The organism is Bacillus haynesii, assembly GCF_014042035.1.
GTDB classification, from domain to species: Bacteria; Bacillota; Bacilli; order Bacillales; family Bacillaceae; genus Bacillus; species Bacillus haynesii.
In genome coordinates, this window is the sequence record NZ_CP059494.1 from 3981875 (window position 1) to 4037388 (window position 55514).

The 55514-nt window shown below is 44.9% G+C and carries 67 protein-coding genes and 1 pseudogene (1 of these 68 cut by a window edge); 38 read left to right on the plus strand and 30 right to left on the minus strand.

The window, feature by feature from the left end:
- The 5 genes from esaA to H2R00_RS19705 all read left to right on the plus strand — a co-directional run.
- Window positions 1-203 carry the 3' end of a type VII secretion protein EsaA gene (gene esaA, locus H2R00_RS19685; RefSeq protein WP_182070132.1) on the plus strand. 2914 nt of this gene lie to the left of the window's left edge, so the window shows 203 of its 3117 coding nt (coding positions 2915-3117); its start codon lies off the left edge, out of view; its stop codon occupies window positions 201-203.
- Window positions 193-681 carry a type VII secretion protein EssA gene (essA, locus tag H2R00_RS19690; protein ID WP_154999173.1) on the plus strand — a complete coding sequence of 163 codons (489 nt, stop codon included), beginning with the start codon at window positions 193-195 and terminating at the stop codon, window positions 679-681. Before esaA ends, essA begins: the two co-directional genes overlap by 11 nt.
- Before the next feature lie 12 nt (window positions 682-693).
- Window positions 694-861, plus strand: coding sequence for a hypothetical protein (locus H2R00_RS19695; protein WP_182070133.1), 168 nt, complete (start codon window positions 694-696; stop codon window positions 859-861).
- A gap of 13 nt (window positions 862-874) precedes the next feature.
- Window positions 875-1606, plus strand: coding sequence for a (S)-benzoin forming benzil reductase (locus tag H2R00_RS19700; RefSeq protein WP_182070134.1), 732 nt, complete (start codon window positions 875-877; stop codon window positions 1604-1606).
- Window positions 1607-1762: 156 nt separating this feature from the next.
- Entirely contained in the window at window positions 1763-2293 is a 531-nt protein-coding gene (locus tag H2R00_RS19705; protein WP_154999175.1) for an HD domain-containing protein, read from the plus strand.
- On the opposite strand, the gene H2R00_RS19710 is transcribed toward H2R00_RS19705, so the two are convergent.
- A complete protein-coding gene (locus tag H2R00_RS19710) occupies window positions 2290-3753 on the minus strand; it encodes an esterase/lipase family protein (protein ID WP_182070135.1) in 1464 nt (487 codons plus the stop codon). The genes H2R00_RS19705 and H2R00_RS19710 overlap by 4 nt on opposite strands.
- A 342-nt stretch (window positions 3754-4095) precedes the next feature.
- Between H2R00_RS19710 and H2R00_RS19715 the strand changes: the two genes are divergently transcribed.
- The 7 genes from H2R00_RS19715 (at window position 4096) to H2R00_RS19745 (ending at window position 9923) form a co-directional block, all read left to right on the plus strand.
- Entirely contained in the window at window positions 4096-5205 is a 1110-nt protein-coding gene (locus tag H2R00_RS19715; RefSeq protein WP_154999179.1) for an AI-2E family transporter, read from the plus strand.
- 56 nt (window positions 5206-5261) lie between these two features.
- Window positions 5262-5483 (plus strand): spore germination protein, encoded by a 222-nt coding sequence (locus H2R00_RS19720; RefSeq protein WP_154999180.1) that lies wholly within the window; start codon window positions 5262-5264, stop codon window positions 5481-5483.
- A gap of 73 nt (window positions 5484-5556) precedes the next feature.
- On the plus strand, window positions 5557-5805 hold the full coding sequence (locus H2R00_RS19725; protein WP_154999181.1) for a YueH family protein: 249 nt from the start codon (window positions 5557-5559) through the stop codon (window positions 5803-5805).
- 95 nt (window positions 5806-5900) lie between these two features.
- A complete protein-coding gene (locus H2R00_RS19730; protein ID WP_182070136.1) occupies window positions 5901-6302 on the plus strand; it encodes a YueI family protein in 402 nt (133 codons plus the stop codon).
- A 182-nt stretch (window positions 6303-6484) separates the two neighbouring features.
- Complete coding sequence (locus H2R00_RS19735; protein WP_182070137.1) at window positions 6485-7036, plus strand: cysteine hydrolase family protein; 552 nt, start codon at window positions 6485-6487, stop codon at window positions 7034-7036.
- A gap of 77 nt (window positions 7037-7113) precedes the next feature.
- A complete protein-coding gene (locus H2R00_RS19740; RefSeq protein ID WP_244958341.1) occupies window positions 7114-8523 on the plus strand; it encodes a nicotinate phosphoribosyltransferase in 1410 nt (469 codons plus the stop codon).
- 179 nt (window positions 8524-8702) lie between these two features.
- The gene (locus tag H2R00_RS19745; RefSeq protein ID WP_182070139.1) at window positions 8703-9923 is read left to right on the plus strand and encodes an EAL and HDOD domain-containing protein; all 1221 of its coding nucleotides are present in this window, start codon (window positions 8703-8705) and stop codon (window positions 9921-9923) included.
- A gap of 41 nt (window positions 9924-9964) precedes the next feature.
- On the opposite strand, the gene H2R00_RS19750 is transcribed toward H2R00_RS19745, so the two are convergent.
- The gene (locus H2R00_RS19750; protein WP_244958258.1) at window positions 9965-10312 is read right to left on the minus strand and encodes a YuzC family spore coat inner layer protein; all 348 of its coding nucleotides are present in this window, start codon (window positions 10310-10312) and stop codon (window positions 9965-9967) included.
- Between the two features lie 485 nt (window positions 10313-10797).
- Here H2R00_RS19750 and degQ point away from each other — a divergent pair, with 485 nt between their 5' ends.
- From degQ to H2R00_RS19780, 6 genes are all read left to right on the plus strand, one after another.
- On the plus strand, window positions 10798-10938 hold the full coding sequence (gene degQ, locus H2R00_RS19755; protein WP_003184860.1) for a degradation enzyme regulation protein DegQ: 141 nt from the start codon (window positions 10798-10800) through the stop codon (window positions 10936-10938).
- 189 nt (window positions 10939-11127) lie between these two features.
- A complete protein-coding gene (locus tag H2R00_RS19760; RefSeq protein WP_182070141.1) occupies window positions 11128-12009 on the plus strand; it encodes a polyprenyl synthetase family protein in 882 nt (293 codons plus the stop codon).
- A 42-nt stretch (window positions 12010-12051) separates the two neighbouring features.
- Entirely contained in the window at window positions 12052-12186 is a 135-nt protein-coding gene (locus tag H2R00_RS19765) for a competence pheromone ComX (protein WP_425321886.1), read from the plus strand.
- An 11-nt stretch (window positions 12187-12197) separates the two neighbouring features.
- The gene (locus H2R00_RS19770) at window positions 12198-14510 is read left to right on the plus strand and encodes an ATP-binding protein (RefSeq protein ID WP_182070142.1); all 2313 of its coding nucleotides are present in this window, start codon (window positions 12198-12200) and stop codon (window positions 14508-14510) included.
- 86 nt (window positions 14511-14596) lie between these two features.
- The gene (gene comA, locus H2R00_RS19775) at window positions 14597-15235 is read left to right on the plus strand and encodes a two-component system response regulator ComA (RefSeq protein WP_003184849.1); all 639 of its coding nucleotides are present in this window, start codon (window positions 14597-14599) and stop codon (window positions 15233-15235) included.
- A gap of 16 nt (window positions 15236-15251) precedes the next feature.
- Window positions 15252-15641 (plus strand): hotdog fold thioesterase, encoded by a 390-nt coding sequence (locus tag H2R00_RS19780; protein ID WP_154999191.1) that lies wholly within the window; start codon window positions 15252-15254, stop codon window positions 15639-15641.
- 38 nt (window positions 15642-15679) lie between these two features.
- Here the strand turns inward: H2R00_RS19780 and mnhG are convergent, their stop codons facing one another.
- The 7 genes from mnhG to H2R00_RS19815 are packed head-to-tail and all read right to left on the minus strand — an operon-like array spanning window position 15680 to window position 21446.
- Complete coding sequence (gene mnhG, locus H2R00_RS19785) at window positions 15680-16054, minus strand: monovalent cation/H(+) antiporter subunit G (protein ID WP_075751277.1); 375 nt, start codon at window positions 16052-16054, stop codon at window positions 15680-15682.
- Window positions 16038-16322 carry a Na(+)/H(+) antiporter subunit F1 gene (locus tag H2R00_RS19790; protein WP_003184842.1) on the minus strand — a complete coding sequence of 95 codons (285 nt, stop codon included), beginning with the start codon at window positions 16320-16322 and terminating at the stop codon, window positions 16038-16040. The genes mnhG and H2R00_RS19790 overlap by 17 nt, the downstream gene beginning before the upstream one ends.
- The gene (locus H2R00_RS19795) at window positions 16322-16798 is read right to left on the minus strand and encodes a Na+/H+ antiporter subunit E (RefSeq protein ID WP_154999192.1); all 477 of its coding nucleotides are present in this window, start codon (window positions 16796-16798) and stop codon (window positions 16322-16324) included. The genes H2R00_RS19790 and H2R00_RS19795 overlap by 1 nt, the downstream gene beginning before the upstream one ends.
- Window positions 16799-16803: 5 nt before the next feature.
- Complete coding sequence (locus H2R00_RS19800; RefSeq protein WP_154999193.1) at window positions 16804-18282, minus strand: Na+/H+ antiporter subunit D; 1479 nt, start codon at window positions 18280-18282, stop codon at window positions 16804-16806.
- Window positions 18275-18616 (minus strand): Na(+)/H(+) antiporter subunit C, encoded by a 342-nt coding sequence (locus H2R00_RS19805; RefSeq protein WP_154999194.1) that lies wholly within the window; start codon window positions 18614-18616, stop codon window positions 18275-18277. Before H2R00_RS19805 ends, H2R00_RS19800 begins: the two co-directional genes overlap by 8 nt.
- The gene (locus tag H2R00_RS19810; RefSeq protein WP_154999195.1) at window positions 18616-19047 is read right to left on the minus strand and encodes a Na(+)/H(+) antiporter subunit B; all 432 of its coding nucleotides are present in this window, start codon (window positions 19045-19047) and stop codon (window positions 18616-18618) included. Before H2R00_RS19810 ends, H2R00_RS19805 begins: the two co-directional genes overlap by 1 nt.
- The gene (locus tag H2R00_RS19815) at window positions 19044-21446 is read right to left on the minus strand and encodes a Na+/H+ antiporter subunit A (protein WP_154999196.1); all 2403 of its coding nucleotides are present in this window, start codon (window positions 21444-21446) and stop codon (window positions 19044-19046) included. Before H2R00_RS19815 ends, H2R00_RS19810 begins: the two co-directional genes overlap by 4 nt.
- 243 nt (window positions 21447-21689) lie before the next feature.
- Between H2R00_RS19815 and H2R00_RS19820 the strand changes: the two genes are divergently transcribed.
- Window positions 21690-21923 (plus strand): hypothetical protein, encoded by a 234-nt coding sequence (locus tag H2R00_RS19820; RefSeq protein WP_182070143.1) that lies wholly within the window; start codon window positions 21690-21692, stop codon window positions 21921-21923.
- Between the two features lie 59 nt (window positions 21924-21982).
- Here the strand turns inward: H2R00_RS19820 and H2R00_RS19825 are convergent, their stop codons facing one another.
- From H2R00_RS19825 to malK, 7 genes and pseudogenes are all read right to left on the minus strand, one after another.
- The gene (locus H2R00_RS19825; protein ID WP_154999197.1) at window positions 21983-23326 is read right to left on the minus strand and encodes a sodium/malate symporter MaeN; all 1344 of its coding nucleotides are present in this window, start codon (window positions 23324-23326) and stop codon (window positions 21983-21985) included.
- Window positions 23327-23597: 271 nt separating this feature from the next.
- Window positions 23598-24389, minus strand: a complete 792-nt coding sequence (locus H2R00_RS19830) for a phosphatidylserine decarboxylase (RefSeq protein ID WP_182070144.1) — start codon at window positions 24387-24389, stop codon at window positions 23598-23600.
- Window positions 24390-24431: 42 nt separating this feature from the next.
- Window positions 24432-24914 carry a DedA family protein gene (locus tag H2R00_RS19835; RefSeq protein ID WP_154999199.1) on the minus strand — a complete coding sequence of 161 codons (483 nt, stop codon included), beginning with the start codon at window positions 24912-24914 and terminating at the stop codon, window positions 24432-24434.
- A gap of 6 nt (window positions 24915-24920) precedes the next feature.
- On the minus strand, window positions 24921-25457 hold the full coding sequence (pssA, locus tag H2R00_RS19840) for a CDP-diacylglycerol--serine O-phosphatidyltransferase (RefSeq protein ID WP_234112220.1): 537 nt from the start codon (window positions 25455-25457) through the stop codon (window positions 24921-24923).
- 230 nt (window positions 25458-25687) lie between these two features.
- A pseudogene (locus H2R00_RS19845) lies at window positions 25688-25971 on the minus strand (ABC transporter permease); the annotation flags it as partial.
- Between the two features lie 54 nt (window positions 25972-26025).
- A complete protein-coding gene (locus tag H2R00_RS19850) occupies window positions 26026-26733 on the minus strand; it encodes a response regulator (protein WP_043929140.1) in 708 nt (235 codons plus the stop codon).
- Window positions 26726-28327, minus strand: coding sequence for a malate sensor histidine kinase MalK (gene malK / locus H2R00_RS19855; RefSeq protein ID WP_154999201.1), 1602 nt, complete (start codon window positions 28325-28327; stop codon window positions 26726-26728). Before malK ends, H2R00_RS19850 begins: the two co-directional genes overlap by 8 nt.
- Before the next feature lie 185 nt (window positions 28328-28512).
- Between malK and H2R00_RS19860 the strand changes: the two genes are divergently transcribed.
- Window positions 28513-29070, plus strand: a complete 558-nt coding sequence (locus H2R00_RS19860; protein ID WP_154999202.1) for a YufK family protein — start codon at window positions 28513-28515, stop codon at window positions 29068-29070.
- Window positions 29071-29121: 51 nt separating this feature from the next.
- Here H2R00_RS19860 and H2R00_RS19865 read toward each other — a convergent pair whose 3' ends face one another.
- The 3 genes from H2R00_RS19865 to H2R00_RS19875 all read right to left on the minus strand — a co-directional run bounded on the left by H2R00_RS19865 (window position 29122) and on the right by H2R00_RS19875 (window position 32791).
- Complete coding sequence (locus H2R00_RS19865; protein WP_182070145.1) at window positions 29122-29535, minus strand: thiol-disulfide oxidoreductase DCC family protein; 414 nt, start codon at window positions 29533-29535, stop codon at window positions 29122-29124.
- A gap of 16 nt (window positions 29536-29551) precedes the next feature.
- On the minus strand, window positions 29552-31387 hold the full coding sequence (locus H2R00_RS19870; protein WP_412095422.1) for a transglycosylase domain-containing protein: 1836 nt from the start codon (window positions 31385-31387) through the stop codon (window positions 29552-29554).
- 132 nt (window positions 31388-31519) lie between these two features.
- On the minus strand, window positions 31520-32791 hold the full coding sequence (locus tag H2R00_RS19875) for an MFS transporter (RefSeq protein ID WP_154999204.1): 1272 nt from the start codon (window positions 32789-32791) through the stop codon (window positions 31520-31522).
- A 260-nt stretch (window positions 32792-33051) separates the two neighbouring features.
- On the opposite strand from H2R00_RS19875, the gene kapD reads away from it, so the two are divergent.
- Window positions 33052-33627, plus strand: a complete 576-nt coding sequence (gene kapD, locus H2R00_RS19880; RefSeq protein WP_425321887.1) for a 3'-5' exonuclease KapD — start codon at window positions 33052-33054, stop codon at window positions 33625-33627.
- A 27-nt stretch (window positions 33628-33654) separates the two neighbouring features.
- Here kapD and kapB read toward each other — a convergent pair whose 3' ends face one another.
- Window positions 33655-34044 carry a kinase-associated lipoprotein KapB gene (kapB, locus tag H2R00_RS19885; RefSeq protein ID WP_154999206.1) on the minus strand — a complete coding sequence of 130 codons (390 nt, stop codon included), beginning with the start codon at window positions 34042-34044 and terminating at the stop codon, window positions 33655-33657.
- A 66-nt stretch (window positions 34045-34110) separates the two neighbouring features.
- Between kapB and H2R00_RS19890 the strand changes: the two genes are divergently transcribed.
- On the plus strand, window positions 34111-34311 hold the full coding sequence (locus H2R00_RS19890; protein ID WP_076788991.1) for a hypothetical protein: 201 nt from the start codon (window positions 34111-34113) through the stop codon (window positions 34309-34311).
- Between the two features lie 26 nt (window positions 34312-34337).
- Here H2R00_RS19890 and H2R00_RS19895 read toward each other — a convergent pair whose 3' ends face one another.
- A complete protein-coding gene (locus tag H2R00_RS19895) occupies window positions 34338-35501 on the minus strand; it encodes a MalY/PatB family protein (RefSeq protein ID WP_154999207.1) in 1164 nt (387 codons plus the stop codon).
- Window positions 35502-35607: 106 nt separating this feature from the next.
- Between H2R00_RS19895 and H2R00_RS19900 the strand changes: the two genes are divergently transcribed.
- The gene (locus H2R00_RS19900; protein ID WP_182070147.1) at window positions 35608-36105 is read left to right on the plus strand and encodes a hypothetical protein; all 498 of its coding nucleotides are present in this window, start codon (window positions 35608-35610) and stop codon (window positions 36103-36105) included.
- A gap of 79 nt (window positions 36106-36184) precedes the next feature.
- On the plus strand, window positions 36185-36439 hold the full coding sequence (locus H2R00_RS19905; RefSeq protein ID WP_154999214.1) for a DUF1871 family protein: 255 nt from the start codon (window positions 36185-36187) through the stop codon (window positions 36437-36439).
- A 40-nt stretch (window positions 36440-36479) separates the two neighbouring features.
- Here H2R00_RS19905 and H2R00_RS19910 read toward each other — a convergent pair whose 3' ends face one another.
- Window positions 36480-37301, minus strand: coding sequence for an alpha/beta fold hydrolase (locus H2R00_RS19910; protein ID WP_154999209.1), 822 nt, complete (start codon window positions 37299-37301; stop codon window positions 36480-36482).
- Window positions 37302-37505: 204 nt separating this feature from the next.
- Here H2R00_RS19910 and H2R00_RS19915 point away from each other — a divergent pair, with 204 nt between their 5' ends.
- From H2R00_RS19915 to yugI, 3 genes are all read left to right on the plus strand, one after another.
- Complete coding sequence (locus H2R00_RS19915) at window positions 37506-38006, plus strand: Lrp/AsnC family transcriptional regulator (protein WP_003184796.1); 501 nt, start codon at window positions 37506-37508, stop codon at window positions 38004-38006.
- Entirely contained in the window at window positions 38007-39179 is a 1173-nt protein-coding gene (locus H2R00_RS19920) for an aminotransferase (RefSeq protein ID WP_043927758.1), read from the plus strand. It abuts the gene before it with no gap.
- 202 nt (window positions 39180-39381) lie between these two features.
- Window positions 39382-39771, plus strand: coding sequence for a S1 domain-containing post-transcriptional regulator GSP13 (gene yugI, locus H2R00_RS19925; protein WP_020452765.1), 390 nt, complete (start codon window positions 39382-39384; stop codon window positions 39769-39771).
- Between the two features lie 32 nt (window positions 39772-39803).
- Here the strand turns inward: yugI and H2R00_RS19930 are convergent, their stop codons facing one another.
- The gene (locus H2R00_RS19930; RefSeq protein WP_003184789.1) at window positions 39804-40040 is read right to left on the minus strand and encodes a DUF378 domain-containing protein; all 237 of its coding nucleotides are present in this window, start codon (window positions 40038-40040) and stop codon (window positions 39804-39806) included.
- A gap of 142 nt (window positions 40041-40182) precedes the next feature.
- On the opposite strand from H2R00_RS19930, the gene H2R00_RS19935 reads away from it, so the two are divergent.
- Complete coding sequence (locus H2R00_RS19935; RefSeq protein ID WP_182070148.1) at window positions 40183-41346, plus strand: iron-containing alcohol dehydrogenase; 1164 nt, start codon at window positions 40183-40185, stop codon at window positions 41344-41346.
- 289 nt (window positions 41347-41635) lie between these two features.
- Window positions 41636-42988: a glucose-6-phosphate isomerase gene (locus H2R00_RS19940; RefSeq protein WP_128823074.1), complete on the plus strand. Its 1353-nt coding sequence runs from the start codon at window positions 41636-41638 to the stop codon at window positions 42986-42988.
- Window positions 42989-43009: 21 nt separating this feature from the next.
- On the opposite strand, the gene H2R00_RS19945 is transcribed toward H2R00_RS19940, so the two are convergent.
- Both H2R00_RS19945 and H2R00_RS19950 read right to left on the minus strand, forming a co-directional pair.
- Window positions 43010-43537: a GNAT family N-acetyltransferase gene (locus tag H2R00_RS19945; protein WP_154999684.1), complete on the minus strand. Its 528-nt coding sequence runs from the start codon at window positions 43535-43537 to the stop codon at window positions 43010-43012.
- 75 nt (window positions 43538-43612) lie between these two features.
- Entirely contained in the window at window positions 43613-44089 is a 477-nt protein-coding gene (locus H2R00_RS19950; RefSeq protein WP_154999636.1) for a TspO/MBR family protein, read from the minus strand.
- A 117-nt stretch (window positions 44090-44206) separates the two neighbouring features.
- Here H2R00_RS19950 and H2R00_RS19955 point away from each other — a divergent pair, with 117 nt between their 5' ends.
- Together H2R00_RS19955 and H2R00_RS19960 are read left to right on the plus strand one after the other, a co-directional pair.
- Window positions 44207-44773: a DUF421 domain-containing protein gene (locus H2R00_RS19955; protein WP_182070149.1), complete on the plus strand. Its 567-nt coding sequence runs from the start codon at window positions 44207-44209 to the stop codon at window positions 44771-44773.
- A 38-nt stretch (window positions 44774-44811) separates the two neighbouring features.
- Window positions 44812-45216 carry a YugN-like family protein gene (locus H2R00_RS19960; RefSeq protein ID WP_182070150.1) on the plus strand — a complete coding sequence of 135 codons (405 nt, stop codon included), beginning with the start codon at window positions 44812-44814 and terminating at the stop codon, window positions 45214-45216.
- Here the strand turns inward: H2R00_RS19960 and H2R00_RS19965 are convergent.
- Both H2R00_RS19965 and H2R00_RS19970 read right to left on the minus strand, forming a co-directional pair.
- Window positions 45213-46196, minus strand: a complete 984-nt coding sequence (locus tag H2R00_RS19965; protein WP_154999639.1) for a potassium channel family protein — start codon at window positions 46194-46196, stop codon at window positions 45213-45215. The two genes, H2R00_RS19960 and H2R00_RS19965, sit on opposite strands and share 4 nt — an antisense overlap.
- Window positions 46193-46447: a protein mistic gene (locus H2R00_RS19970; protein ID WP_003184771.1), complete on the minus strand. Its 255-nt coding sequence runs from the start codon at window positions 46445-46447 to the stop codon at window positions 46193-46195. The genes H2R00_RS19965 and H2R00_RS19970 overlap by 4 nt, the downstream gene beginning before the upstream one ends.
- 182 nt (window positions 46448-46629) lie before the next feature.
- On the opposite strand from H2R00_RS19970, the gene H2R00_RS19975 reads away from it, so the two are divergent.
- The 4 genes from H2R00_RS19975 (at window position 46630) to H2R00_RS19990 (ending at window position 49926) form a co-directional block, all read left to right on the plus strand.
- Window positions 46630-46854 carry a YuzI family membrane protein gene (locus tag H2R00_RS19975; protein WP_043927747.1) on the plus strand — a complete coding sequence of 75 codons (225 nt, stop codon included), beginning with the start codon at window positions 46630-46632 and terminating at the stop codon, window positions 46852-46854.
- Window positions 46855-46943: 89 nt separating this feature from the next.
- Window positions 46944-47618, plus strand: a complete 675-nt coding sequence (locus tag H2R00_RS19980; protein ID WP_154999685.1) for a zinc metallopeptidase — start codon at window positions 46944-46946, stop codon at window positions 47616-47618.
- 50 nt (window positions 47619-47668) lie between these two features.
- Complete coding sequence (locus tag H2R00_RS19985) at window positions 47669-48958, plus strand: hemolysin family protein (RefSeq protein WP_154999640.1); 1290 nt, start codon at window positions 47669-47671, stop codon at window positions 48956-48958.
- A gap of 182 nt (window positions 48959-49140) precedes the next feature.
- Entirely contained in the window at window positions 49141-49926 is a 786-nt protein-coding gene (locus tag H2R00_RS19990; protein ID WP_182070151.1) for a GH12 family glycosyl hydrolase domain-containing protein, read from the plus strand.
- An 82-nt stretch (window positions 49927-50008) separates the two neighbouring features.
- Here the strand turns inward: H2R00_RS19990 and H2R00_RS19995 are convergent, their stop codons facing one another.
- Together H2R00_RS19995 and H2R00_RS20000 are read right to left on the minus strand one after the other, a co-directional pair.
- On the minus strand, window positions 50009-50683 hold the full coding sequence (locus H2R00_RS19995) for a YqeB family protein (RefSeq protein ID WP_154999642.1): 675 nt from the start codon (window positions 50681-50683) through the stop codon (window positions 50009-50011).
- On the minus strand, window positions 50680-51270 hold the full coding sequence (locus H2R00_RS20000; protein WP_154999643.1) for a TetR/AcrR family transcriptional regulator: 591 nt from the start codon (window positions 51268-51270) through the stop codon (window positions 50680-50682). Before H2R00_RS20000 ends, H2R00_RS19995 begins: the two co-directional genes overlap by 4 nt.
- 302 nt (window positions 51271-51572) lie before the next feature.
- On the opposite strand from H2R00_RS20000, the gene H2R00_RS20005 reads away from it, so the two are divergent.
- From H2R00_RS20005 to H2R00_RS20015, 3 genes are read left to right on the plus strand one after another with little or no spacing between them, the layout of a single operon-like run.
- A complete protein-coding gene (locus H2R00_RS20005; protein WP_182070152.1) occupies window positions 51573-53255 on the plus strand; it encodes a glycoside hydrolase family 13 protein in 1683 nt (560 codons plus the stop codon).
- A gap of 38 nt (window positions 53256-53293) precedes the next feature.
- A complete protein-coding gene (locus H2R00_RS20010; protein ID WP_154999645.1) occupies window positions 53294-53695 on the plus strand; it encodes a secondary thiamine-phosphate synthase enzyme YjbQ in 402 nt (133 codons plus the stop codon).
- 15 nt (window positions 53696-53710) lie between these two features.
- Window positions 53711-54766 carry a nitronate monooxygenase gene (locus tag H2R00_RS20015; RefSeq protein WP_154999646.1) on the plus strand — a complete coding sequence of 352 codons (1056 nt, stop codon included), beginning with the start codon at window positions 53711-53713 and terminating at the stop codon, window positions 54764-54766.
- On the opposite strand, the gene H2R00_RS20020 is transcribed toward H2R00_RS20015, so the two are convergent.
- Window positions 54746-55483, minus strand: a complete 738-nt coding sequence (locus H2R00_RS20020) for a protein-glutamine gamma-glutamyltransferase (protein WP_154999647.1) — start codon at window positions 55481-55483, stop codon at window positions 54746-54748. The two genes, H2R00_RS20015 and H2R00_RS20020, sit on opposite strands and share 21 nt — an antisense overlap.
- Window positions 55484-55514: the final 31 nt, after the last annotated feature.

Sequence of the window (55514 nt, forward strand, 5' to 3'; positions counted from 1 at the left end):
TGCTTGACTTGGCGATGCCGAACTTCAGCTTTAACAATCCGGTATCAACCGTATATATGTCGATTCAGTACGGAACTGGAAGCCAGTTTGCACTCGGAATCGGAGCATTAATTTTAATCACGATCATCGCGATTGCTGTTCCTTTTATTGTCGATTTTGCAAAATCAAGAACAGAAGAAAGCGAGACTGACCATGATGCTTAATGCGAAATGGGGAAAGAAGGGGATCATGGCAGTCATGCTCTCCTTCTTTCTTTTCACTCCAATCGTGAAGGCGGACGAAACCGATAAAGTCGATGTCAAGCCAAACGAGTATGAAAAGCAGGATATTAAAATCGAGACGGACTACCTTCAGGAAGAAGAGACGGAATACAAAGAAGAAATATCAATTCCAGAAGAACTGAAGGAATTCTCGTTTACAGATTCGAAAAAAGAAGATGCCATCGAAAAGCTGAAAAGCCTGTCCGGAAGCTTCACGAATGAAAGCAATTCCGTGGCGTCAAAGCTGAAACAGCTTGACCTGTCATTCTCGGCAAATCCGTCCTTATCGGGACGGGAAGATGACTCTGCGGAAGGCCGGCAATCCATCTTCCTGCCCATCTTGTACGGTCTGCTGATTCTCCTTTGCATCGCCGGTCTGTTCTTTTTGATTCCGAAAGTCAGCGGCCAGCAGAAAAAATAGGAGCGCTCAGCAATGAAAAGTCCGAGGTTCTATAAGGTGCTGCCGTGTAGACGGCTTTTGGATTGTCGTTTATTCGGCTGTCTTGCCGGTGATTTCAAATGGGGTGTTTCTGGCGGAAGCGGTCACGGAAAACCGCTGCACTTGAGAAGCGGGCTGATGAATCAGTACAATAATGGATAAGGAGGGACGCCGTATGCATTTATCCATTGTTACCGGAGCGTCAAAAGGGCTTGGCGCCGCGATTTCCGAAGGGCTTTTGCAAAAAGGCCATATTGTTCATGCTGTCTCAAGGACCAAGTCTGATATCAGTCATGACAGGCTGATCCAGCATGAGGCCGATCTAACGCAGCTCGCCGAAACAGAAAAGTGGTTTCGGCAATTCACAGAATCTGTCCAAGCCCGCGATTTTGATTCGATCACCTTGATCAACAATGCGGGAATGGTGACGCCGATCAAGCGCGCCGGTGAAGCTGGACTGGAAGAACTGAGGCTGCATTATGACTTGAATTTGTTAGCGCCGGTGATTCTCAGCCAGCTGTTTACCAAATGGCTCAAGCCATACAAAGGCAAAAAATCGATTGTCAATATATCATCAGGGGCGGCCAAAAACCCTTATAAAGGATGGACCGCCTACTGCAGTTCAAAAGCGGGGCTCGATATGTTCACGAAAACATTCGGCTTTGAACAGGAAGATGAGTCTGATCCGGTGAAGATGATTTCTTTCTCACCGGGGATCATGGATACCGGCATGCAAGAGGTTATCCGTTCATCATCGAAAAAAGACTTTCATGCAATTGAACGATTCAAAACCTATCAAACAGAAGGAAAGCTGAGAAGCACGCCTTATGTGGCCGGCGTTCTGCTCGACCTGCTTGAGACCGACTTTGAAAACGGCAGAGTGTATGATATTAAAGAGTTTTTGTGAAAATAAAAAAACAAGCACATCAAATCGATTGTGCTTGTTTTTATTTTATCATTGCGCCAGCTCATATAGCGGAATTTTGAATATGATGTGTCAGATCAATTGAGATTTGCATGAAAATATGTTAGGATTCTAAAAATATATAAAGGAGGGGTTTACATGAGAAACGTAACATTAGTGGATGTATTCACCCATCCAATCGCACAAAAATATTTAACACGTTCCGGTGTTGCTCATGCCGTAGCCTGCGCTTACCACGCATACCGCCTGGCGGTTCGAGCTGGAGTAGATCCCGATATTGCGACAAAAGCGGCTTTGCTGCACGATATCGGTCATTATGAATGGTATACCGACGGAGAATGGGATTATGAAAAATACAAGCAAAATGACATTCACGCGATAAAGGGAGCCGAGCGCGCCCACAAGCTTCTGATCCGCCTAGGCGAAGATCGGAAAGCGGCAAAAGAGATTGCTTTGGCGATTTTGCTTCATACGGATTCCTATTTGCCAGAAGGGGACCTTGATAAAAACAAGCTGCAGCAAATCGTCAAGAAAGCGGATGAGCTGGACGAAGAGCCGGGCGGAAACCACCATTACCGCAAAATTGACTATAAGCTGGCGCTTGAGAAAGTCAGGAAGCTTGACCGCATGGTCGATGAATCCTTATCTCCCATGAAAAGAACGGTTTAATCGGACAAAGGGCTGTTTTCAAACTTCTCCCCTTTGTCATTTACATAAATAGAGCGGATGATCGTCCTGTTAAACGGCGAGTTGTCTGCCGTTTTTCCTGAAAGGTCGATCGTCACCGAATACATGCCCGCTTTTTTGAATGACAGGCTGTTTTGCAGCGCATTGATGGAAGCAGGTTTCAGCGACTTTTTCTCGGCTAGTTTTCCGTTTTCATAGCGGATCGAGCGGACGGACGCCTTTACATTCGCAAGGTTTGACGTTTCTCTGGTGCCTGCGTTTTTAATTTGCTGGTTCAAAGGAGAATCGAACGTCACAATGAACAAAAACGCCTCTTTTTGTTTGACGGATGATGCGATCTTCCATGTGCCTGCTGCGGGATTTTTGATGGCAGCGGAATGGACGAATCCCCCTTCAAAAACATCCGCCGTCTTTGCCATTGAAAAATCTTTGAACGGCTTGCCGCGTGGATCTGTCAATTTGATATTTCCCGAGGAATGATTGCTCAGCCAGTGAACGGTTATCTCCTTGACACCTTTTTCAACAGCAAACTCCTCTTCTCTCAATCCATGATTTTCTCCCCCTCTGATGAAAGGGTACGATAAGTTTTCTTTGATGGACGCAGTTTCATTTGCATATGCCTGAGCCGTCAATAAAGGCATAAATACAGGAAACGTGAGGTTTCCTTTAATAATCGAGAAGTGGTCCCACTTTCCTGTATCCAGGTTTGTGGCGTAAGGGAGTCTCGCATTTTTTTCGGTGACGGCTCCGTCATTTTCGCCAAACATGTTTAAATAGACGCCACCAAAAAACAAAACGCTGCCGAACCCGCCGATTTTATTGCCTGCCAGGGTGAAATATTTAGTTTTCGATCGATTGGGATGATTGTCGGTCTGGTCGCGGAACGATTTCATAAACCCTGTCTGGAGTGAATAAACGGCGTCATTTTTCTGGCCTAAAATATCGGCGAGCCATCCTGCCCAGCTGCTGTAGGCAAGGTCTGCCAGCTGTGAGCCGTGATGAGGGGTTCCGAGCGTAATCACGCGCTCGACATAATGGTATGCGTTGTGATGAATCAGCGCCGATTGACTGTCAATTCCGCCTTTGCTATAGGAAACGAGAATGACCTTGCGGCCGAAATGCTGGTAGATTTCGCGCAGTTTGGCGGCCAGCATCGCTCCGTTATCCTGCATGTCTTTATCGGGGTGGAGATCGATAAAAGCCGCATTATATCCGTTTTTCCACGCCTGTTCAGCCATGTCATTTTCGTCAACCCACGCGCTTGAAGAGCCGTTTAATCCATGGACAAATACAATCGGCGGTTTTGCGGGATCGGGATGTTCAACAGGGTCTCCCACGAACCAGTAGCCCGGATCGCCTCCTCCTCCTTTAAATCCTCCCGCTTTTGATACATGCGGATACACGAGCAGCAAAACAAGCATGAGCAGCACCAGTTTTTTCATCGTTGTTCACCTCATGGTTTTGTTGTAAGCGTTTCCATCATATTTTCTTGAGGTGAACTTTATACCAACGGACTGAAAAAATTTAGAAAATCTTCATAAACGGGAGGAATATTTACAGTGAAGACCGAAACCGGTATTCGATATGAGGATATATTCCAACCTTCGACATACCGATATCGAGGATCTTCATCTCAGACTGAACCGCCGCTTTTTTTCACGATTTTTAAAGGAAATGAAACTCTTTTCCCCGCCGTCCGTATTGATCCATGTAAAAACAGTTGACAGACGATGGTGTCAATAGTAGTTTTTAGAGTAATGAAAACAACCGGGAGGAAACAAAGCTTGTTAAAATCAAAAACCCATTTTTGGACGCTGCAAATTTTATTGGTTCTTCTTATTATTTATGTGTCGACAAAAGTGTCTTTTCTGTTCGAACCGATCATTGTATTTGCATCGACTTTATTTACTCCGATTTTAATTGCAGGAATCTTGTATTTTATATTCAATCCGATCGTGCGGTTTCTTGAGAAAAAACTGCCGAGAACGCTGTCCATTCTGCTGATCTATTTGGTGTTTGTGGCATTCATCGGATTTGTGTTGTCAGCTGTCGGTCCTGTGTTTACAAAGCAGGTTACCGATCTGTTTAACAGCATCCCGTCCTATGTGAAACAGATCCAGATTTTCATTAAGCAAATGTCGAATTCGCAGTGGTTCACCTGGATGATGAATCAGGACTTCGTATCGGTTGCAAAAATCGAAAGCTCAATCGGCGAATATTTGACGAGCCTGCCTGAGAATATTACAGGGAGCCTGTCTTCTGTATTCGGTGTTGTGACCAACATTGCGCTCACGGCTGTTACCGTGCCGTTCATCCTGTTTTATATGCTGAAGGACGGCCACCGTTTTCCGAATCTGGCTGTCAAGATCCTGCCTGAAAAGTACAAAAATGAAGGGCTGAAAATTTTCAAGGATTTGTACGAGACGCTGGCGGCTTACATTCAAGGACAGCTTATCGTTTGTCTGTTCGTCGGAACGGCGTGCTTTATCGGTTTTTGGATCGCCGGTGTGAAATACGCGCTGATTCTCGGCTTGATCATTGCTGTGACGAATATTATTCCATATGTCGGACCTTTTCTTGGAGCGACACCGGCCGTCATTATCGCATTTCTCGACTCGCCGACAAAAGCATTCATCGCGCTGATCATCGTCGTTGCCGTTCAGCAGACAGACGGAAATCTGCTGTCGCCGCTGATTATCGGCAGACGCTTGAATACGCATCCGCTGACGATCATCCTTTTATTAATCGGCGCCGGAAGCTTCGGGGGCATTCTCGGCATGATCCTGGCCGTTCCGGCTTATGCCCTGCTCAAGGCTTTTACATTGAATATCGTCCGCCTTGTCCGTTTAAGGCAAAGGTATAAAAAAGAAACGGCGGAAAATGCTGAAGTCTGAACGTTTTGCCCATTTTCACATATGATGCTAATAAATTGAATGGCGGAGGTGTGAAGATGCCGGCGATCGTCGGACCAATTTTTATCAGGCAAGTCGTTAATGACAGCGCAGCCTTCTTTGGAGATGTGTTTGCGATTTCCCCGAAGTGCACGGATATTTCCGGAAGCGGAGCGGGTGCATTTCAAACAGGGGACTACGGTTTGATTCAAAACGATATCAATAAAACGTCCTTCACAGATGCGGATGTGATGGACGGTTCCCAGTCATTGAACATGTGACAGCCTCTTTTAAAGAGGCTGTTTCTTTTTTATAGTATAATGGGAAAAAAGATAGATAAGGCAGGTGACAAAGATGAAAATCAGGAAGGCAAACATCTTGAACAAGGATCAGATGATCACAGACGTTTACCTCCATGAAAATAAAAAGGAATTTCATACACTTGTGGCTGTGCCTCAACTGGAGTGGAGCGCGCTGATTTCCTATGAGGAAGAAAAAACAGAACTCGCCGAAAAGCTTGACCGGTCATTGTCGAGAGTGGCTGAAACGGGTGCGGCCGAGGAGCTGTCCAAAAAGATCGTACAATGGGTGACCGAAATGTAGCCCGGACTCATGCCCGCTGTTTTCATGGGCATACTGATAAAAAAATGCAGTTTAAAAAAACGCTGCCAGCAGGATAAAAATGGAGGGTCTAAGACGTGAGCGACCAATCAATGGATCAATATTTACAGCAGGGAATGTACGGACCACGCGAAACGAAGCCGGATGAACGCAGACTGTTTTTAGGCTCGCTGAGGGAAAGGGTCATCATTGCACTGACGAAAGGACAAGTTTTGCGTCCGCAGGCATACCGCGAAGTCATCGAAGCGCTTGGCTCAAAAGCGGATGCGACATTATTGCTGAACGGTGAAATCGACTATTCACATTTATCTCCTTACATCAAGGAGTCCAATAAACAAGGCGTCCCTTTTTCGATCGTGTCCGATCAGCAATCGGATACTCCCCTTGGACTTGTTCTCGCGGCGCGTGAGGCCGTAGAGAAAGAATCAATTTATGTTCAGGACGATATCTTTGAGCAGTCGGTTTTAAACAAGAGATGAGGCACGGGTTTTCGCACGTGCCTTCCACAGGGCGTGCGAACCCGTGGTTTTTGTTTTTTTCTGAAAAAGAAAAAGCCGCTGCTGGCGCGGCTTGACAGCCATATTCGATTGATTCGCCATTCACTTGTCCGTTTAGATAAGTTATAATGTTACCTATCATACAAAAGGCGGGGAGGGCGGCAATGAAAAAAGCTCTTATATGTATAGATTATACGAATGACTTTGTCGCAGCTGACGGAAAGCTGACGTGCGGAGAACCGGGCCGGAAAATCGAAGATGCCGTGACGCGTCTCGCGGAAACGTTTATTCAACACGGCGATTATATCGTATTTGCAGTCGATTCACACGAGACCGGCGATACGCGTCATCCGGAAACCCGTTTGTTTCCTCCACACAATATAAAAGGTACATCAGGACAGGATTTATACGGAAAGCTTGAAGCGCTTTATCGAAAACACGAACATGATCAGAATATATATTACATGGAAAAAACAAGGTACTCTGCTTTTGCCGGGACAAACCTCGAGCTGAAGCTTCGTGAAAGGGATATAAAAGAACTGCACCTCGTTGGCGTATGCACAGATATATGCGTGCTCCATACCGCAGTAGATGCTTATAATAAAGGGTTTAATCTTGTCATTCATCAAAACGCAGTGGCTAGCTTTAACCCGGACGGACACGACTGGGCTCTTTCTCATTTTGCAAACACCCTGGGAGCCTCAGTGTCAGATTGAGGAAGGAGAAATGAAGGTTGGAACACCGTTTTACAGACGACAGTCTAGCACTACACACAGACCTATATCAAATTAATATGGCGGAAACGTATTGGCGCGACGGCATTGATCAAAAGAAAGCCGTATTTGAACTGTTCTTCAGAAAGCTCCCTTTTGACAGCGGTTTTGCCGTTTTTGCCGGTCTTGAAAAAGCGATTGAATTTTTGCGGGATTTCAGATTTACTGAAAGCGATTTAGTTTATTTAAAAGAAGAGCTGGGCTTCAAAGATGACTTTCTCAGCTTTTTAAAAGATATGAGATTCACCGGTTCGCTTTATTCCATGCAGGAAGGCGAAATCGTGTTTGGCAACGAACCGATCATGAGGATCGAAGCGCCTTTGGCTGAAGCGCAGCTCATTGAGACGGCTCTGCTCAACATTGTGAATTACCAAACATTGATTGCGACAAAAGCAGCGAGAATCAAAAGTGTGATCGGAGAAGAGACGGCGCTCGAATTTGGAACAAGGCGCGCGCATGAAATGGACGCGGCGATGTGGGGAGCAAGGGCCGCGATTATCGGCGGGTTCGACGCGACAAGCAATGTCCGCGCCGGCAAGCGGTTTGACATTCCAGTATCAGGTACGCACGCCCATGCGCTTGTACAAGCCTATCGTGATGAATACACGGCATTTAAAAAATATGCGGAAACTCATAAAAAATGTGTCTTTTTGGTCGATACATATGATACGGTGCGTTCCGGCATTCCAAATGCAATCAAAGTAGCGAAGGAATTCGGTGATCAAATTGAATTTTCGGGAATCCGCCTGGACAGCGGAGACCTTGCCTATTTGTCGAAGAAAGCGAGAGCCATGCTGGATGAAGCCGGATTTACAGATACAAAAGTCGTCGCATCAAGCGATCTTGATGAGTATACGATTATGAATCTGAAAGCCCAGGGAGCAAAAATCGACGTCTGGGGCGTGGGCACAAAGCTGATTACCGCTTATGATCAGCCGGCTCTCGGCGCGGTTTACAAACTCGTTTCCATCGAAGAAGACGGAAAGATGGCAGACACGATTAAAATCTCTTCGAATCCGGAAAAAGTGACGACCCCAGGCTTGAAAAAGGTGTACAGAATCATCAATCAGCTGAACCATCATTCGGAAGGTGATTATATCGCTTTGGACTATGAGAAGGTCAATGAACAGGAGCGGCTGAAGATGTTTCACCCCGTTCATACGTTTATCAGCAAGTTTGTGACGAATTTTGATGCAAAAGATCTTCACCAGCCGATCTTTGAAAAAGGCGAGCTTGTTTATGAGAATCCGAGCATTCAGGATATTAAGCGGTATGTTCAAGAAAATCTTAGTTTGCTGTGGGAAGAGTACAAGCGGATCAGCAAGCCCGAAGAATATCCTGTCGATTTAAGCGAAGCTTGCTGGAACAACAAGATGCAGCAAATTCACGAAGCGAAAATCAAGGCGAAAAAAGGTCTGGATCAAAGTTGACTCTGTAAACGATAGTTTTTAACATAACTGGGGATTGAAACAGATAATTTCTTCGGGGATTATCTGTTTTTCAATATTAAGTTCAATATTTGGGTGAATTTTTTTATAGCAGCCGGGATTTGCTCATTTATTTGATATACTTAAAAGCGAAGGCACCTCAGTCGCTAGGGGGAAGAAGAATGAGGGTATTCGTTGCCAGACAGCCAATATTCAACAGAAAAGAACAAGTTGTCGCATACGAGCTTTTATACAGGGAAAGCGAGAAAAACTTTTTTTCCGGTATTGACGGTGATCAAGCGACAACAGAATTAATGATTAACAGCTTTTTAAACATTGGAATCGACAAATTGACAGAAGGCAAAAGGTATTACGTGAATTTTACCGAAGGTCTTTTGACATCAGGGCTTCCAACGTATTTTGACCCGGACCAGCTCGTTGTAGAAATCCTTGAAGATGTGCCGATCACCCCTGAGCTTATCGAAAGGTGCAGGCATTTGAAAAGCCTCGGCTACACGATTGCCCTTGATGATTTTTGTTTAAAGCATCGCGTGGAGAGGGACTTGCTCCATCAGCTTTTGGCATCCATTGATATTTTGAAGATCGATTTTTTCAAAACGACGCGGCAGGAAAGACAGAGCATCCTACGATCATGCCGGAACCACCGCCTGACGTTCCTCGCTGAAAAAGTGGAGACGCGAAAAGATTATGAGCAGGCTGCAAAAGACGGATTTCATCTGTTTCAAGGCTATTTCTTCAGCGAGCCCGTTGTGATTGACGGTCAGGACATTACATATCATTTCCATGCTTATTATGAGCTGCTGCATGAATTAAGCGAAGATCAGCCTGATATTGAGAACGTCACAAATATTATAGAACGCGATTTGTCGCTTTCTTACCAGCTGCTGAAGCTGTTGAATTCTCCAGCCAACCGGCCGATTCAAAAGATTAAAAGCATCCGCCAGGCTATCGTGCTTCTCGGATTTAAAGAAATCAAGAGGTGGATTTTCATCCTCTCATTTAAGGATTTAACGAAAAAGCAAAACTCCAGCAAGAACGAAGTCGTCAAGATTTCGCTGATCCGTGCGAAGCTTTGCGAATTGCTTGCGAAAAAAACGAACCGCCCTCAGCCGGCTTCTTATATGCTGACAGGTATGTTTTCATTTATCGATACATTGCTGCACAAAGAACTAACAGAAGTCATCAGCGAACTGCCGCTGACGGACGAAGTAGGCCAGGCGTTGCTCGGCAAAGAAAACGATTACCGAAAAATCTTGCGGCTTGCAAAATCAATCGAACGAAACGAATGGGAAGACAACACACCAGAAACAGAAGGCTTAACAAAAGATGAAGCGTATCAATGCTATCTTGAAGCCGTTGATTGGTGTCAAAAGCTTTTATAAAAAATTCCGGCTCCTTTTTTAGGGGCCGGAATTTTTTTGTGCTAAGACCAACGCAATAACAGAAATATTCTGCTGCGGGGGCTGATGAGTATGATGCGGATGCCGTCGGGATCAAAAGAGGCATCAAGCTGGCTGCGGACGCCGGTTTGCCTGAGCAGGGCAAGCACGGTATTTTTTTGGTTGCTTTGGGCAGCCGTCATGATTTGGTGAGCCAAAGCACGCGAAGCTGAAAGCCGGCTTAAAATTCTCTGTCCGTCAGCCATCAAGCCCTCTGCTTCTTTTGCCGAACGCGAAAAGGCACTGGCTTCAACTTCCGGATAGACCTGCCGGCAGCGGACATGTTGGTATGGATGCATCCAAAAGCAATAAGGAGGAAGCAATATGAACACCTCTTTTCAATTTTTACGGGTCAAATTGCGTTTTTTGCGGTGTAAGGCGAAGGGATGGTTTTTTTTAAGGGCCGAAATGCGTGTCGGTCTATTGCGTGATTTTCGGTGGTGCATACCCGATCTGCGTTCCGTGAACACTCAAGTTTTTCTATTCTCGGCTAGTTATTACTTTAGACTCAAGGTTGCAAAACGAACAAAAAATAACTGAACTTGTGATGTTAAAGGGATTTATAAGCGATCTTTATTTGACTTCTTAAAAAACAAACAAAAATTTTATGTTTCATTAGGATTTGAGAACTAATTGCAAGTCGTGTAAAATGGGTGTTATGGTCTATTTAAAGTTTGCGGTGTAACGCATGAATTTATATGCAACTTTTCGGTGAAAAAGAGACCCAATCCCTTTAAACTTGTATTAACAGATCAAATACCTATGACTCGTTCACTATACACAAATTGATTGATCTTCCAAAAGGAGTGTGGAACCGGTGGAAAAGCAACAAATTGAAGAATTAAAACAACTGCTTTGGCGGCTAGAGAATGAAATCAGAGAAACAAAGGACTCCTTGCGCAAGATTAACAAAAGCATTGATCAATACGATAAGTACACATATCTAAAAACCTCGTAAAAAGACTTGTTTCAGACAAGTCTTTTTTTTTGTGTGTAAACGAATCCAAAAAAAGGATAAATTATTATATAATTGTTAAATAAAAAAATTGCTCTGTCAATCGGGAATTTGATTTAGTAAAATAATAAGAAAGGAGGGAGCACCATCTCTAAGCTTTTTTGTCTAGATCACAGTAAAATCAAGCAAAGAATGAATCATTTTATAGACATTGAGATTCCCAACCCGGACTTAAATCGGACGCTGCACGCTTTTCTAGATGCAAAGGACCAGTTGCATTTCAGCGAGCTTGCTTTTTATCATTACCAAAGTTTCGGCGGCACGGACACTGATGCAGCGGAAACCCTTGGAGCGGGCATAGAGCTCTTGATTCTTGCGTTTGATATATTCGATGATTTAGAGGATGAAGACAGCCCCGATGAACCTTGGATGAAAATAAACCGTTCAGTCGCAATGAATGCGGCGACTGCGCTTTATACTCTCAGTATTAAAGTGATTAGCTCCGTTTCTAATGATCCTGTGTTCTTACATAAACTGATTGAATATATATTGCAATCATCTCAGGGGCAGCATGATGATTTAAGTGATAACCCCGTCACTGAAGAAGAATGCCTTGATATGATCAAACGTAAATCGGGTTCATTGGTAGCTCTTTCCTGTGTTTTGGGAACTATGCTTGCAACGGGGAAATTTTATAAAAAAGTCGAAAAATACGCTTACCATCTAGGAATTGCTTCACAAATCGAAAATGATTATAAAGCACTTTTTTATGATTCAAAAAGCGATATCGCCAAGAAAAAGCGGACACTTGCGTACTTATATTTGTCAAGAAAATTTAACCAGCCATCGATTGACTTGTTAAAAACATTTGAAACTGAGGATAAAATTGCCGATAAAGAAATAAAATGCTATAAAGAGAAATTGAAAGCGGCAGGCGTCACTCAGTATATGTATGTCATGAATCAGCTCGCTATTCAAAAATTCAAAAAAGAGATTGAGGAGCTGGAATTAGAAGAGAAGCAGAAAGAAGATTTAACTTTGCTGCTTTTACAGATGTTTGGTGGGGAGGAATAAGTTTTGCAGGAGATTGTAAGTTTTTTAGTCCAACATCCAGAGGTGCTGAAGCAGGTTATCCATGGAAACGCAAGCCTATTAGGTGTAGATCATGATCAGTTATTGACTATCATAAAGGCATTTGAAGGAATCGAAATACAAGGTAAGGTAACATTGTGGAATCTAAACAAAGGATAGGGAGCTTGAAATTGAAATCTTCATTAAAGTTTATTTCAATTTTGCTGGTTCTTTTAAGTTTTGTTTATAGTATTTACATTTGTTATCTCTGTTTTAATAATGCATTTGAAGGCGCTAAATTAAAGTATAGTTCACATAATCAATTAGTTGTTATAGAAGTAGAAGAGCATTCTCTTGCGGAATATGCCGGACTAAAAAAAGGTGATATTCTTCTCGAGATTGATGGTAAATCTATAACCAAAAAGAGGGAGCCAGCAGAAGACATTCTTTCTTGGGCGTACTCAGTCACTGTAAAACGGGATGCCGAAGTGGTGGACATCAATACCAAGGAGACATTTCTTGGATATGATATATTTTTTGTGTTTTTGATCCCTGTAACTTTTTATTTATTATGCCTATTTTGTATATTTTTCATTTTAAATTCAAGTAGATCAAAAAAACTGTTTTCTTCAACTTTTTTATTGATTGCTTTTTTATTAAACGTTTCTATTGCATATTTAAGTGCAGGTGGTGTATCCAGGGGTGATGTGTTTAGTAGATACGTAAATTTGCTGACATTTCTATCAGTACCCGTGAGTTACTTACATTTTGTTTATCAGTATTTTAAAGAAAAAGGGAAACAATTTTTCAATAATAAAGTGTTTTTACTATATCTCTTGCCGGTAATTAATATTATTATTGAATATTTTTGGGGCGAGGATAAACTATCAATTGAAGTTCTAAGCACCATAAATTTGTCATCTTTTTTTATTGGTGTAACCATGGTTTTCATCGTTATATTATATGGATTAAATAAATATAAGTTTTCTGAGCAGGCTTATTTTTTAAAGATATTGATGCTAACCAATTTTATAGCAATAATACCTTTTGTTGGTTTTTATGTTTTGCCAACTTTAGTTTTAGGTGATTACATATTTCCATCTGTCTTTGTTGCACCATTTCTTTTATTAATTCCATTTTCTCTAGTCTATCAATTTATGGCAAATAAAATATACAATATTGAGTTTATTCTGGGTAGATTAAGATATTATGGATTATTGGCGATTATACCAACAGTTATAGTTGTATGTATAGTAACGTTTACACAGTACCAAACAGGCGGCTACAACACAGTCAGACTCGCAATTTATATTTATCTTGTTATGCTTGGTGTATTTTATTTAAAAGAAATGCTAGACTTCCGTTTTCGCCTAAAGCGTTTCTCAGAGAAGTTTAACTATCAAGATAGTATTTTTAAGTTTACTCAAACGATCCGGACATTTACCTCTTTGAACCAAGTATTGTTAGAATTGAAACAAACGATTCTGGATGTACTAACCGTCAGTCAAGCGCATGTTTTAGGAGTGAAAAGCGACGGAACAATATCTTTGCTCGAGGGAGATACCGAAGAATATCCTTGGATTCCCTACGAACAAGAAGTAACTAAGGTCATCACTGACATCGGCAAAATCGTCGAAGTCGACCGCGGATTTTTGATTAAGATCGGTGAACGGGGCGGGACGTCTTATGTCATGCTCTGTTTGTCGGTTTTAAATACGCCTAGGCTGACGCGCGATGAGATTTCGTGGCTTGAGACGCTGGCGTTTTATACGAGCGTTTCCCTGGAAAACGTCTTGAAAATCGGCGAGCTGATGGAGCATCTGGAACATGTGAAAAAAGAAGGGCCGAATCCGGCGTGGCTGAATAAATTGATGTTTGCGATTGAAGAGAAGCAGAGATCTGATTTAGCCCGCGATCTCCATGATTCTGTGCTGCAGGACATGATTTCCTTGAAGCATCAAAGCGAGATGTTTTTGGCTAATTTTGAAAAAGATAAAGTCTGTACGAATCAAATCCGGCAAAGGCTCATCAATATGAATGAGCAAATGTCCACCGTCATCCAGACGACAAGGGAAACGTGCCAAGAGCTGAGACCGCAGCTGTTGTACGATCTCGGACTTGTCAAAGCCCTTTCGAAACTGGCGGCGCAGCATCAGGAGTCCTCATCGATCGATAAGATCCGCCTCAATACGGAAAGGTTCTCAAAGGTGCTCGACTTGGACACGCAGTTGAATTTGTACAGAATTGTGCAGGAGCTTTTAAGCAATGCGGTTAAACACTCGAAAGCTAAAGAGGTTTTGATTATGCTTGTCTGCATAAAAGAAAAAGTTGTTCTTCATTATGAAGATGACGGCATCGGGGTTGATCCGGACAAGCTTTATCAAAACAGCGCAAGCATGGGGCTGTCGGGCATTCGCGAGCGCGTCCGCGCGCTGAACGGCAGTCTGGATATACAGACAGCAGAAGGGAAAGGCTTCAGGGTCGCCATTGAAATGGAATTGTAATGTTTAGTTAACATTTTTGCTTGGCATCCGCCAAGTTTTTTCTATAAAATGGTGATAGGGCAAGGTTACGCAAAAGGGAGGAAATTATGAGAAGATTACTTGTGATCGATGATCATCCGGCTGTCATGGAGGGGACGAAGGCAATTCTTGAAACGAACCAGGACTTTGTTGTCGATTGCCTCAGCCCTGAAGCCAGCGAACAATTTCTCAAGAAACATGATTTTTCTGCGTATGACCTGATCTTAATGGATTTAAATTTGGGTGAAATCAACGGTATGGACCTATCTAAGAAAATCCTTGAGACATGTTCATCATGCAAAATTATCGTTTACACAGGGTATGAAGTCGAAGATTATTTTGAAGAGGCGATTCGTTCCGGCATGCATGGCGCCATTAGCAAAACGGAATCGAAGGAAAAGATTATAGAGTACATATATCAGGTGCTGGATAATAAAATTGTCGTCGATTATGATTATTTCAAGCAGCTGATTACACAGCAAAAATCGAAGTCAAACAGCCAGCAGACTCAGCACGATCTCTTGACTGAAAGGGAATGCCTGATCTTAAAAGAAGTCGAAAAAGGCTACACAAATCAGGAAATTGCAGATGCGCTTCATTTAAGCAAGAGGTCGATCGAATACAGTCTGACTTCAGTATTCAGCAAACTGAATGTAGGATCACGGACAGAGGCTGTTTTAATCGCGAAATCTGAAGGGGTACTTTGATGAGGGGACGATTGTAATGGAAACGAAACATACACTTCTTGAAGCGTTGGGAATCGAGTTGAAGGAGTGCAGCAAAGAACGGTGTGTTGCCGTCATGCCTGTCGATGAAAGAACGCGTCAGCCTTTCGGCTATCTGCACGGAGGCGCGTCCGTTGCGCTTGCTGAAACGGTGGCGAGCATCGGGGCATATCAGCATATCGATCCAAAAGAGCAGGCATGCTTCGGGCTCGAGATCAACGCCAACCATATGAAGTCGGTAAAAGACGGGATGGTTAAAGCGGTCGCAACGCCTCTGCATGTGGGCAAATCAACAATGGTGTTTCAAATTGAAATACGCGATGAGCAAGACAGCCTGATTTGCACGTCCAGGTGCACGATGGCGGTCATCAGCCGTCCTTCATCGTAAACATAAAGAAAACTCGCCTTTTAGGGCGAGTTTTCTTTTTATAAATAGGAATCTTCCTTCTTTTTAATCAGAAAATTTCTGTAGCCTTCATAATCGTCCTGTACGCTTTTCTTTTCCATTTTAACGCCTGTATTATAGGCGGCCCTTGCGATCAGGTGCGCGCCTACAGGAGACGTCAGAAATACAAAGACGATACCGAGCAGCACTTTGGCCGTAATGAAGCCGTGCAGAAACCAGAAGTAAAAGAATACGCCGAGCAGCACGCTGATGATCCCCAATGTCGCTCCTTTTGAAGCGGCGTGGATTCTTGAGTATACGTCAGGCAGCCTTAGCGTTCCAAATGAAGCGGCTAACGATATCAGTGCGCCAAGAAGGACCAAAACGGCGATAAGCAATTTAGCGGCTTCGATCATTTTCGATAATCTCTCCTTTCTCAAGGAATTTAGAAAATGCGACGGTGCCGATAAAGGCCAGAATACCGATCAGCAGGATGACTTCCAAATATGCTGTCGTATTTAACAGGATGGACACGAGAGCCGTAATTCCAATCAGGTTGATGCCGATCGCATCAAGCGCCACCACTCTGTCCGGGATGCTCGGCCCTTTAATGACCCTCAGGACATACAGAAAAGTGGAGACCGCCAAAATGCCGAGTGACAATTGCAAAATGAATTCAAACATCAGCGGCTTACCTCCTTAATGGCTTCTTCAAATGAAACGCGAATATCACTGATGGCTTTCTCGGCATCATCGATGTCGACCGCATGAATGTAAAGAATCGAACGGTCATCGGAGATATCGACGACCAATGTGCCCGGTGTCAGCGAAATCAGGTTCGCCAATGTCGTAATTTCCCAGTCCGCTTTCAGTTCTGTTTTAAAGGCGAATATGCCGGGCTTATTTTTTAACCTTGGGGACAAGATCGTTTTTAAGACGCTGACGTTTGCCAACACGAGCTCTTTAATAAAAATAAACAGCAGCTTGACGATCGCCCAAATGTTAATCAAGTAAAAGCGGCGGCGGAAAAAACGCCTCATCAGAAAGAGAGAGAATAATCCGATCGCGTAACCGATGACAAACCCGGGAGCGGTGTAGTCATTGTTCAGAAACATCCAGCACAACGCAAGAATAAAGTTCAACAATATTTGTAATGCCATGCCATCTACTCCTTCAAAACGGCTTCAATATATTTTTCGGGGTTGACGAGCGTATCAGCAGCCTGATGAAAATATGGCGCGATAAGCTCGGTTCCGAGTCCGATGGCAAGCGACAGAAAGAGCAGTACCGCTGCCGGATACATATAGCCTTTTAGCTGCCTTTTGGCCGGAGCATCTTCCTGTTCATCCCCCCAGAAGCCGTTGATAAATATTTTCATGACGGAATACAAGACGAGCAGGCTGGAGAAAAGCATCAGCAGCGTAATCACGAATTCACCGCTTAAAAAGCCGCCTTCTGCAATTTTCAGCTTTCCGATGAATCCGCTGAAAGGAGGCACTCCTGCCAATGAAACGGCTGAAATCATAAACATCCAGCCGAGCAAGGGATGGTTTTTGATCAGGCCGCTCATTTTTTTCAGGTTGTTTGTCCCTGTCAGGGCAAAAAGCGCCCCGCCAAGCATAAACAGCGCTCCTTTAATGATCATGTCATGAATCAGATAGTAGACAGATCCTTCGATCGAAGCCGGCGTATTGGCAGCGATACCGAACAAGATCACACCGACCGCAGTCACAATATTGTAGATGATGATTTTTTGAACATCCCAGTAAGCGATCGAGCCGATGACACCGAAGATGATCGTAAGGGCCGCAAGCCAGACCATTAATTGATGAGTAAAAGCCGCGTCTTGGGTGAAAATTAATGTAAACACCCTTGTGATCGCGTACAGGCCGACTTTGGTCAGAAGTGCGCCAAACAGTGCGGACACAGCGGCAGGCGGCGCATAATAAGAACCAGGCATCCAGAAATACAGCGGGAAGATGCCGCCTTTTAAACCGAAGACGATCAAAAATAAAACAGCGATCACCGTGATCAGCCCGGTTTGCCCCGATTCGCTGATCCGAACGCTCAGATCCGCCATGTTTAATGTGCCCGTAACCGCATATAAATAAGCGACACCGATGACAAAGAGGGCGGAAGAAATAATGTTAAAGACGATGTACTTCAGAGATTCCCGCAGCTGAATCTTCGTGCCGCCGATGACGATCAGCACATACGAAGCCATCAGGAGAACCTCAAAGAATACGAACAGGTTAAACAAGTCCCCTGTCAAGAAGGCGCCGCTAACTCCGGCAAGCAGGAACTGGACGGCGGGATAATAAAAGAAACGCTCGCGTTTTTCGCCGATGGAGCGAAACGAATAAAGAACCGTCAGAAATCCAATAATAGCTGTCGTTAACGCCAAAAGGCTGGCAAATTGATCAGCGACAAGGCTGATACCGAACGGCGGCTTCCAACCTCCGAGATACAAGGTCTGGATTCCGTCCGTATAGACGGTCTGCACAAGAACAGCGGCCGCCGCGATCGCCGCAATGGAAGAGATGGCGCTGAATGCACGCATCAGCACGATCGACTTGTTCATAAAGATAAGCAAAATGGCGGCCATTAAAGGAATCAGTATTGGCAGAATTACAAGATTATTCATGTTGATCATTTCCCCTCATTTGATCCATATCATCCATTTTCAGCTCTTGATAGGCGCGGAAAGCCATGACCAGGAGAAAAGAGGTGACCCCGAAAGCAATGACGATCGCCGTTAAAATCAACGCCTGAGGGAGAGGGTCGACATAAGATGACGACTCTTCATTTAAAATGGGGGGCGCTCCTTTTTTTAACCCTCCCATTGTCAGCAAAAGCAGATGGACGCCATGGCTGAGAACGGCAGTTCCGATAATCACCCTCAGAAGGCTTTTTGAAAGCAGCAGGTAAGTCGCTGCCATGAACAAAATTCCTACAATAATAGACATTAAAATCTCCATTATTCTCTCTCCCCAATCGTTTGAATAATGGTCATGGTCACGCCGACCACTACAAGATAAACCCCGATATCAAACAATACCGCGGTGGCAAGCTCCGTTTTTCCCAAGAGCGGAAGGTTAAAGTAATCAAACGCGTGGGAAAGAAATTGAGCTCCGAATAAAAATGAGCCGATTCCGGTTGAAACGGAAATGAATAAGCCGGTGGCTGCCACATAGATAAAGTTGACTGGCAAAATGTTCTGCACTGTTTTTAAGTCATAGGCAAGCAGCAGAAGGACTAGCGAAGACGCCGTCATCAATCCGCCGATAAAACCGCCTCCCGGATTATTGTGGCCGGCAAAAAACAGATGGAAAGAAAAGAGCAGAATGATAAAGGATGCAATCTTTGTAACGGTTTGCAGAATCACATCATTCGTCTGAACCTTTTTCAATGCTCTTCCCCTCCTTTCTCCAATCTGAGCCTGATCATGCCGAATATTCCCAAAGCGGCAATAACAAGTACGGTGATTTCAAACAATGTATCAAATCCCCTGAAGTCGACCAATATCACGTTGACGATATTGTGGCCGCCTGCAAGTTTATAGCTGTTTTCAATAAAATACGATGCGATGCTTTCAAGTGAGCGCTGGCTGTTTGCAGAAAGTGCGAGCAGCGTCACAACGGTTCCGACTCCGACCGATACAAGCGCATTTGTGACCCTGAACCTAGCCGATTTCGGCTTGAATCTGAGCTTCGGCAAATGATAGAAGCAGAGCAGAAACAATGCGACTGAAATCGTTTCGATGATCAGCTGTGTCAACGCGAGATCCGGCGCTCTGAAAATGACAAAGAATAGCGCGAGCGTGTAGCCGATGACGCCGAGCCCGATAATCGCCGTCAGTCTTGATCTTGCGAAAACGGTGGTAAATGTTGCGGCAATCATGACGGCTGACAGAACGAGCTCATAGACGCCGATTGAAGCATTGCCTTTCACATCGTATGAAAAGCCCCCGGTAACAGCGAGCGATCCGCCGATGATCACGATAAAGAAGACAAAAACATAGACGAGATAATCGCGGAGAAATCCGGTCATATACGTTCTTGTAATCTTGTTGGAGCCTTTTTCAAGCCCTGACAGCGAGCTGTCGTACAGTTTGTTCAGCGTCAGTTTTTCCGGGAAGAGGCCGTAGACCTTCCGCCATTTTGACAAGGTCAAATAGGCGAGAACTCCGAGAGCAACGACGCCGATCGTCATGTAGAGTTCAGGCGAAAAGCCGTGCCACATGTAAATATGAACCTTAAATTTTTCGTCTCCGTCCAAAAGGGTCGGCATAATCGACGATGCAGCAGGTTCAATGATGCTGTATGACAGAATGTTCGGGAAAAAGAAAAAAATCACCACGAGAGATACGAGGACAATCGGCGAAATCAGCATGCCAAGAGGAGCCTCATGTGCTTGTTTTTCCAGCTTTTCAGGTTGATATTTTCCCCCGAAGGTTTTAAACAGCAGAACCATGCAGTAAATGAACGTAAACACGCTGCCGATCCAAGCCAGCACAGGAAAGAGAAAACCCCATGTGTCAGCGTTATACAAGTTAAAGTTCGTAATCCTGAGCATGCTGGTGAAAAACATTTCCTTGCTCAAAAAGCCGTTGAACGGAGGCAGTCCGGCCATTGAAAATGCGCCGATCAGCGTAATCGTAAACGTAATCGGCATGATCGTCATAAGACCACCGAGCTTGCGGATATCCCTCGTTCCTGTTTCATGGTCGATGATTCCGACTGCCATGAATAAGCTGCCTTTGAAAGTCGCATGGTTAATCAAGTGAAAGATGGCGGCAATGACCGCAACCATATAATATTCAAAGTTTTGATAGTGCAGAGCAGCCGCTCCGACGCCGAGCATTGACATGATCATTCCGAGCTGGCTGACCGTAGAAAATGCAAGTATCGATTTCAGATCAGTCTGCTTGACGGCGTTGAACGAACCCCAGAAAAGCGTGACAATCCCCGTGAGGGACACGATCCAAAACCATTCCCCGGAAAAAGCGAACACAGGGGTGAATCTTGCAACGATATAAATTCCCGCTTTTACCATCGTGGCGGAGTGCAGGTAAGCACTTACAGGCGTTGGTGCTTCCATTGCGTCCGGAAGCCAGATGTAAAAAGGGAACTGCGCAGATTTAGTGAAGGCTCCGATTAACACCAACACGAGAGCCGGGATGAAAAAGCCGTGCCCCGAAATTAAATCAACCTGGTTGATCATTTCTCTGATCGAGAATGAACCTGTGATCGTGTAAAGAAGAATGAAGCCTCCAAGCATGGAAAGACCGCCGAAAATGGTGATAAGCATCGATTTTGTCGCGCCGTATCTTGATTTTTCCCGCTTGTACCAATAGCCGATGAGCAGAAAAGACGATATGCTGGTCAATTCCCAAAATAAATAAAGTACAATGACGTTATCAACGAGAACAACACCGAGCATTGCCCCCATGAACATGAGCAGATAAACGTAAAACGGTCCGAGCTGCTCTCTTTCTTTAGACAGATAATAGATGCTGTAAAGGACAACTAAAGACCCTATCCCTGTAATCAGAAGGGCGAATAGCAATCCGAGTCCGTCAACGTACGCGGTAAAGTTAATGCCAAAGGACGGAATCCATTCCAGTACAGCCTTTAATGTTCCGCCATCCGCCGTCATTTTGATCATGCGGAAAAAATAAATAAATAATAGAACAGGAAGAAACAGGACAAACCAGCCTGTATGAATCTTTCTGACGTTTTTCGCCAATAGCGGAATCAAGAAGGCGAGTGCAAAAGGCGATAAAATAGCAATATGTAAAGACGTCATAGTAACCTCCCTTAGGTAGCATGTATAAATACATTCTGTTCCATACTAAAATTTTCAAACGTTATGTACTTTTTTAGAACTGGTGACCTAGACAAATTATAACTCAAATTTTAATCGGCTGCATGATCTCATGGTAACCACGGTTTATGCGGTCTTATGAACCTGAAAACAATTTTAACAAAAAATGCGGCATTTGTATAATGGAAAGTTTTTTTGAACAAGATGAATTTGAGGTGATGAAAGATGAGAAGGAAAGCTTTTGTCAGCTTAAGTTTATTTTGTTCGCTTTTTGCGGGAGCGTTTATGATCAACAGGGAAATGACGCGTGAACAGACTCCGGGGATAGGAACGGACGAAGGGCTTCAATATCGCGGGGATTACACGCCGCTCCAGACGGGAGCTGAAGATCAGTCCTTAACGGGAAAAGAAAGAGCTCCCTTTAAACCGAGAGAATATATCAGAGTTGAGAAACGCTGAAAACAAAAAAGGAATCCGATCGTATAGATCAGACTCCTTTTTGTTTTTTTATGCGGACCTTACGAGGTGAAGAACCTCAGTAAAACGGTCGCCATAATGACGGTGGATGCCCCGCCAAGACGCGTTGAGATTTGCGCAAACGGCATCAGACCCATCCGGCCTGAAGCCGAAAGAATGGCCACATCCCCTGTACCGCCGAGACCGCTGTGACAGCCTGTGACAATCGCTGATTCAACAGGGTACATGTTCATTAATTTTCCGACAAAGTACCCTGATGTCACCATAGCAATGACGACTGAAGCACAGACGGCGATGAAGCGCAGGGAAATAACAGACGCCACATCATCAAGCGGGATATAAAGAATGCCGAGCCCGACCATCAGCGGCCAAGTGAAGCTTGATGACATGAATTTGTAAAGCTGGTGTGCGCCTTTTTCCATGCTTGCAGGTAGAACCTTTGCGTATTTTACGGCAGCCGCTGCGATGATCATCAGGATCGCTCCCGGAATCGCGATGAACTTGGAGACCAAACCGCCGAAAATGAAGAAGGAACATGCGATTAAAACACCGGCACCCATTAATTTTAAGTCGATTTTCGGTTCCTCTTCTTTTTGGTTGAAAATTTCATCGTCTTTTTTCGATTTGACGAGCCTGCCGTTACCGTTCAGTTCAGGACGCTTTTCGCCAAGCTTTTTCATCAGTCCGGCTGAGATGATGGCAACTACGTTTCCGATAATAGCGGCCGGAATGAGCTGTGAAACAAATACATCGGTGGATTGCCCCAAAATTTGCGAGTAAGCGAGTGACAGCGGCAGGATACCTTCGCCGATTCCTCCGGCAATAATCGGTACAATAATAAAGAAGAAAGCTTCATAAGGGCTGTAGCCAAATAACAGACCGACGAGAATACCGGCGGCCACCGCTGCGATCGTACCGGCCAATAACGGAACGAACATTCTCATAAAACCTTGAATCAGAACTGTGCGATGCATTCCTAAAATACTTCCCGCGACTAAACATGCGATGTAGAAATATAAGAAATTTGACGTTTTCATCAAAGTCGTAACCGCTTCCATAGATGCAGGATTAAGCACTTTGAAAAACACTAAAAACGAAGGAACAAATAGTGATAGAATGGCAGGTCCGCCGATATCTTTTAAAATCGGAATGCGCTGTCCGACATCCCCGAGAAATATACCGAGAATCATAATGACCGCGAAACCGCCAAGCATGTCATTCGGCAATTCATTTAAGTAAGCTGCCAGAAAAACAATCAACGCAAGTGCAATGTATAGCGGAAACGGAATCACGCCGATTTTCCAGTTTATCAACTTCTGGAAAAAATTTTTATTTTCTTTATGACCGTGATTTGTAATCGGTTTCAAATCTTTTGCTGCTTCCATAAAAAACACCCCCATGTTTGTATGTGTTCAATTGTAGAAGAAAAGTGTCAATTCTGTGCGTTTTTTAAATTAAAATAATCGATTGATAATTAAATTAAAACGAAAAAGGACGGAAAAAGAGGAGAAATCTGCTTGATTTTGATCGTTTTATAGGTCTTTTGGTTTATTAGGAAGCCGTATCCAGGTGGAAAAAGGGGATTTCCTGTCCATGAAGAAAGCTTTTTTAAGCAGTAATTAAAAAACCCCCGAAACGGTTTTCGGGGGCGGTGCATTATGATTTTCTTTTGGCAAGAGATCCTAAAACCTCTCCCATTTTGACTTGAAGAGAGGCGTGAAGGCGCTCGTCAGGAATAAAGGTATCTTTTTCAAACAGCAGAATAACGGTCGAGCCGAAAGAGAAATATGCGATTTCGTCGCCTTGGCGCCATTCTTTTGACTCCTGGAGCATCACAATCGAGTTAATATACATCGCCCCAACCTTCACAAGCAGGGCGGACCCATATTGATGCTTAAATTCGGAAATCATCCGGTGGTTTTTTGTCAGCGGCGATTTCCCGTATGTCAAACCAATTTTATTCACCGGGTAAGACGTGCTTCCCAGCGAATATTGTTTTTCAAGTGTACCGTAAGCCGGGCTGTGAATTCTGTGGTAGTCCCTCGGACTTAAATAGATAATGATATAGGTTCCGCCGACATAGCGGCTCACGATCTCGGATCGTCCGATCATCTCTTCTACAGAATAGAGCTTTTGTTTAACGGTAAATTGCTTGTCGCGGGTGATGGTGCCCATTTCTTCGATGACTCCGTCCACAGGGCTGACCAGGCTGTTTGGATCAGCGGGAAGGGGGCGTGCACCGCTCTTTAATTTTCTGATGAACAGCTCGTGCAGGCTGTTAAAAGAGCGGACATCTTCCAGCATCTCTTCTGTATTAATATGAAAGGTTTTGATATAGGAGGGGATGAGAGGTTTGCTGAGCTTTGACTGAGCAAACTTTTTCAACACCCGGGACACGCCCTTTTTATTCGTCAACTCAATCAAAAACCGGTAAAGCCGCTTTTTCAAGCTGTTCACTCCTTTACTGTTCATCCGGGATGCAAGCGGTATTTAAATCACGCCGATTGTGTATCCGATCGTAATAAAAACGAGACACCAAATAAAAGCTCCTGATCCGGCATAAATCAGGAACCTTTTCATGTCCATCTCGTTCATGCCGGACAGATAGCATGTCACATGGCGGACTCCGGGAACAAAGTAGCCGAAGAGAATTGTCCACGGGCCGTATTTTTCAAACCAGCGGTGCACGGTGTCCAGTCTTTTCGGCGTCAGACCGATCCATTTCCCGAACTTATCGAGCAGCGGTTTACCGATTTTCTTCCCTAGAAAATAACTGATGAGCATCCCTGATACCGCACCTGAAAAACTGATTAAAAGAGACAGCTCATAGTTTAATATATGAATAGAAGACAGATAACCGACAAATGTCATCATGATCTCATCGGGTATCGGCAGGCCTACAATTCCGAGGACAAGCATCCCGAATATCGCAAAATACCCGTATTGGGAAATTAATTCTTTTGCCAACTCCATTAAAAACTAGCTCACTTTCTTCAATAGTTTTTTCCCCTTCAGGCTGATGACTTTGATTTTGCTGACCATGAGAAACGACAGGAACAGCATGATCAAAATGAACGGCTTTTTGCCCAGGATCTCTGATAAAAGGTTTAAGCATACCAGAATCGTTCCGGCTGCGGTGATCGGAAGGCCTGTAAAATAATCCTGGTTCTCTGATTGAATATTAAATCGCGCCAGCCGAAGCGCTCCGCAAACAGGGAATAACAATGTCGAAGGAAGGCCTAAGATCGGAGCATCATAAAAAACGATTGAATAGGTGATGATGGCCGGGGCGACTCCAAAAGTGATAATATCAGACAAAGAATCCAATTCTTTTCCAAACGGGCTGACAGCATTTAATTTGCGCGCGGCCATGCCGTCAAGGCTGTCCAAGATAGCGCCGATCAGAACAAATATAATGGCTAAAAATAAATACCCTCTGAATGCAAGCAATATCGAAGAGATGCCCGAAACAAAGTTTCCAACCGTAATTAAAGAAGGTATGACTGATTTATTCAATGTTTTCGCATCCTTTAAATAAAAACGTTTTATATAGAAATTAAACAATATTAAATTGTATACGATTTGCTTCCTGTCTGCAATAAAATTCCTGTAATGATTGATAACCAGACTTTTTCATCATACCATAAAAGTGGTAAAGACAATGGCGGCGTCAAAAAATTTTATCTTTTGTTAAGGTAACAAAAAAAGAATAAGAGAGCAGGCCGCTCTCTTATTCTATCGTTCGGTTATCGTGTTCCTTTAATATAAGGGATGTCATTTGCCTTTGGCGCATCGGCTCTGCCGATAAATCCGGCCAGCGCGAGAATCGTCAATACGTAAGGCGCAATCGGCATGTAGACTCTTTAAAGAAGGGAAGCATGGACCCGATGATGCTTAAGCTTTGAGAGAAGCCGAAGAACAGGGCGGCGTCGAGGGCTCCGATCGGATGCCATTTTCAGAACACAAGCGCGGCGAGCGTGATAAATCCTTGTCCGGTAATGGTGGCATGCGAGAAGTCAAGCGTGACTGTTACAAAAAAACCGCCCGCTGTCTTTAGGAAGCAGCGGACGGTGAGAGGGAAATGTTATAAATATTGGTTAATCACGTTCAAGTCATTTGTATTTAATTTATATTGGAAAACCGGTCTGCCGATCGTCCCGTAGGCCATTTCTACGTTGAGAACTTCGATTTCCTCCAGAAACTTCAAGTATTTGCGGATTGAAACTTGAGAGATTTCCGTGTGATTGGCCAAGTCTTCTGTTGTGAACGTCAAGCTGTCAAACGACCTGATGCTTGACCAAATGAGCTTCAGCGTGCTTTTGGTTAGCCCTTTTGGCAAATGTACCTTTTCGGGCGCGCGTTTTTTTTGAAAAAGTTCAAAATCCAGCTCTTTTTGGCTGATATTCCGGTTGCTTGAATAAAGCTGCTGTTTCCGTTTGTAATCGGTGAGGGCGCTTTGAAACCGCTCAAATTCGAACGGTTTGATTAAATAATCGACGGCCCCGAACCGCAGCGTTTTTTGAACAACATCCATTTCACTGGCTGCTGAGATGACGATCACGTCGACAGCTTGATTCTGGCGTCTGATCTCAGTGAGCAGCTCGACGCCGTTTCTGCCAGGCATATAAATGTCGAGCAGGATCAGATCGATGTGCTCTTCCCGGAGGAAGGTGAGAGCCTCTTGAAAAGAAGCGGCAATTCCCTTCAGCTGAAATCCGTCTACCTGGCTGAGGTAACGTTTATTCAGCTCTCTTACCATCGGGTCATCTTCAACAATTAATACATCAATCATGGTCATCCTCCTTTGGTTCATACGGAATGCGGAGACTGAATGTCGTTCCTTCATTCTTTTCGCTCGTCACGATGATATGTCCATTTAAATTTTCAAGGCTTTGTTCGACGAAATAAAGACCGAACCCCCGATTGGAGCCCTTTGTTGAAAAGCCTTGGTCAAACATTTTCTGCTGTTCCTCCTTGGATATGCCGACTCCCGTATCCGTGACTTCAATATCAAGCTGTCCGTCATGGTGGCGGAATGAAATCGAAATATTTTTCTTCTCAGTTGCGGAAACGGCATCAAGGGCATTGTTGAGAAGGTTCCCGATAACGGTGATCAAATCGTGAATCACCGCTGTGTTGGCTGTATCCGGAATCCTGGTGCTGCAATGAACCTCCAACGAAGCCCCCTGTTCCCGAATATAGCTCTGCTTGCCGAGCAAAAAGCCGGCGAGTACCGAGTTTTTAATATGGTTGATAATTTCGCTCGCTTCAGACTGCTGATAGATCGCAATGTCTTTTATATAGTTTCCAAGCTCGTCGTAGTTCTTTAATTGAACAAGACCGAGAATCACGTGGAGCTTGTTCATAAACTCGTGCGACTGCGCTCTGAGCGCATTTGCGTACATTTTAACACCGGACAGCTGCTCAGCTAAGTGCTTCACTTCGGTTTTGTCGCGGAATGTCGCAATCGCTCCGACGATGTTTCCCTTTTTTAAGTGAATCGGAACTTCATTAAAGACAAGTTCAAGGCCATTGATTCTGACATCGCGGTCCAGAACGGGCTTCTGTGTTTCGATCACTTGTTTCAAGCGGCTGTTTGGCAAGATGTCGATGACATCCCGGTCTATCGGATTTTCTTCGATCCCCATTTTTTGAAACAGGCGCTTCGCTTCCGCATTGGCGAGCTTGATTTTTCCTGTTCGATCAACAGCGAGAATCCCTTCTTTTGTCGACTCAAGCATTGCGCTTCGTTCGTTCAAAAGCGTTGCAATTTCGTACGGTTCCATACCGAACATAATCGTTTTCACTTTCCTTGCCACGATGACAGCCCCGATGATTCCGGCGAAGATGCTGAGCACGATGACCGTATATAAAGGGCGGAGATTTTGCTGGGTAATCTGCTCAATCTCGTTAAGGGTGATCCCGACCGCTACCGCTCCGACCTGGCTGCCCGTTTGATTATAGATGGGAACGAAAGCCCTCAGTGATTCACCGAGCGTGCCTTTTGCCGTACTAATGTGGCGGCGGCCCTTCAGCACTTCTTTTTCGTCCCCGCCGGCAAATTTCTTTCCGATTTTATTCGGGTCGGGGTGGGTTTTGCGGATGCTGTTCATATCCATGACAACGACGAATTCAGTCTGGGTGATTTTTTGAACGCGGGCGGTGTATGTTCGGAGCTCATCGTATTCACCGCTTTCCAGCGATTGTGCCGTAATCGGAGCCTCGGCGACCATCTCCGCCGTCTGCAGGGCAATCTGCTGTTCCTGCTCCCGAATGTTCCTTGCTGTCTCAGAGCCGACCATAAAAAACGCGATCAATAAAGAAATCAAAACGACGACGCAGACAAATATCGTTAACCGTGTCTGCAGTTTTAATGTTTTTTTCAACGGCGATTCCTCGCGATCTATTGATTAGTCAACACATAATACTTTACAAGTAAATGGCGAATTTGTGAAGAATCCTGCACCTTTCTGCCGCAATAGCAGAAATTAAAAATATGGAAAATATTCTTGTCAACAGGTCATAAGTCGTACATAATGAATGAGGAACATATCAGAAAGGGACTTTTTTTATGAAAAATACGTATGTAACAGGCTTTTTTCCTTTTATCGCAATTCTTCTTTTCAGTTCATCTCTTGCGATTTCTTCCGTTATCTATGCCATGGAGATGCTGTCGTCTCTCGGCATTTACAAAGGGATGCTCGAATTTTTCTCTGAGAGCGGCATCCGGATGGCTTTGTTTGCTGTGTTTACGCTGATTTTTTTCATGGTATTTTCCGCTTTGAAGCTGATTGCCAATACAGTGACAGAGCTTGCCCTTTTATTTTTCGCCAAAGATCCTGAAGGAACGAACCTGAGGAAAATCAGGATCGGTTCTGCCGTGTATCTAGGAGCAAGCCTTTTATCCTTTATTTTTGTCCAATATGCCGCTGGAATTGCAGCGCTTTTTTTACTCGCAACACTCGTATATTTTATTTTTATCGTTTATGCGATCCACAGCACGCTTTCAATCATGTCATTAATCGGTTTCATTATGTTTGAGCTGCTGTTTTGGTTTACCTTTGTAATCGGGACGGTGTATATCATCATTAAGCTTTATAACAGCGTTATGGCGAGCCTGCCCGTTTGAGCCATGCAAAAAACCGGAGCGCGGACGTTTGTCCGGCGGCTCCGGTTTTTTTTATGACAAAAATCGTTTTCTGATCTCAGGACCGGGAACGGTGCACTCGCTTTTTTGCCCAAACCATTTGTAACGGTTTTTCGCAATCACGCTGTAGACGGCGTCCCGGAGCGGACGGGGAATGATCAAGAGGGCGGAAATAGCCCGCCAAAGGCCCGGGAGGCTTTTCACCACGTGCAAGGCTGCCGTTGATTTCTGATATACCCGTCCGTTTTCGATCAAAATAAAGCTGTCAAAATGATCGGAGGGGAGCTGATATTGCTTGAGCAGATTCTCTCCGGCGTCAGATTGCAGGGAAGCGAATGAAAATAAGCCTTCAGGATCATGCTTGATAATGAATTGAACAGCACCGTCGCAAAAGTTGCACACCCCGTCAAACAGAACGATTCGCTCAGGCATATCCGCCACTTTCATCCACCCCTTTTTTGATTTAAGATGCGTATTGCAGCGTTCCTCTCCAGATTAAAAGCTGAGGTCCCGCGTTATGCAGATACTCGACATTGCCGTTTGCCTCTTTTCCGACCCATACACTCATTGTATACGTATCCGTCAATCCGACAAACCAAAGGTCTCTGTACCCGTTGGATGTTCCGGTTTTGCCTCCTACATATCCGCCGCTGAAATTCGCTTTTTTTCCGGTTCCTTCTTTGACAACCGCTGATAAGAGTTCGCGCATTTGGCTGTTTGTCCGCGTGCTGAATACTTGCTGCGGTTTGTCTTTCCATTTGTAAAGCGTTTTGCCTTTTAAGTCCGTCACCTTTGTGATTGCATGGCTGGACGTGTAGCTGCCGTTATTGCCGAAGGTCGTATAGGCATCAGCCATCTCCAGCGGTGAGAAGCCCCATGTGAATCCGCCCAATGCAGCAGGAAGACGGTAGTCGTTTTGAACAATTTTATCAAAGCCGAACGGTTTTAAATAGCTGAATCCTTTTTGCACGCCGACACGGTTCAGCATTCGTACGGCCGGTGTATTATACGAATATTTAAAGGCTGTCTTGATCGACACGGTTCCGTATGTTCTTTCGTTAAAGTTGTTCGGACAGTATTCCTTGCTGCAAAATTTGCTTGCGTCAATCATGCTGCCTGCCGTCGCACCCGTTTCTTCAATGTACGGCCCGTAGTCAAGGAGCGGTTTAATCGATGACCCAGGCTGCCTGTATGCTTGGAATGCCAGGTTATAATCGTATTTCTTATAGTTTTTCCCGCCGGACATGGCGACGATTTGATGGGTTTGGTGGTTGATCACCACTGCTCCGCCTTGGACGCCTTCATAAGGGAGGCGATTCTTTACTTGCTGGACGACCCGGTTTTGCATGCCGGTATCGAGCGCCGTATAAATTTTGATTCCGCTTGTTGTAAGGGAGCTGATTCGGTTTGACAGCTCTTTTTCGATTTTTTTCTTTTCTTCTTTTGTTTTTGCCTTTTTCAGCCGTTCGTCAAACCCTTCCGAAGCAGACACCAATTCGGTGAATTCCTCGTTGACATAGGTCGTATAGTCGGGATAAGCGTCTTTCTTTTCTTTAACGCTAAGCGTAATTTTTTGCTTTAAGGCTTTGTTGTATTCTTTTTCCGTGATCACGCCCGCTTTTTTCAGCCCTTCAAGCAGCCGCTTTTGGCGGGTTTTTGTGTAGTCAAAATGTTTCAAAGGATCATATAATGTAGGGTTATTAGGGATCGCGCAAATGAACGCCGTTTCGGCAAGGCTGAGAGATTTCAAAGGCTTGCTGAAGTAGAAAGAAGACGCGGATCCAATTCCGTAGACCCCATGATTAAAATAGATTGTGTTTAAGTATTTCTCAAAAATTTCTTCTTTTGAAAGCTTTTTTTCCAGCTGATAGGAATACAGGAGCTCTGTGAACTTGCGGTCGAAGGTTCGTTCATGGTTCAAATACAAGTTTCTCGAAAGCTGCTGTGTAATCGTGCTGGCCCCCTGATCAATGCCGCCTTTTTTGACATTGGCTGCGGCGGCCCGGGCCATCCCGATAAAATCAAAGCCTTTATGCTGAAAGAAATGACGGTCCTCCGAAGTCAGAAACAGCTGCTTGACATGCTCAGGGATGTCTTTATAGGGGACAAATACCCGGTTTTGGTGATCTGAAACGATTTCGGAAATCAGGGCGCCGTCCCTGTCATACATGTAGCTGTTTTGTACAAGGCCGATATCTTTTATATTGATCTTCTCATCGAGCACCTGATCGAAAGGCTTCATATTCTGAGCTTCCCGGCCGGAGGCCATTAAGGTAAAGACAAATATAGGAATTAACATCAACAGAAAAATCCATCCAAAAAATGAACGCAACTTTGTCACTCTCTTTTCGCTAAATTCTAGCCATATCGTACCATTCTTTTTGGATATCGAGAAGGATAATTTGATAGATTGGCAGTTTTTTATCCGATTTCAGCTTGCTTTTGCCTCTGATTTTTTTTGCTGGGACCTTTGGAACATCAGAAGGCATGCTCCGCCGAAAAAGAGAACGGCAGTTGCGTAAAAGGCGGAAGAAATACCGAAAAAGCTGGAAAGAACGCCGCCGAGCACCGGGCCGATGACATTGCCCAAAAATCTGAAACTTACATTATAGCCAAGCACTTCCCCTTGTATAGATCCCGGAGATTCAACTCGGATTAAAGCGGTGATGCAGGGAATCATCCCGCCAAGCGCGATTCCGAACAGAAAGCGGAAGAACACAAGCATTTCATACTGAGATGTAAGTCCTTGCGGGATAACGCAAACCGCGGCAGTCAGCGCGAGAATCATCAATATTTTTCCGTGGCCGAACCGGTCGCCTAAGGCACCCCATTTTCTCGCAGCGAGAAGGCTTCCAAGGCCCGTTGCAGAAAAAGCCAACCCTGAGAAAAATGCGAGATTCTCAGTTCCGTGCAGCTCGCTGACATATAAGGCGAGCAGCGGCTGAACACTGAAGTTTCCCACTTGGATCACAGCGGTGAGAATCATCGCCGTAATCAGCGGACGCTTATGAAGAATCGTCTGCAGCACCTGCTTTCTCGTGTACCCGGTGGAAGCATCGCGCTTCTGCTTCAGGGGCCGTTCGCGCACTCCGGCAAACACGAGGAAAACGGCGCTGTAAATGGCAAATGACGTAATGAAAAACGTATATGTAAAACCGACGCGATCGGCGAGCAGACCGCCGAGCAAGGGGCCGAATAATCCTCCCGAGACCGTGCCCATCTGCAGCGTGCCGAGCACTTTGCCAGCCGTTTTTTTCGGCGTCTGAGCCGAAATCATGGCGAGGGAAGTGGGGATAAACCCGGTGACGAGCCCCATCGCCATTCTCAAAAAAAACAGTTCGTATACGGACGAGACAAGGGACATGAGAAGAATGCAAGTGCCGATGCCGGTACCCGTGATCAAGAGGATTTTTTTATAGCCGTGTTTATCACCGAACCTTCCCCAAAAAGGAGAAACCAAAAAGGCCATCAAAAATGTGACGCCGAAAACGTATCCGCTCCATTTTGCCGTAAATCCGTCCGAATAGCTGCCGAGCGTCTCAATATAGAGGGAAAGAAACGGCAGAACCATTGTGGAGCTTGCGGCCACGAAAAAATTCGCAAACCACATGATCACAAGGTTTTTCTTATAAACAGAGATGCGAATCACCTTCTTAAAAAGTTTGAATTCCCTTTCATTATAAATGAAATGTGGAAGCTGTATGGAATCGCTGCTCTAGGGAATGACGAAAATTAGGTATTTGAAGGAATTTTCAACATTTTCAGAAAATATAACCTTAAATATAGAAATATAATGATATAATAAGAGAAATATGAACGTACTTTGGAAAACATTCAGAAGACCTTAGGCTTGGACGATTTCAATCCGCTGCGTTATTTCCATAAGTTTTTTATATTGAGATAGAAAGGCAGGTGTAAAAGTTGGAAGCGAGCACCTTACTGATTATTGATTTTGAATTTACAATGCCTGAGGGAAGGTATCACCCGCAAAATTTTTTCCCGGAAATCATAGAAGCAGGGATTGTAAAGGCGGCTCATGATGAGGTGGTTGAGACATTTTCAAGCTATATTAAGCCGAAGAAGTTCCCTAAATTAACGAGGCGCTGCAAAAATTTTCTCAGCATTACTCAGGAACAGGTTGACCAAGGCATCACGTTTAATGCGCTGATAGAAAAGCTGCGGGAGCTTGATCCTGATCAAAACAGCGTCATCATTACATGGGGAAACATGGATATGAAAGTGCTGAAGCAAAATTGCATGTTCAACCATGTTCCGTTTCCGTTTAAAGGAGAGATGAGGGATCTTTCCATGGAGTACAAGGAATTCTTTGGCGACAAAACATTGACGAATTTGTGGAAAGCAGCGGAAGAGTACGGCGATTCAGGAACGGGAAAACAGCATAAAGCGCTTGACGACGCGATGACAACGTATAAGTTGTTTCGGCTCGTCGAACGGGATAAGAAGTATTTGGAAAATCCGAAACCGACGACGATCGGCGAACGGGTTGACCTTTCAAAAGTCTTTCCGCACGCCACATAAACAACCCAATCTGACAAACAGATTGGGTTATTTGTGCGGGAAATATTCTTTTTCAAGCGCATGAATAAGCTCAAGCGATTTTGCTGCGTATTCGGACGAATCGTTTTGCAGATCCGTTTTTAAGCGGCTCAAAGCTGAGCGGAGCGAATCCGCATAATCCGGTACAGCTTCATCGAACGGCTTGACCATGCGGTGCGGGATATTTGTCTGTTCACCGTAAGCGAGCGCTTTTCGTTCATGAAAAAAAGGGACGTCTGCCTGATTGGGATGATGAAGATCGCCTTGCTTCGGGTGGGTCAGCACGGCGAGGATTTTGACCAGGTAGTGCATCGGTTTAACATCCGTAATTTCGCCGATGTAGACGCCTGTCTTATAAAAGCCTTTTACGTGATCTCCGACTTGAAATTGGTTGTTCATTGCATCTGCCTCCTAATGGTATCATAATAAATAAATGGTAAAAAATCATTTCAGGGAGGAAGAAAAATGGCGCCGTTTCTGATTCAGTTTATGCTCTATTTTCCTGAAGACAAAAGAGAATATATCCCTTCTTTTATTACGCTGGCCGTTTTCTTTGTCATCGCGATTGTTGTATTCCGGCTGATCATCAAGCATTCCAAAAAAGAAGCTGAAAAAGCGGAAAAGCTGGAAAGAGAATTAAATGAAACCATCCATAAACGCTCTTAGAAGCGCCCGGCTTTCAGCCGGAACGCTTATGAAAAAGCGGTCTTCAGCCGTCTCAGTCCGTCTTTTACAATCGAGAGCGAGCATCCGACATTCATTCTGACGAATCCTTCTCCGCCCGGTCCGTACTTCGGTCCCGGCTCAAGAATCAGCTTTCCTTTATGAAGGAGAAGCCGTTTGATGTCCTGATCCGTCAATCCGAGCTTGCGGCAGTCAAGCCATGCCAAGTAAGAGGCGTCAGGCTCCATCATGCGAACCTCAGGCAGCTCCTCTGCCAAAAAGCGGCGGACTTCTTCCATATTTCGTTCAATGTAGGGGATAAGCTGATCGAGCCATGGTTCGCCTTTTGAATAGGCCGCCTCGATTGCTGCAACTGCAAATGTATTTAAAGAATGCAGTCCCTGGCGCTGCATGACCTTTGCAAAGGCGGTTCTCTTCGCCTTGTCGGGTATGATGATGGCTGAGGCCTGCAACCCGGCCAAGTTAAACGTTTTGCTCGGTGCAATGCATGTGATCGAAATATCCGCGAATTCCGGAGACAAAGAGGCGAACGGCGTATGATTCAGTCCGTTCAGCATCAGATCCGAATGGATTTCGTCGGAAACAACTGTGACACCGTGTTTAAGGCAGAGTTCGCCCAGCGTTGTCAGCTCTTCTTTCGACCATGAACGCCCGGAAGGGTTATGCGGATTGCAAAGAATGAACAGCTTCACATCCGGTTCCCCAAGCTTTTTTTCAAGGTCGGAAAAATCCATTTCATAGCGGCCGTCTTTTTCGATTAATGGATTATGTAAAACAACCCGTCCGTTTTTTTCAACTATATCAAAGAACGGCGTATATACAGGCGGCTGTACGACCACCCGCTCGCCGGGCTCTGTGTACGCCTGCACCGCTTGGGCGAGCGCTGTTACAATGCCCGGGCTGAAGGTGATAAACGCCGGTTCAGTATTCCATCCATGCCGGCGGCTGAGCCAATCGGTGACGGCTTCCTTCGTGCCCGCGTTTGCAGATGTATAGCCGAAAACCCCGTGCTCCAGGCGCTGCTGAAGGGCGTCAATAACAGGCTGAGGGGCACGGAAATCCATATCAGCCACCCACATTGGAAGCGCGTCGTTTACGCCGAATAATTCCTGTGTTAAGTCCCACTTCACAGACTGGGTCCCGCGTCTGTTATGCTCTTTATTAAAATCCATGATCTCACCTCATGACTTTTTCATATGTTATACATTAACTGTGATAAGGATAGATTGCAATGTTTTAACCAGTAAAGCTTTTATAAAATAAAGGGAGTGGTAGCTGGTGGAATGGAGCAGCATGCTTGAGTGGGCTTTTCAGCGTCATCTCAACCCTATGAGCTGGTATATTCGCCCGGTCTTTCTGGTGGCGCTTGCTTACTTTTGCTATAGGCGGACTTGGAAAGGTGTCATCATTACTTTTTTGCTGATGACGAGCAGCATGGTTTGGTTTCCCGTCCCCGAGCGGATCAATCCGGAGATGCAGGCCGTTTTGGATTACGAGCTGATGCTTTTGTCCAACCCGTTTTCAGCCGTGGTCACGCTCGCTTTCATGATGGGGTTTCTCGTGTTGATTGGCGCGGCATTTTGGAAGCGCTCCTTAGGATGGGGGCTTCTGGTATTGAATGTGACGCTGATCGGAAAGGTCGTGCTGTCAGTGATGCTGACAGGGGAAAACGGCTGGGCGCCCCTCGGAAATACCGTCTTTGGATTGATTCTCGTCAACGGCATCGGGCTGCTGCTGATCGCCTGGCGGAGGAAGCGGAGAAAAGCCGGCCGGTAGCTTGCGGCTTTCCTTATCGACAAGTCGGTGTGTTATGATACAATAGCTTTTGAAACATTACAATGAAGCGGTGATTATGATGAAAGAAAGTCAGGCAGCAGCACAAATCATACACATCATAAAAGAATGGGATCCGTTCCAAGCCGGACCCGATTTTTATGAAACGGAAGCGGCCGAAATCGTTCAGGCCGTCTACACGGAAGACGATGCAGAGCGGCTGGGCAAAGCTATCCAGACCGTTTTTGAAATATCATTTGATCAGACGCTGCCGCTGGCAAAATGCAAACAGCTGGCTGAGCGGCTTCTTGTGATCAAAGACAGCAGTTCGTGCTGATCAGAATCTAAAAACCGCCAATCGGCGGTTTTTTTTATATTCATGTCAAAATGAAATCGGCAATTTTGTCTGATACATAATCCGGATTTTCTTCAGGGACGAGGTGTCCGGTATCCCGCAGGGAATAGAAAATGGAATTGGGCAGATCTTGATGCAGCCTTTTTCCGATCTGTACCGGGACGACGCGGTCCTCTTCGCCCCAGATTAAGAGGGAAGGCGTCTCGATTTTCTTCAAATCATCCGGTGATAAATCGCCTTCCCGGTGTCTGATGAGACGTGCGAGCGCCCTGAAAATTTGATCGTCGAGAAACGGTTTCAGGTAGCCGTTGATCATTTCCTGATCGATCAGAGAGCTGTCGTAGACAACATTCATGAGATTTTTCAGCACGCCTTGTTTTGACAGCCAGCGCTTGATGTACAAATAAAAATAAGGAATATGGCTCCCGAAAATGAGCGAGCGGGGCGAACGCTTTAAATAGCCTGAGCTGCACAACAGGACGACTTTTTTGAACAGTTCAGGCCTTTCCTTTATCGCATAAAGTGAAATCTGGCCGCCCATCGAATGCCCGACAAGCACGGCGTCTTTAATCTTCAGCCTTTCGATCAGCTCGATGACCACCTTGGCCATGTTTTGATAGGTATACACAAAGGTGCTGGATTTTTCTGATTGGCCGAAGGGAGGCAGGTCAACGGCGACTAAATTAAACTCATCCTTCAGAAGAGGAATGATTTTTCTGTAGCAAAACGAGGAAGAAAGAAAACCGTGTATTAAAACGAGCGATGTCTTGCCTGGATTCTCGTAATGCTCATAATATATATTGACCCCTTGAATGGTCTCGATAGAAGGTTTTGTTAACAGCATGATCCAAATCACTCCGAATGTTTTTCTTTCATGTTCAAACAATCTGGCTGCATGTTGTCGCCTAAGTCCTGAGTATATTATTTATCGTACCCGAAAAAAATTTTTTCACGCTGCGATTTCGCTTTTTTTACCGCCTTACATTCGTTCAAAAACGTGCTATAATATTCAGAAGATTTCTTGACATATAAAAGGTGTGATAACGAGATGAAGCTAACAGAAAAAGAAACAGAAATATTGGAAATATTAGAGGAAAACAGCCGCCTCGAACCTGAAACGATTGCTAAAATGGCGAACATTTCACAGGAAGAAACAAAAGCGATTATTGAAAAGCTTGAAAAAGAAAAGGTCATCATCGATTATTCTGCAATGATCGACTGGCGAAAAGTCGACGGCCATGAAGGCGTGACAGCGATGATCGATGTGAAAGTAACGCCGAAGCGCGGCGTCGGATTTGACGAAGTGGCCGAGCGGATTTATCGTTTTCAGGAAGTTGAATCCGTTTACTTGATGTCAGGCGTATATGATCTGTCTGTTGTCATCCGCGGCAGAACGATGTCGGATATTTCGCATTTCGTGTCCGAAAAATTATCGACGCTCGAGTCGGTCGTGTCGACTACCACCCACTTTATTTTAAAGAAATACAAGCATGACGGTAAAGTTTTTGACTCCGGTGATGATGACAAAAGAATCGTGGTGTCTCCTTAAATGAGGACAACTTATATTTCGAAAGCAGCCCAGCAAATCAAACCGTCGGGCATCCGCAAATTTTTTGATCTTGCGTCCACAATGGAAGGCGTGATTTCATTGGGAGTCGGAGAGCCCGATTTTGTGACGGCATGGAATGTAAGGGAAGCGAGCATTCTTTCCCTTGAGCAGGGCTACACGTCTTATACGGCAAACGCGGGTCTTCTTTCACTGCGGAAGGAGATCAGCGCTTATCTGAATAAACGCTTTCATCTGGATTATGCTCCTGATGACGAGCTGATTGTCACAGTCGGAGCAAGCCAGGCGCTTGATATTGCGGTCAGGGCGATCCTTGATCCCGGAGAAGAAGTGTTGATTCCAGAGCCTTGTTTTGTCGCTTATGAAGCGCTTGTCTCTTTGGCGGGGGGAAAAGCGGTCCACATTCATACGAACGCAGAGCGCGGATTTAAAGCGAGCGCTGCGGATTTTGAAGCCGTTCTGACTGAGCGTACGAAGGCCATCATCCTTTGTACCCCGTCTAATCCGACAGGCTCTGTTTATTCAAAAAAAGAACTGGAAGAGATCGCGGCTTTTGCTGAAAAGCATGACCTGATTGTAATAGCGGATGAAATTTACGCCGAGCTGACATACGATGAAGCTTATACAAGCTTTGCGGAAATCGCCGGAATGAAAAAACGGACGATATTGATATCTGGTTTTTCAAAAGGGTTTGCCATGACAGGCTGGCGCCTTGGATATGTCGCAGCTCCTGCATATTTAAGAGACCCTATGCTGAAAATTCACCAGTACTCGATGATGTGCGCGCCAAGCATGGCTCAATTTGCGGCGGAGGAAGCCCTTAAAAACGGCCTCGAAGACGTCGAAAAGATGAAAAAAAGCTATCGCCGCCGAAGGAATGTGTTTGTGGATTCACTGAACGAAATCGGGCTTGACTGCCATCAGCCGGGGGGCGCTTTTTACGCGTTTCCGTCCGTTAAAAAAACGGGCATGAGCTCCGAAGAGTTTGCAGAGGAGCTTCTCATCAGCGAAAAAGTCGCCGTCGTCCCGGGCAATGTTTTCGGTCCGAGCGGCGAAGGCTATATCAGATGTTCCTATGCTTCCTCGCTTGAACAGCTTCAGGAAGCGCTCGTCAGAATGAAACGCTTTGTGCAGAAGGTCGGTGCAGTTCAATAAAAAAATGCGCACCTAAAAGGTCCGCATCAACATAAGGGGGGGAATACTAGAAAGCCTTAGTTGTTCTTTAGTATTCCCCTTTCATCTCGGTTTTAAACATCCAATGCTAAAAAAGTTTTTTTGCTTAATAAAGACTTGTATGATATAATTTTTTATTGCGTATAAAAAGAGTTAAATTCATATGATTTAGGAGTTGTTAGTTATGACAGCAAAATTTGAAGTAGGCAGTGTTTACACTGGAAAAGTGACTGGATTACAGGCGTATGGAGCGTTTGTTGCATTAGATGAAGAAACACAGGGACTCGTGCATATTTCTGAAGTAACACACGGTTTCGTTAAAGATATTAATGAACACTTGGCGATCGGTGATGAGGTGCAAGTGAAGGTTCTTTCTGTAGATGAGGAAAAAGGCAAAATCAGCCTTTCTATCCGCGCTACACAGGCAGCTCCTGAACGAAAAGAAAGCAAGCCTAGAAGACAAAAGGCTGTTCAAGCCGAAGATACAGCTGCTCCACAAGGGTTCAACACGTTAAAAGACAAACTTGAAGAGTGGATCGAGCAGTCCAACAGAAAAGATCTTATTAAGAAGTAAATGAAAAAACTCCGGCAAAAGCCGGAGTTTTTTTAACGCATTTCAGGCTGTTTGGCGTCTTCGCCGGCGGTCTCTTCAGCCGGTTTAAATAAAAGGCCGAGGTTGATCAGGCCTGCGATTCCGACAAGCGCGTAAACGGTCCGGGCTAAAGCAGACCCTTGGCCGCCAAAAATGGCTGCAACCAAGTCAAATTGAAAAAATCCTATCAGTCCCCAATTGATTGCTCCGATGATTGTTAATACCAATGCAATACGTTGAAGTGCATTCATTTATTTTTCCTCCTTTTTTGAAGACCTTTATTTCACATTTATAGATTGCGACCGATTTGGAAACATTATACGCCTGAGGAGCAGATCGCTTTACAGGGCGCTTAGCGATTTTCCATAATAGTAAATAAAGGAGGAGATGTAGATGGATAATTTTACATATTGGAATCCCACGAAGCTGATTTTCGGCCGGGGAGAAGTTGAAAAGCTGGCAGACGAGGTGAAACACTACGGCCGCAATGTCTTGCTCGTATACGGCGGAGGCAGCATTAAGCGGAACGGTTTATACGATCAAGTCATTTCAATCCTTGAAAAGGCGGGTGCAACCGTCCATGAACTGCCTGGCGTTGAACCGAATCCGCGTGTTGCCACCGTGAATAAAGGAGTCGCGATCTGCAAAGAGAACGATATTGACTTTCTATTGGCAGTTGGCGGCGGAAGCGTCATCGATTGTACGAAAGCGATCGCCGCTGGAGCGAAATACGACGGTGACGCGTGGGATATTGTGACGAAAAAACATATTCCGGCTGATGCGCTGCCGTTTGGAACGGTTTTAACGTTAGCAGCGACAGGATCGGAAATGAATTCGGGATCTGTGATCACAAATTGGGAAACCAATGAAAAATACGGCTGGGGAAGCCCGCTCGTCTTCCCTAAATTTTCAATTCTTGATCCGGTCAACACGTTTACCGTCCCGAAAGACCACACGATTTACGGCATTGTCGACATGATGTCCCACGTGTTTGAGCAATATTTTCACCATACCGAAAATACCCCTTATCAGGACCGGATGTGCGAATCCCTGCTCAAAACGGTAATTGAAACAGCTCCTAAGCTCATTGAAGACCTAGAAAACTATGAGTTGCGCGAAACGATTTTGTATACAGGCACCATTGCGCTGAACGGCATGCTATCAATGGGCGCACGCGGAGACTGGGCGACGCACAATATCGAGCACGCTGTTTCAGCCGTCTACGATATTCCGCATGCGGGAGGGCTTGCAATTCTGTTCCCGAATTGGATGAAGCACACGCTTTCCGAGAATGTCGGCCGCTTTAAACAGCTTGCCGTCCGTGTTTTTGATGTAGATGAAACAGGAAAAACCGATCGTGAAGTGGCGCTTGTTGGAATCGAGAAACTGTCTGAATTCTGGACCAGCCTTGGCGCGCCAAATCGTCTTGCCGATTATGACATTACAGATGAGAAGCTGGACGTCATTGCCGATAAAGCGATGGCAAACGGCGAATTCGGCCGTTTTAAAACGCTGAATAAAGACGATGTTCTGTCTATTTTGAAGGCTTCTTTATAAGACTTCTTGACGGCTCAAGGAGAACCGCCATTCCTTGAGCCGTTGTTTATTGTTATCTTTTTGACAAAACTGCGGGTGGCGGCTGAAAAACATGCGTTTTTGGCGCGCCAGCCCCCATCCTCCTTTTTTTCGTCACTTGATTTAACGAAGGAGTTCATATAAAGTGAAAAGGGAAGAGGCTGTCGCCGAAAATCGACATGTTTTAAAACCCTTTGGCCCGCACTCTCATGAAAATGAAAGCGCTGGCGGGTATTTGAAAGAAAACAGCTAGTACTGGAGGTTTAATAATATGACGCATGTCCGTTTTGACTACTCAAGAGCATTGCCATTCTTTAAAGAACATGAACTTACATATCTGCGTGACTTCGTTAAAGTCGCCCACCATACCATTCACGAAAAAACAGGTGCGGGCAGCGACTTTTTAGGCTGGGTGGATCTTCCGACTGACTATGACAAAGAAGAATTCGCCCGCATTAAAAAATGCGCCGAAAAAATTCAAAATGATTCCGATGTTTTGCTCGTTGTCGGAATCGGCGGTTCTTACCTCGGTGCAAGAGCAGCGATCGAGATGCTGAATCATTCATTTTACAATGTGCTGCCGAAAGAAAAGCGGAAAACTCCGCAAGTGATTTTCATCGGCAATAACATCAGCTCTTCTTACATGAGAGACGTGATGGATCTTCTTGAAGACGCTGATTTTTCAATCAACGTGATTTCTAAATCAGGCACAACGACAGAACCGGCGATTGCTTTCCGGATCTTCCGCAAGCTTCTTGAAGAAAAGTATGGAAAAGAAGAAGCGAAACGCCGTATTTATGCAACGACTGATAAAGAGCGGGGCGCATTAAAAACGCTTGCGAATGAGGAAGGTTTTGAATCATTCATCATTCCTGACGATGTCGGGGGCCGCTTCTCTGTGCTCACAGCGGTCGGCTTGCTTCCGATCGCAGTCAGCGGAGCCGATATCGATGAAATGATGAAGGGCGCCCGCGATGCGAGCAAAGACTTCTCCACATCAGAGCTTGAAGACAATCCGGCTTACCAATATGCGGTCGTCAGAAACGTCCTTTATAACAAAGGCAAAACGATTGAAATGCTGATCAACTACGAGCCGGGCCTTCAGTACTTCGCAGAATGGTGGAAGCAGCTCTTTGGTGAAAGTGAAGGAAAAGACGAAAAAGGCATTTATCCTTCTTCGGCCAACTTCTCGACTGATCTTCACTCTCTTGGACAATACGTACAAGAAGGAAGAAGAGATATGTTCGAAACGGTGCTGAACGTTGAAAAGCCAAGACACGAGCTGACAATCGAAGAAGCGGACAATGATCTTGACGGCTTGAACTATCTTGCCGGCAAAACGGTCGACTTCGTCAATAAAAAAGCGTTCCAAGGCACAATGCTCGCGCACACGGACGGTAATGTGCCGAACTTGATCGTGAACGTACCTGAAATGAACGCTTACACGTTCGGCTACCTTGTGTACTTCTTTGAAAAAGCCTGCGCAATGAGCGGATACCTGCTCGGCGTCAACCCGTTTGACCAGCCTGGAGTGGAAGCGTACAAAGTCAACATGTTCGCCCTCCTTGGCAAGCCTGGTTTCGAAGAGAAAAAAGCAGAGCTTGAGAAACGTTTAAACCAATAAACGAAAAAACAGCCTCCGGACTTATTGTCCCGGAGGCTGTTTTAATTCGTATGACGGATGCTGAAGTCCAGTAGACGGATAAAATTCGTCGTGTGTGTAGACGAATCTCAATTTTTCCAATCGTTTTCGTGAAGCTGTATTTTCAGGGTGATGTCCCGCAAACAGCTTTTTTGCTCGGATTTTGTTAAATGCGTACTCAATCATAGCCTCAGCCGCTTCAGATGCATAACCTTTACCCCAAGCTGAACGGACGAGATGAAAACCTAACTCATACACATCATTTTCCGGGTCATAGGGGCGAAGTCCGCAGCATCCGATGAATTCATTGTTTCTTGTTTTAAATATCGGGAAGTATTGAACACCGTGTGTTTTGTATTGTTCGATTTCCAGCAGCAAACGGTTTCTTATTTCTCTATCGGTCATGATTCCGTCTGCTGTCAGAAATTTGGCCACATCTCGATTTCCCCACAATGTCTTTGCCAAATTCAAATTCTCTTTAGCCCATAAAGAAAAGCCGATGCGTTTTGTTTGAAGAAAGTAGTGCTTCATTTCCATTCCGATCCCCCTGTAAGATAGCTGTTTACCTTATTTTAACACGGTCATAGCCGGCGGGGGCTCTTTAAACTAATGATTCATCCCGTAAATCGCAAACGCGAGATAAGTCGCGAAAAAACTCCACAACACATAAGGAATTAAGAGAATCGCTGCCGTTTTATGAATGCGCCGTGCGTTAAAGGCGAGCACAAGGGCGGTAATGGCCACTAAAAAAGAGTCGACCGCGGCAGCAAGTAAGTTTTTTTGCGTGAATTGAAAATAGCTGAATGCCTGGTTAAACAAATAGTTGATGATCAGCGTGATCCAAAATGGCGCCGCTGTCTTTCTCAGATCATATGTGGCATATACAAGCGCCGCCGATAATGAAATAAAGGCGAACAGCACGCTCCAGACGGTTCCGATCAAACGGCCTGACGGCGTCCAATCCGGTTTGTTTAATGACTCATACCATTCCCGGTCTACGGGAAATAAAACGCCCGCGAGCGAAAACAGTGCATATGTAGCAATAAACACGATCACAGACGTTACAAACTTTTTCCTTCTCAATCAAAATTCCTCCCGTCATAAGCTCATACCTTTGTCTTTCCCAATTCGATCAAATATACTCATACCGCACAAGCTTCTGATCCATACTAAAAAAATAAAACGGTTTGGAGTGACATCATGTTATTCGTGTTGGAAACATTGTTTCTCATCTTAACGGGTATTGTTCTGCTGAGAATTTCGGGGAGAAAATCAATTTCCCAGATGACAATTGCCACCACCGTTGTCATGATTTCCATCGGAACGATCATCGTTCAGCCGATCATTGAAGACAGCATTTTAAAAACCGTGGCAGCTGCATTGATCTTTATCATCGTCCTTCTGTTGATCGAGTATTTGAAAATGAAGTTTGATTTTTTTGAAAGCCTGATTGCGGGGAAAGCTGTTGTATTGATCGAAAACGGAGAGCTTCAGGAGCAGAACCTAAAAAAGCACCGCCTGACTGTCGACCAGCTGGAAATGAGGCTCCGGACACAGGGGATTTCAAAGTTAGCGGATGTGAAAAACGTAACGCTCGAATCAAACGGCCAGATCGGCTACGAGTTATCGGATGATGCCAAGCCTTTTACGATGGGAGAGTATAAAAAATTCCTCCGTATGCAAAACAACCTGCAGCAGCCGGAGGACAATCTGTTTAAAGAAATCACCGAAGGCCACCTGAACGAACCTGATAAACAATTGCGCTAGAGCCTTGAAGTATAAAAACGATAAAAGGAGTTTTTTTCATGATAAGCATACCTTCTGAACTGGAAAACCGCTCGTTTTCTCTCTATCATCTCGAACAGACGCTGAAGCCTCTCGGCTATGTGATCAGCGGCGGCTGGGAATATGACCGCGGCTTTTTTGACTATAAGATTGATGATGAGGACGGATACCTGTTTTTGCGGATTCCGTTTGAGGCGGAGGACGGACAGCTTGATTCGCAAAATGCGACGGTCAAGCTCGGCACGCCGTTTTTGCTTCGCCACGTCTATCAGGAAGCGCTGGACGACTATGTCGTTCAGGGGAATTTCCGCGCATCTTTTGACCAGTTTGCCGAACCGAAAGAAAAAGACGCCGATATTCCCGGCGTCTATGAAGAGCTTGGCCAATCGTATGTAAAAGAACTCGAAAAGGCGCTTCTTTCTTAAAGAGACAGCAGCTGATCAGTCGGCTGTAGCTTGTACGAAAAAGAAGGAGACAGCACAGGCCCGTCTTTTTGGTGGACACCGATGATGAAAATGTCTTCCTTCATGAAATGGCGGATCACTTCTTGAAAAGACGCGCCTTCCATCGTCTTTGGAAGCGGAACCCGATGGACTTTGAAATGAATATCAGCTTCCTTAAAAAGCGGATCAGGGAGCTGATTTTTAATGAGAAAATGCTGCAGCATCGCCGTTTTTAAAAGGTCCGCCGTACTGATGATTTGGTTCGCTCCGGCGCGCTCGGCATTTTTTTTCTGTTTTTCTGTCAAGATTTCTACAACGCAATACACCGACGGGTTCAAGCCTTTAACAGCCAGCAATGTTAAAACCGACTGCATGTCTGCAGATATTTCGCTTTTATGCTGATCGGCGGTAATAAAGACGATTTCAGCCTCTTCAATATTCGCTTTTTGCAGTGTGGCATCATCCGCTGCGTGTCCTCTGATGAAATGAATGTTTTCCATCAGGGGACCTTCCTTTAGTGTTTCATCAATGAGCACGATCGTTTTGTTTGAATCGGCGGCCTGGAGCGTCCTCATCAGCTTGTTGGATTTCTCGTTCCAGCCGATCAGGATCATATGTCCCTTGCCTCTGTAGTTCACCTTGCCTTCGGCGTAGCGCTGCTGCTTGCTGAAAGCGGCCGTCGCCATCGTAGCAAAATAGGCCGTGACAAACGCTGCCCCGATTAAAATAAGGAGCATGCCGACGGTTTTGCCGAGCGCGGTTCTAGGGACAAAATCGCCGTATCCGACTGAGGACACGGTGATCAGCGCCCACCATATGCCTTCAAAAACATTTGAAAACTGCTGCGGCTCGACGAAGGTGATCAGCTGACCGAAAAGGATGATCAATAAAAGGATAATGATTGCGATGCGGACATATATCGGCCACCTCAGCCATGCGATGAATACACGGTTTGATTTCATGCTTCTTCACCGTCTTTCCGCAGGGAAAATGATAAAATCTCTTTGATGATCGCATTTAACTTTTGATTGGTGCTTACTTTTCCGTGCTGTTCAATCGCTTGTCTGATCATCTCAGCCGTTTCTTCTTCAAATTCGATCAGCTGCTCGTCTTTTTCCGATTCGTTATAGAGAAGAATGAACGCATCAAGCCCTTCATTCATTTTATCGATCGCCGTGCTTAGCTGTTCTTTTTCTTGATCTGTTACTTTCACCTTGTCACCACCCGAGTTCGCCTTTTTATTCAGTATATCCCTATTTTTCAAAAATTTTTCAGGTAAAAATAAACCTTCGTTAACCGACAATAACCGGTAGAGCTGAAGATTTTTACTGCGGCGTCATATCGGTTCCCGTCCTTCCATAGACTTTTTATAAACGGATGAGGGATGGGAGCGGAATGTCCTGTTTAATGAGGCTCTTTTTCATACTGATCGGAGTCCAGCTGATGGCGGCGTCATCCATTCAATTCATTTTTGATTTAAACGCCGTTTATCATTCCTCTGATGAGGTGTTCTGGAGGGAATTCTTCAAGGAGCTGTTCACAAGGCCGCCTTTATACATCATGATGTCAGGAATGGTGCTGATCTTTATCGGGGTTTGTTTACCGCGAAGGAAAAGGTAGTGCACTTTTCTGTACAAAAGGAAATCCCTCGGGATAAAATATATTTACATTAAACGACTTATCATAAGAGGGAAGATGATTGCATGAGCATGATTTTTTACTTGTTAACATTTGCTGCATTAGGTTTATCGATTTGGGCACAATTTAAAGTAAAGAGCAACTTTGAAAAATATTCTAAAGTAGAGGCGTCAAGCGGGAGAACTGGAGCCGAAGTGGCCAGACAGATTCTCGACCAAAACGGCCTTTACGATGTCCCGGTTGAACCGGTAAGAGGAACCTTGACAGACCATTATGACCCGACAGCACGCGTTGTGCGCTTGTCTGAACCCGTATATTACGGCCGTTCAATTGCAGCGGTTTCCGTTGCTTCTCATGAATGCGGACATGCCCTGCAGCATCAGGAATCATACGGTGCCCTTGTTTTGAGGCATAAGATGTTTCCGATCGTGAACTTTTCTTCTGGAGTAGCGCCGTTTTTGTTTATCGGCGGAATGCTGCTCGGAAGCCTCAATCTGATCGGACTCGGCATCATTTTGTTTTCGGCCGCCGTATTCTTCCAGCTTGTGACACTGCCTGTTGAATTTAACGCAAGCTCCCGGGCAAAAAGGATCATCGTTTCAGAAGGAATGATCCGCAACACGGAGGAAAGAGGCGTCAGCAAGGTGCTGGATGCCGCGGCTCTGACATACGTCGCAGCAGCGCTTGTTTCGCTGTTTGAGCTGTTGCGCTTCGTTGCAATTTTCCTGTCCGGTCGTAATGACTAACCATTCGTCTTAAGGAGGTGGCCCCTTACCATATTTGGTAAGGGCTTTTTTTGAATATCCTGAATCTCATACTCGTCATACTTTTAATTGCAGCTACGGCTTTTTTCGTTGTCGCCGAATTTGCGATCGTCAAAATCCGCGGCACAAAAATCGATCAGCTCGTTGAAAGCGGGGATAAGCGGGCAATTGCGGCCAAAAGAGTGGTGACAAATCTTGATGAATATTTGTCTGCCTGCCAGCTCGGCATTACCATCACCGCATTAGGGCTCGGCTGGCTCGGAGAATCGACATTCGAAAGGATCATTCACCCGCTTTTTGAATTATTTGGCCTGCCTGAATCCGTTTTAAGAGTGGCTTCGGTTGTTGCCGCATTTGTCATCATTACATTTTTGCACGTTGTGGTCGGCGAGCTTGCGCCAAAAACAATTGCGATTCAAAAAGCGGAAGCCGTCAGCTTATGGACGGCGAAGCCGCTCATTTTGTTTTATAGAATCATGTTTCCGTTTATCAAACTGTTGAATGGCTCGGCCCGGCTGTTAACGAAGCTGTTCGGGTTCCATTCGGTAAAAGAGCATGAAGTGGCGATCAGTGAGGAAGAGCTGCGGCTTATGCTGTCTGAAAGCTATAAAAAAGGAGAAATTAATCAGTCTGAGTATAAATACGTCAACAAAATTTTTGAATTTGACAACAGGCTGGCCCGGGAAATCATGGTGCCGAGAACGGAGATCGCTACCCTTTTAGCCGATCAATCGATAAAAGAAGCGATTGAAACCGTCATTAATGAACGCTATACGAGATATCCGGTCATTAAGGACGATAAAGACCATATTATCGGTATTGTCAACAGCAAGGACTTGTTTAAATCGTATTTTCTCGACCAGACGATTCTTTTAACTGACTTAATGAGGCCTGTCATCAGAGTGATTGAGAACATACCAATCCAGGAGCTCTTGATTCGCATGCAGAAGGAACGGATTCATATGGCCATTCTTGTTGATGAGTACGGCGGAACGGCTGGACTGGTTACGGTTGAAGACATATTGGAGGAAATCGTCGGAGAAATCAGGGATGAGTTTGATCAGGACGAAATGCCGCACATTATAAAAAAAGGCGAACATCATTATATTATGGACGGAAAGGCTTTAATTGACGAAGTGAATGACCTCCTTCATATTGCGATTGAAAACGAAGAAGTCGATACGATTGCCGGCTGGCTTTTGACGCAAAAGATGGAGCTGAAAAACGGGGACATCCTTAAAACTGAGGGATGCGAATTTAAAATTCTTGATGCTGAAGATCATCATATCCGTTTTATCGAAGTGAAAAAAACGGATTTTTAAGAAAACAGCTGCGGGTGACTGCGGTTGTTTTTTAGTTCGATGGCCGTTCTTTATTTCAATAAAATGGATATTTATTCAAAGATAAGAGGATATATCTATGGAAATTCATGACTTTTTACGAATGTGCACCGTTTCGTTCTTTTTTATAATATGATGTATAAATATGAGGAGGTTTTAAATACGTGAAAAACAACCATTTGCTAAAATCCATTTTGCTATGGGGTGCCGTATGCATCATAGTGCTGGCAGGGCCGCTCTCAGCATTTGCCGCTTCGTCATCAAACCCGTCGGATAAATTGTATTTTAAAAACAAAAAATACTACATATTCAACAATGTATGGGGAGCCGACCAGGTCAGCGGCTGGTGGCAGACCATTTATCATAACAGTGATTCAGATATGGGGTGGGTATGGAATTGGCCGAGCAATACCAGCACAGTAAAAGCTTATCCGTCGATCGTCAGCGGCTGGCATTGGACTGAAGGCTATACAGCGGGAAGCGGCTTCCCGACCCGGTTGTCAGATCAAAAAAACATCAACACGAAAGTCAGCTATTCGATCAGCGCAAACGGCACGTACAATGCCGCATATGACATTTGGCTCCACAATACAAACAAGGCGAGCTGGGATTCGGCTCCAACTGATGAGATTATGATCTGGCTCAATAACACAAATGCCGGACCTGCCGGTTCTTATGTTGAAACTGTTTCGATTGGCGGGCACAATTGGAAAGTATATAAAGGCTATATTGATGCGGGAGGCGGCAAAGGGTGGAACGTGTTTTCATTTATCAGAACAGCAAACACCCAAAATGCGAACCTGAATATTCGGGATTTCACGAATTATCTTGCCGACTCCAAACATTGGCTTTCCAAAACCAAGTATGTCAGCAGTGTTGAATTCGGTACGGAAGTTTTCGGAGGCACAGGACAAATTAATATTTCCAATTGGGACGTAACGGTCCGCTGATGGATTTACACCGCTCTTTCGCAAAAAGGGCGGTGTTTAATTTATTCCAAATGTTCTTTTTTAGGCGTTCGCAACTGAAATATTACGATACCATCCTTACGTATTGCCGTTTATCTTCATCCTGAATAACCACTCCAAGCTTTGCCAGGTCTTTGCGCAGAATTTTTGCCTCTTCATGTTTATTATCCAGTAAAGCTCGTTCTCTGGCTAAAAGTAGCGTATTGATATGCGAGGGAAAATCGGGGTGATCCGCAACCCAGCGTTGATACTCATTCTTAAAGGGATCTTCGTCTGCCCATTTATAGCCGTGATGTTTAAAAGCACTTTCTGCTAGCGCTCTCTTTGATTCAAGTTGTTCACGGTACAATTCAGTTCCCTTATGACCAAGAACAACAAGATCCTTCTTCTCAAGATAAATTGCAGAAATGTCTTTTTTCTCAATCACTTCTTCTTTCTCTTTAAACAACAGCTTCACGTTTTGATCAGAAATGAACACTTGAAGAATTTCAGTGAAAATATATTGTGAAAAAAATAGGCCGGCAACGATTCCGATAACTGCAGCGATAATTGAAACCCAGAAACTGTTTAGTGATGTGATAAATTCCAAAGGCCCTTTAAAAGGAACGATTGGAATGGTCAATACCCAATCGGCTATAACAGGCAAAAACCATCCAAGAACAGCTCCTAAAACCGGTGGAATGATCCAATATAAGGCTTTCTCTATTTTAGACAATCCAATAATCGTTTCCTGATTCAAAATCTTTCACTGCCTTTCATTACATGACTGACTGCTGTTTCCCATACTTTTTTATAATCCATCTCAATTCCTAAAATCATAAAGTTACCCAAATTATCAATGATCAGGGCAAGGGAGTGTGCATTCACTTTGGTGTTTTTAGAAGAGATGACACCGAGTTCGACACCGTAAGAAAGCAATGCTTCAAAACCTTCTAAGAATTGTTCCATGATAGATTTAAGCTTTTTCTCATATCTTGGTTTTTGTGCTGCACTTAAAACAAACTCGTGTACCACTTTTAAAGCAGGAGAGTTATGTTTATACGCTTCAAAATAGCGTACGCCGTCTGTTATTAATCGTTTTTTAAAGTTCTCCTTCGTGTACTCATTGATTGAAAAATATTCAGAGAAATTGTGATCATCAAATACGATGTGAAATAGATAATCGATAAGCTCTTCTTTAGAAGGGAAATAATAGTAAATAGCCGGTTTAGAAATGCCGACTTCCGATGCAATCATTGAAAGGCTCGTGCCTTTTAGGCCGTGTCGGGCAATAAGAGTAAATGCTGCTTCAACAATCGCATCTTGGGTGTTCATTTTCTTTTTCATTGAAATCATCCTTAGCATAATCTATATATTTATTTTACTTACCGATAGGTAAAAAAGCAACTGTAATTTATGCTTTACATATTCTGTATTAACAGATGCTCCGTTTCTAAAGGATTAAAGCTTCTTTCACCTACTCTTGCCGTCACCCTTGCTGTCTTCAAAGGATTTATAATCCGCAAAGCATATTTAGTATTGAGAAACGTATAATCGTTGGTATATCAAAGTTTATAGGATGTTTATGTTCGGAGTCTAAAAATATTTTATTCATATATCATAATGTCTTCACAACAAGGGGTGTTTGAATGACAAGGGCATGGTGGAAAGAGGCTGTCGTATATCAAGTGTATCCGCGCAGTTTTATGGATTCGAACGGGGATGGCATCGGAGATATTAACGGGATCAGAGAGAAGCTTCCGTATATCAGGGAGCTCGGGGCAGATGCCATTTGGATTTGTCCGGTCTTTGATTCTCCCAATGCAGATAACGGTTATGACATCAGGGATTATCAAAGCATCATGCCGGAATTTGGCACGATGGACGACTTTGATGCCCTGCTGACTGAAGCGCATCAGCTCGGAATGAAACTGATCATCGATCTCGTCATCAATCATACGAGCGATGAACATCCCTGGTTTATCGAATCAAGGGCAGAGCGGAATTCCGGGAAGCGCGACTGGTATATTTGGCAAGACGGAAAGGACGGGAGCGAACCGAACAACTGGGAAAGCATATTCGGCGGCTCAGCCTGGACATATGACGAAAAAACAGAACAGTATTATCTGCACCTGTTTCACGAAAAGCAGCCGGATCTGAATTGGGAAAACAGTGACATGCGAAGCGCTCTTTATGACATGATCAACTGGTGGCTTCAAAAAGGAATCGACTGGTTCAGGGTTGACGCGATTTCACATATTAAGAAAAAAGAGGGGCTACCGGATCTGCCGAATCCGGAAGGGCTCCCTTTTGTGCCTTCATTTGCTTACCATATGAATGTCGAAGGGATTATGGCGTTATTGCAGGAAGTAAAAGAGAATACGTTCGCCGGGTATCCTCATATCATGACAGTCGGCGAGGCAAACGGTGTCAGCGCTGAAGAAGCGGAAGACTGGGTTGGGGAATCAAACGGTATATTCAGCATGATTTTCCAATTTGAACACCTCGGCCTTTGGGATGTTGAAGGCGGAGAACTCGATATCCCCGAACTCAAGCGGATTTTGTCAAACTGGCAATCAGCTCTTGAAGGGAAAGGGTGGAACGCGCTTTTTATCGAAAATCATGATCAGCCCCGGGCTGTTTCAGTTTGGGGAGGTGCCGGGAAATACAGAATAGACAGCGCGAAGGCCTTAGCTGCAATGTATTTTTTGATGAAAGGAACCCCGTTTATTTATCAAGGGCAGGAAATCGGAATGACAAACGCGATTTTCTTTGATATAGACGATTATGATGACGTATCGATTAAAAATGATTACCGGATTCAAAAAGAAAAGGGCCGCTCACACGAAGACATCATGAAGGCTGTTTGGAAAAAGAGCAGGGACCACGCGCGCACACCGATGCAATGGACGGATCAGCCAAATGCCGGCTTTACTAAAGGAGAACCGTGGCTGCGCATGAACGAAAATTACAAGCTGATCAATACGGTTCATCAGCAGCATGATCCCCGGTCGGTCTATCATTTTTATAAACGGTTAATTGCCATCAGAAAGCGGTATGACGTCTTCATCGACGGATCATATGAACTGCTTTTGCCTGAGGACCGGCAAATTTTTGCATACTTGCGAAAGCTTCGGGAAGAAACGGCCATCGTGATCGTGAACCTCAGCGCATGCCGGGCGTTTTACCATCATCCCGGATATCCGTTATGTACGGACGGACTGCTGCTGTCAAATGCGGATATCAACGCGCACAAGCATCTCACATCTTTTGTGATGAAACCTTATGAGGCACGCGTTTACATGATTAGACAGGAAATCGGCGATTTGTAACGAATTGAGAAAGGATGTCAAGAAAGGAGCGGATTCGTATGTTGAAAAAAATACAGATTCAAACAAACCGGCGCGATGAAATGCTTGATATCACAAATGACGTCCAAAGATTCATCTCAGAAAACGATGTTTCCAGCGGCGCTGTTATCGTCTACTGTCCGCATACAACGGCAGGCATTACGATTAATGAAAATGCCGACCCCGATGTCAAACGCGATATGCTGAGAAGATTCGATGAAGTGTATCCGTGGGAACATGAGCTTGACCGCCATATGGAAGGGAATACAGCGGCGCATTTGAAAGCGAGCACGGTCGGGACATCGCAGCATATGATTATTGAAGGGGGCAGGCTTGTCCTCGGGACTTGGCAGGGCATATATTTCTGCGAGTTCGACGGCCCGAGGCACCGGACGTGCTATTTTAAAATTTTAGCCGATTAAAAGGAGGAAATAAAAATGAATCAGTTCATGGAACGCCTCTCTTTGTCAAAGCCTGTGGTCCAGGCGCCGATGGCGGGCGGGCCGACAACACCAAGGCTCGCCGCCGCCGTATCAGACTGCGGCGGCTTAGGCAGCCTTGCATCCGGCTATTTGACGCCGGAAGTGCTTCAACAACAGATTCTGGAAACGAAAAAGCTGACATCAGCCGGATTTCAAGTCAACCTCTTCATTCCGGAAAAACGGGAAACCGTCACCCGGGAAGAATATGAAAGGTGGCAAGAGAAGATACCTTTGTCACGGTCGGCTTCACCCGTGGCAGATGAGAAACAAGATTGGGACGATTTTTACGAGAAAATAGAAATCATTCTAAAGGAAGGAATCAGCGCCGTTTCATTTACGTTTGGCCCTCCGCCGGCTGATGCCGTCAAGGAACTGAAAAACCGAAATTGCTGTTTAATGGGCACCGCCGTTTCAGTTGAAGAAGCCGTGCTGCTTGAAGAACTGGGGATGGATGTCATCATTGTTCAAGGAAGTGAAGCGGGCGGCCACAGGGGAGCCTTCTTGAAAACGAAGGGAGAGCCTGCTGTCGGCTCGATGGCTTTAATTCCCCAAGCGGCAGATCATGTGTCGGTTCCGGTTATCGCAGCGGGCGGCATTTTTGACAAAAGAGGAGTTGCTGCAGCTTTTGCCCTCGGCGCACAGGGAGTTCAAATCGGTACCGCTTTTTTGACGTGCGAAGAAAGTGGAACACACCCTGCATACAAACAAAAATTGCTCGAAGCGGTTGAAACAGACACAAGTCTGACCCGTTTGTTCTCAGGGAAGCCGGCAAGAGGCATTGTCAATCAGTGGATGGAAGACAGACGCCCGGACGAAGCTGAAGCGCTGCCTTATCCTCTGCAAAACACGCTGACACAACCGATGAGAAAACAGGCGAAGCTTGAAGGGAATACGGACTGCATGTCATTGTGGTCCGGACAGGGCGTGCGAGCCTCCGTCCAGCAAACGACGGTGAAAGAGTTGATGGATCAGCTTGTGCCGGCTGATGTGCTATCTGATCATTTGTATTAATGCCGGAATATCAACCCGCGTCACTTGAGAAAGCAGATAGGCGGACGTCTGTGCATGAGGCTTTCTCAGCCCGTTCAGTTTTTCAATGATCGTTTCGCCGCTTAAGATCCCCAGACCGTGTGCCGCATAGAGATTATTTTCAAGTAAAATAGCGTTTTCTCCGCGCCACTGCGGTCTTTCGGGATCGAATTCAGGGTTCTTGAAATACAGGCAGTCCCCCGGAAGGTAGTCGTTTCCTTTATCCGTATAGATCGGCAGCCGCTCATAATGCCAATCGTATAAAATGATCCTTTGATAATTCCGGTCAAATGTCTGATCGCCGATCGTTTTGAGAAGCGCCATATAAAAAATGATGACAATCGCAGTCGCGCACTCAAAAGCATAAGAAGGGCCGCTTTCAAAAATATTTCGAATCGCCTTTGAAGCAGGTGCCCTGTACTTCAACTCCAAAGCTCCCTCAGGCGTCACCCTCCAAAACTCTTCATTCCCGTATGTCTTTGAAAAGGTGGCAAACTTCGCTCCGCTGTTGATCAGCTCTCTGGCCGATTCGACGGTATGCTCTCTGAATCTCAGCTCAAATATCAGTTCTGAGATTGAACCGTATCTATATCCGGACGGCATGGCCAGCATCCGGTTTGCGATGTCTCTCTGCGTCTGACTGACATTCAGTTTTTCGATATCCTCAGGACGGAGCCAGTAGCCCGAAACACTTATCATAGGATACACCCTTTTCCTTTTTTATTAGCGT

Bases quoted from the DNA above. Each gene is read 5' to 3' on its own strand.
- H2R00_RS20015 (WP_154999646.1), top strand. From the start codon at position 53,711: ATGAATCAGTTCATGGAACGCCTCTCTTTGTCAAAGCCTGTGGTCCAG.
- H2R00_RS20005 (WP_182070152.1), top strand. From the start codon at position 51,573: ATGACAAGGGCATGGTGGAAAGAGGCTGTCGTATATCAAGTGTATCCG.
- H2R00_RS19720 (WP_154999180.1), top strand. From the start codon at position 5,262: ATGCCGGCGATCGTCGGACCAATTTTTATCAGGCAAGTCGTTAATGAC.
- H2R00_RS19955 (WP_182070149.1), top strand. From the start codon at position 44,207: ATGTTATTCGTGTTGGAAACATTGTTTCTCATCTTAACGGGTATTGTT.
- H2R00_RS19910 (WP_154999209.1), bottom strand. From the start codon at position 37,301: ATGCTGTTAACAAAACCTTCTATCGAGACCATTCAAGGGGTCAATATA.
- H2R00_RS19695 (WP_182070133.1), top strand. From the start codon at position 694: ATGAAAAGTCCGAGGTTCTATAAGGTGCTGCCGTGTAGACGGCTTTTG.
- H2R00_RS19735 (WP_182070137.1), top strand. From the start codon at position 6,485: ATGAAAAAAGCTCTTATATGTATAGATTATACGAATGACTTTGTCGCA.
- H2R00_RS19930 (WP_003184789.1), bottom strand. From the start codon at position 40,040: ATGAATGCACTTCAACGTATTGCATTGGTATTAACAATCATCGGAGCA.
- H2R00_RS19815 (WP_154999196.1), bottom strand. From the start codon at position 21,446: ATGACGTCTTTACATATTGCTATTTTATCGCCTTTTGCACTCGCCTTC.
- H2R00_RS19940 (WP_128823074.1), top strand. From the start codon at position 41,636: ATGACGCATGTCCGTTTTGACTACTCAAGAGCATTGCCATTCTTTAAA.
- H2R00_RS19800 (WP_154999193.1), bottom strand. From the start codon at position 18,282: ATGAATAATCTTGTAATTCTGCCAATACTGATTCCTTTAATGGCCGCC.
- H2R00_RS20020 (WP_154999647.1), bottom strand. From the start codon at position 55,483: ATGATAAGTGTTTCGGGCTACTGGCTCCGTCCTGAGGATATCGAAAAA.
- H2R00_RS19905 (WP_154999214.1), top strand. From the start codon at position 36,185: ATGAAAGAAAGTCAGGCAGCAGCACAAATCATACACATCATAAAAGAA.
- H2R00_RS19920 (WP_043927758.1), top strand. From the start codon at position 38,007: ATGAGGACAACTTATATTTCGAAAGCAGCCCAGCAAATCAAACCGTCG.
- H2R00_RS19820 (WP_182070143.1), top strand. From the start codon at position 21,690: ATGAGAAGGAAAGCTTTTGTCAGCTTAAGTTTATTTTGTTCGCTTTTT.
- H2R00_RS19865 (WP_182070145.1), bottom strand. From the start codon at position 29,535: ATGAAAGTGGCGGATATGCCTGAGCGAATCGTTCTGTTTGACGGGGTG.
- H2R00_RS19915 (WP_003184796.1), top strand. From the start codon at position 37,506: ATGAAGCTAACAGAAAAAGAAACAGAAATATTGGAAATATTAGAGGAA.
- H2R00_RS19795 (WP_154999192.1), bottom strand. From the start codon at position 16,798: ATGGCATTACAAATATTGTTGAACTTTATTCTTGCGTTGTGCTGGATG.
- H2R00_RS19790 (WP_003184842.1), bottom strand. From the start codon at position 16,322: ATGTTTGAATTCATTTTGCAATTGTCACTCGGCATTTTGGCGGTCTCC.
- H2R00_RS19805 (WP_154999194.1), bottom strand. From the start codon at position 18,616: ATGGAGATTTTAATGTCTATTATTGTAGGAATTTTGTTCATGGCAGCG.
- H2R00_RS19895 (WP_154999207.1), bottom strand. From the start codon at position 35,501: ATGGATTTTAATAAAGAGCATAACAGACGCGGGACCCAGTCTGTGAAG.
- H2R00_RS19980 (WP_154999685.1), top strand. From the start codon at position 46,944: ATGATTTTTTACTTGTTAACATTTGCTGCATTAGGTTTATCGATTTGG.
- kapD (WP_425321887.1), top strand. From the start codon at position 33,052: ATGCCTGAGGGAAGGTATCACCCGCAAAATTTTTTCCCGGAAATCATA.
- H2R00_RS19705 (WP_154999175.1), top strand. From the start codon at position 1,763: ATGAGAAACGTAACATTAGTGGATGTATTCACCCATCCAATCGCACAA.
- H2R00_RS19780 (WP_154999191.1), top strand. From the start codon at position 15,252: ATGGAAACGAAACATACACTTCTTGAAGCGTTGGGAATCGAGTTGAAG.
- kapB (WP_154999206.1), bottom strand. From the start codon at position 34,044: ATGAACAACCAATTTCAAGTCGGAGATCACGTAAAAGGCTTTTATAAG.
- H2R00_RS19725 (WP_154999181.1), top strand. From the start codon at position 5,557: ATGAAAATCAGGAAGGCAAACATCTTGAACAAGGATCAGATGATCACA.
- H2R00_RS19740 (WP_244958341.1), top strand. From the start codon at position 7,114: ATGGCGGAAACGTATTGGCGCGACGGCATTGATCAAAAGAAAGCCGTA.
- comA (WP_003184849.1), top strand. From the start codon at position 14,597: ATGAGAAGATTACTTGTGATCGATGATCATCCGGCTGTCATGGAGGGG.
- H2R00_RS19700 (WP_182070134.1), top strand. From the start codon at position 875: ATGCATTTATCCATTGTTACCGGAGCGTCAAAAGGGCTTGGCGCCGCG.
- mnhG (WP_075751277.1), bottom strand. From the start codon at position 16,054: ATGATCGAAGCCGCTAAATTGCTTATCGCCGTTTTGGTCCTTCTTGGC.
- H2R00_RS19935 (WP_182070148.1), top strand. From the start codon at position 40,183: ATGGATAATTTTACATATTGGAATCCCACGAAGCTGATTTTCGGCCGG.
- H2R00_RS19825 (WP_154999197.1), bottom strand. From the start codon at position 23,326: ATGGAAGCAGCAAAAGATTTGAAACCGATTACAAATCACGGTCATAAA.
- essA (WP_154999173.1), top strand. From the start codon at position 193: ATGATGCTTAATGCGAAATGGGGAAAGAAGGGGATCATGGCAGTCATG.
- H2R00_RS19960 (WP_182070150.1), top strand. From the start codon at position 44,812: ATGATAAGCATACCTTCTGAACTGGAAAACCGCTCGTTTTCTCTCTAT.
- H2R00_RS19975 (WP_043927747.1), top strand. From the start codon at position 46,630: ATGTCCTGTTTAATGAGGCTCTTTTTCATACTGATCGGAGTCCAGCTG.
- H2R00_RS19890 (WP_076788991.1), top strand. From the start codon at position 34,111: ATGGCGCCGTTTCTGATTCAGTTTATGCTCTATTTTCCTGAAGACAAA.
- H2R00_RS19760 (WP_182070141.1), top strand. From the start codon at position 11,128: ATGAATCATTTTATAGACATTGAGATTCCCAACCCGGACTTAAATCGG.
- yugI (WP_020452765.1), top strand. From the start codon at position 39,382: ATGACAGCAAAATTTGAAGTAGGCAGTGTTTACACTGGAAAAGTGACT.
- H2R00_RS20010 (WP_154999645.1), top strand. From the start codon at position 53,294: ATGTTGAAAAAAATACAGATTCAAACAAACCGGCGCGATGAAATGCTT.
- H2R00_RS19850 (WP_043929140.1), bottom strand. From the start codon at position 26,733: ATGATTGATGTATTAATTGTTGAAGATGACCCGATGGTAAGAGAGCTG.
- H2R00_RS19965 (WP_154999639.1), bottom strand. From the start codon at position 46,196: ATGAAATCAAACCGTGTATTCATCGCATGGCTGAGGTGGCCGATATAT.
- H2R00_RS20000 (WP_154999643.1), bottom strand. From the start codon at position 51,270: ATGAAAAAGAAAATGAACACCCAAGATGCGATTGTTGAAGCAGCATTT.
- H2R00_RS19710 (WP_182070135.1), bottom strand. From the start codon at position 3,753: ATGAAAAAACTGGTGCTGCTCATGCTTGTTTTGCTGCTCGTGTATCCG.
- H2R00_RS19945 (WP_154999684.1), bottom strand. From the start codon at position 43,537: ATGAAGCACTACTTTCTTCAAACAAAACGCATCGGCTTTTCTTTATGG.
- H2R00_RS19870 (WP_412095422.1), bottom strand. From the start codon at position 31,387: ATGTTAATTCCTATATTTGTCTTTACCTTAATGGCCTCCGGCCGGGAA.
- H2R00_RS19835 (WP_154999199.1), bottom strand. From the start codon at position 24,914: ATGGAGTTGGCAAAAGAATTAATTTCCCAATACGGGTATTTTGCGATA.
- H2R00_RS19745 (WP_182070139.1), top strand. From the start codon at position 8,703: ATGAGGGTATTCGTTGCCAGACAGCCAATATTCAACAGAAAAGAACAA.
- H2R00_RS19860 (WP_154999202.1), top strand. From the start codon at position 28,513: ATGAAAAATACGTATGTAACAGGCTTTTTTCCTTTTATCGCAATTCTT.